This is a genomic window from Photobacterium sp. DNB23_23_1 (genome assembly GCF_052873815.1).
Genome location: NZ_JBNNXT010000041.1, coordinates 1 through 43,742, shown reverse-complemented (window position 1 = coordinate 43,742; position 43,742 = coordinate 1). Strand labels below are relative to the sequence as shown.

At 44.4% G+C, this 43,742-nt stretch carries 39 protein-coding genes and 1 riboswitch; of the genes, 25 read left to right on the top strand and 14 right to left on the bottom strand.

Going from position 1 to position 43,742, the window contains the following annotated elements; all coding sequences use genetic code 11:
• Positions 1 to 381 precede the first annotated feature (381 nt).
• The gene (locus ACVA53_RS20270) at positions 382 to 1,317 is read left to right on the top strand and encodes a bile acid:sodium symporter family protein (RefSeq protein WP_255043345.1); all 936 of its coding nucleotides are present in this window, start codon (positions 382 to 384) and stop codon (positions 1,315 to 1,317) included.
• Positions 1,318 to 1,706: 389 nt separating this feature from the next.
• Positions 1,707 to 2,174, top strand: coding sequence for a murein L,D-transpeptidase catalytic domain family protein (locus ACVA53_RS20265; RefSeq protein WP_446506080.1), 468 nt, complete (start codon positions 1,707 to 1,709; stop codon positions 2,172 to 2,174).
• A 72-nt stretch (positions 2,175 to 2,246) separates the two neighbouring features.
• Here ACVA53_RS20265 and rsgA read toward each other — a convergent pair whose 3' ends face one another.
• Complete coding sequence (gene rsgA / locus ACVA53_RS20260; RefSeq protein WP_446506079.1) at positions 2,247 to 3,290, bottom strand: ribosome small subunit-dependent GTPase A; 1,044 nt, start codon at positions 3,288 to 3,290, stop codon at positions 2,247 to 2,249.
• A 439-nt stretch (positions 3,291 to 3,729) separates the two neighbouring features.
• On the opposite strand from rsgA, the gene ACVA53_RS20255 reads away from it, so the two are divergent.
• Positions 3,730 to 4,023, top strand: coding sequence for an ArsR/SmtB family transcription factor (locus tag ACVA53_RS20255; protein ID WP_255043341.1), 294 nt, complete (start codon positions 3,730 to 3,732; stop codon positions 4,021 to 4,023).
• A gap of 61 nt (positions 4,024 to 4,084) precedes the next feature.
• On the opposite strand, the gene glgA is transcribed toward ACVA53_RS20255, so the two are convergent.
• Positions 4,085 to 5,602 carry a glycogen synthase GlgA gene (glgA, locus tag ACVA53_RS20250; protein ID WP_446506078.1) on the bottom strand — a complete coding sequence of 506 codons (1,518 nt, stop codon included), beginning with the start codon at positions 5,600 to 5,602 and terminating at the stop codon, positions 4,085 to 4,087.
• Complete coding sequence (glgC, locus tag ACVA53_RS20245; RefSeq protein ID WP_446506077.1) at positions 5,592 to 6,809, bottom strand: glucose-1-phosphate adenylyltransferase; 1,218 nt, start codon at positions 6,807 to 6,809, stop codon at positions 5,592 to 5,594. Before glgC ends, glgA begins: the two co-directional genes overlap by 11 nt.
• 365 nt (positions 6,810 to 7,174) lie before the next feature.
• On the opposite strand from glgC, the gene ACVA53_RS20240 reads away from it, so the two are divergent.
• On the top strand, positions 7,175 to 8,560 hold the full coding sequence (locus ACVA53_RS20240; RefSeq protein WP_255043338.1) for an alpha-amylase family glycosyl hydrolase: 1,386 nt from the start codon (positions 7,175 to 7,177) through the stop codon (positions 8,558 to 8,560).
• A 167-nt stretch (positions 8,561 to 8,727) separates the two neighbouring features.
• Here the strand turns inward: ACVA53_RS20240 and ACVA53_RS20235 are convergent, their stop codons facing one another.
• Complete coding sequence (locus tag ACVA53_RS20235) at positions 8,728 to 8,997, bottom strand: PepSY domain-containing protein (RefSeq protein ID WP_446506076.1); 270 nt, start codon at positions 8,995 to 8,997, stop codon at positions 8,728 to 8,730.
• A 444-nt stretch (positions 8,998 to 9,441) separates the two neighbouring features.
• Here ACVA53_RS20235 and ACVA53_RS20230 point away from each other — a divergent pair, with 444 nt between their 5' ends.
• Positions 9,442 to 10,833, top strand: coding sequence for a class II fumarate hydratase (locus ACVA53_RS20230; RefSeq protein WP_446506075.1), 1,392 nt, complete (start codon positions 9,442 to 9,444; stop codon positions 10,831 to 10,833).
• Between the two features lie 33 nt (positions 10,834 to 10,866).
• Here the strand turns inward: ACVA53_RS20230 and ACVA53_RS20225 are convergent, their stop codons facing one another.
• Positions 10,867 to 11,706, bottom strand: a complete 840-nt coding sequence (locus ACVA53_RS20225; RefSeq protein ID WP_255043335.1) for an EAL domain-containing protein — start codon at positions 11,704 to 11,706, stop codon at positions 10,867 to 10,869.
• Positions 11,707 to 12,104: 398 nt separating this feature from the next.
• On the opposite strand from ACVA53_RS20225, the gene ACVA53_RS20220 reads away from it, so the two are divergent.
• Complete coding sequence (locus tag ACVA53_RS20220; RefSeq protein ID WP_446506074.1) at positions 12,105 to 13,784, top strand: pseudouridine synthase; 1,680 nt, start codon at positions 12,105 to 12,107, stop codon at positions 13,782 to 13,784.
• Positions 13,785 to 13,860: 76 nt separating this feature from the next.
• On the opposite strand, the gene ACVA53_RS20215 is transcribed toward ACVA53_RS20220, so the two are convergent.
• The 4 genes from ACVA53_RS20215 to ACVA53_RS20200 form a co-directional block, all read right to left on the bottom strand.
• On the bottom strand, positions 13,861 to 14,406 hold the full coding sequence (locus ACVA53_RS20215; protein WP_255043332.1) for a hypothetical protein: 546 nt from the start codon (positions 14,404 to 14,406) through the stop codon (positions 13,861 to 13,863).
• 430 nt (positions 14,407 to 14,836) lie between these two features.
• A complete protein-coding gene (locus ACVA53_RS20210) occupies positions 14,837 to 15,292 on the bottom strand; it encodes a dCMP deaminase family protein (protein ID WP_446506073.1) in 456 nt (151 codons plus the stop codon).
• A 113-nt stretch (positions 15,293 to 15,405) separates the two neighbouring features.
• The gene (locus ACVA53_RS20205) at positions 15,406 to 16,593 is read right to left on the bottom strand and encodes an MFS transporter (RefSeq protein ID WP_255043330.1); all 1,188 of its coding nucleotides are present in this window, start codon (positions 16,591 to 16,593) and stop codon (positions 15,406 to 15,408) included.
• A gap of 156 nt (positions 16,594 to 16,749) precedes the next feature.
• Positions 16,750 to 17,124, bottom strand: a complete 375-nt coding sequence (locus ACVA53_RS20200) for a DCC1-like thiol-disulfide oxidoreductase family protein (RefSeq protein WP_255043329.1) — start codon at positions 17,122 to 17,124, stop codon at positions 16,750 to 16,752.
• A gap of 119 nt (positions 17,125 to 17,243) precedes the next feature.
• On the opposite strand from ACVA53_RS20200, the gene ACVA53_RS20195 reads away from it, so the two are divergent.
• The 7 genes from ACVA53_RS20195 (at position 17,244) to ACVA53_RS20165 (ending at position 26,086) form a co-directional block, all read left to right on the top strand.
• Entirely contained in the window at positions 17,244 to 17,921 is a 678-nt protein-coding gene (locus ACVA53_RS20195; RefSeq protein ID WP_255043328.1) for a type 1 glutamine amidotransferase domain-containing protein, read from the top strand.
• A gap of 42 nt (positions 17,922 to 17,963) precedes the next feature.
• A complete protein-coding gene (locus ACVA53_RS20190) occupies positions 17,964 to 18,404 on the top strand; it encodes a VOC family protein (protein ID WP_255043327.1) in 441 nt (146 codons plus the stop codon).
• A 348-nt stretch (positions 18,405 to 18,752) separates the two neighbouring features.
• The gene (locus tag ACVA53_RS20185) at positions 18,753 to 19,274 is read left to right on the top strand and encodes a hypothetical protein (RefSeq protein ID WP_255043326.1); all 522 of its coding nucleotides are present in this window, start codon (positions 18,753 to 18,755) and stop codon (positions 19,272 to 19,274) included.
• Positions 19,275 to 19,276: 2 nt separating this feature from the next.
• Positions 19,277 to 21,511: a UDP-forming cellulose synthase catalytic subunit gene (gene bcsA / locus ACVA53_RS20180; RefSeq protein WP_255043325.1), complete on the top strand. Its 2,235-nt coding sequence runs from the start codon at positions 19,277 to 19,279 to the stop codon at positions 21,509 to 21,511.
• On the top strand, positions 21,508 to 23,616 hold the full coding sequence (locus ACVA53_RS20175) for a cellulose biosynthesis cyclic di-GMP-binding regulatory protein BcsB (protein ID WP_446506072.1): 2,109 nt from the start codon (positions 21,508 to 21,510) through the stop codon (positions 23,614 to 23,616). The genes bcsA and ACVA53_RS20175 overlap by 4 nt, the downstream gene beginning before the upstream one ends.
• Complete coding sequence (locus tag ACVA53_RS20170) at positions 23,613 to 24,638, top strand: glycosyl hydrolase family 8 (RefSeq protein ID WP_255043323.1); 1,026 nt, start codon at positions 23,613 to 23,615, stop codon at positions 24,636 to 24,638. The genes ACVA53_RS20175 and ACVA53_RS20170 overlap by 4 nt, the downstream gene beginning before the upstream one ends.
• Positions 24,635 to 26,086: a tetratricopeptide repeat protein gene (locus ACVA53_RS20165; protein ID WP_446506071.1), complete on the top strand. Its 1,452-nt coding sequence runs from the start codon at positions 24,635 to 24,637 to the stop codon at positions 26,084 to 26,086. The genes ACVA53_RS20170 and ACVA53_RS20165 overlap by 4 nt, the downstream gene beginning before the upstream one ends.
• 99 nt (positions 26,087 to 26,185) lie before the next feature.
• Here the strand turns inward: ACVA53_RS20165 and ACVA53_RS20160 are convergent, their stop codons facing one another.
• Positions 26,186 to 27,094 carry an aldo/keto reductase gene (locus ACVA53_RS20160; protein WP_255043321.1) on the bottom strand — a complete coding sequence of 303 codons (909 nt, stop codon included), beginning with the start codon at positions 27,092 to 27,094 and terminating at the stop codon, positions 26,186 to 26,188.
• Positions 27,095 to 27,196: 102 nt separating this feature from the next.
• Here ACVA53_RS20160 and ACVA53_RS20155 point away from each other — a divergent pair, with 102 nt between their 5' ends.
• The 3 genes from ACVA53_RS20155 to ACVA53_RS20145 all read left to right on the top strand — a co-directional run bounded on the left by ACVA53_RS20155 (position 27,197) and on the right by ACVA53_RS20145 (position 30,115).
• Positions 27,197 to 27,604, top strand: a complete 408-nt coding sequence (locus ACVA53_RS20155) for an XRE family transcriptional regulator (RefSeq protein ID WP_446506070.1) — start codon at positions 27,197 to 27,199, stop codon at positions 27,602 to 27,604.
• Positions 27,605 to 27,699: 95 nt separating this feature from the next.
• Positions 27,700 to 28,959: a hydroxymethylglutaryl-CoA reductase gene (locus tag ACVA53_RS20150; RefSeq protein ID WP_446506069.1), complete on the top strand. Its 1,260-nt coding sequence runs from the start codon at positions 27,700 to 27,702 to the stop codon at positions 28,957 to 28,959.
• A 235-nt stretch (positions 28,960 to 29,194) separates the two neighbouring features.
• Positions 29,195 to 30,115 (top strand): DMT family transporter, encoded by a 921-nt coding sequence (locus ACVA53_RS20145; RefSeq protein ID WP_446506068.1) that lies wholly within the window; start codon positions 29,195 to 29,197, stop codon positions 30,113 to 30,115.
• Positions 30,116 to 30,207: 92 nt separating this feature from the next.
• Here ACVA53_RS20145 and ACVA53_RS20140 read toward each other — a convergent pair whose 3' ends face one another.
• Complete coding sequence (locus tag ACVA53_RS20140; RefSeq protein WP_446506067.1) at positions 30,208 to 32,577, bottom strand: Lon protease family protein; 2,370 nt, start codon at positions 32,575 to 32,577, stop codon at positions 30,208 to 30,210.
• Positions 32,578 to 32,827: 250 nt separating this feature from the next.
• On the opposite strand from ACVA53_RS20140, the gene ACVA53_RS20135 reads away from it, so the two are divergent.
• A complete protein-coding gene (locus ACVA53_RS20135; RefSeq protein ID WP_446506066.1) occupies positions 32,828 to 33,352 on the top strand; it encodes an RNA methyltransferase in 525 nt (174 codons plus the stop codon).
• An 88-nt stretch (positions 33,353 to 33,440) separates the two neighbouring features.
• Here the strand turns inward: ACVA53_RS20135 and ACVA53_RS20130 are convergent, their stop codons facing one another.
• The gene (locus tag ACVA53_RS20130; protein WP_446506065.1) at positions 33,441 to 34,163 is read right to left on the bottom strand and encodes a hypothetical protein; all 723 of its coding nucleotides are present in this window, start codon (positions 34,161 to 34,163) and stop codon (positions 33,441 to 33,443) included.
• Positions 34,164 to 34,454: 291 nt separating this feature from the next.
• Positions 34,455 to 35,213: a DeoR family transcriptional regulator gene (locus tag ACVA53_RS20125; protein ID WP_446506064.1), complete on the bottom strand. Its 759-nt coding sequence runs from the start codon at positions 35,211 to 35,213 to the stop codon at positions 34,455 to 34,457.
• Positions 35,214 to 35,514: 301 nt separating this feature from the next.
• Between ACVA53_RS20125 and ltnD the strand changes: the two genes are divergently transcribed.
• The 6 genes from ltnD to ACVA53_RS20095 all read left to right on the top strand — a co-directional run bounded on the left by ltnD (position 35,515) and on the right by ACVA53_RS20095 (position 41,618).
• Positions 35,515 to 36,414, top strand: a complete 900-nt coding sequence (gene ltnD / locus ACVA53_RS20120; protein ID WP_446506082.1) for an L-threonate dehydrogenase — start codon at positions 35,515 to 35,517, stop codon at positions 36,412 to 36,414.
• 2 nt (positions 36,415 to 36,416) lie between these two features.
• The gene (gene otnK, locus ACVA53_RS20115; RefSeq protein ID WP_446506063.1) at positions 36,417 to 37,676 is read left to right on the top strand and encodes a 3-oxo-tetronate kinase; all 1,260 of its coding nucleotides are present in this window, start codon (positions 36,417 to 36,419) and stop codon (positions 37,674 to 37,676) included.
• A complete protein-coding gene (gene otnC / locus ACVA53_RS20110; RefSeq protein ID WP_255043311.1) occupies positions 37,669 to 38,301 on the top strand; it encodes a 3-oxo-tetronate 4-phosphate decarboxylase in 633 nt (210 codons plus the stop codon). Before otnK ends, otnC begins: the two co-directional genes overlap by 8 nt.
• Entirely contained in the window at positions 38,301 to 39,077 is a 777-nt protein-coding gene (gene otnI / locus ACVA53_RS20105) for a 2-oxo-tetronate isomerase (RefSeq protein WP_446506062.1), read from the top strand. The genes otnC and otnI overlap by 1 nt, the downstream gene beginning before the upstream one ends.
• Before the next feature lie 70 nt (positions 39,078 to 39,147).
• Entirely contained in the window at positions 39,148 to 40,116 is a 969-nt protein-coding gene (gene denD / locus ACVA53_RS20100) for a D-erythronate dehydrogenase (RefSeq protein WP_446506061.1), read from the top strand.
• Complete coding sequence (locus tag ACVA53_RS20095; RefSeq protein ID WP_446506081.1) at positions 40,116 to 41,618, top strand: GntP family permease; 1,503 nt, start codon at positions 40,116 to 40,118, stop codon at positions 41,616 to 41,618. Before denD ends, ACVA53_RS20095 begins: the two co-directional genes overlap by 1 nt.
• 115 nt (positions 41,619 to 41,733) lie before the next feature.
• Here the strand turns inward: ACVA53_RS20095 and ACVA53_RS20090 are convergent, their stop codons facing one another.
• Positions 41,734 to 42,138, bottom strand: coding sequence for a hypothetical protein (locus ACVA53_RS20090; RefSeq protein WP_446506060.1), 405 nt, complete (start codon positions 42,136 to 42,138; stop codon positions 41,734 to 41,736).
• A gap of 268 nt (positions 42,139 to 42,406) precedes the next feature.
• A riboswitch (Fluoride riboswitch) is annotated at positions 42,407 to 42,471 on the top strand.
• A gap of 131 nt (positions 42,472 to 42,602) precedes the next feature.
• Here ACVA53_RS20090 and ACVA53_RS20085 point away from each other — a divergent pair.
• Together ACVA53_RS20085 and ACVA53_RS20080 are read left to right on the top strand one after the other, a co-directional pair.
• The gene (locus tag ACVA53_RS20085; protein ID WP_446506059.1) at positions 42,603 to 43,295 is read left to right on the top strand and encodes an iron-sulfur cluster assembly scaffold protein; all 693 of its coding nucleotides are present in this window, start codon (positions 42,603 to 42,605) and stop codon (positions 43,293 to 43,295) included.
• Between the two features lie 92 nt (positions 43,296 to 43,387).
• Positions 43,388 to 43,681, top strand: a complete 294-nt coding sequence (locus tag ACVA53_RS20080; RefSeq protein WP_446506058.1) for a GGGtGRT protein — start codon at positions 43,388 to 43,390, stop codon at positions 43,679 to 43,681.
• Positions 43,682 to 43,742: the final 61 nt, after the last annotated feature.

The following is a 43,742-nucleotide window of genomic DNA, read 5'->3' as shown; positions in this document are numbered from 1 at the left end:
GCGTACCACTTTCGGCAGTTGGCTTCCTCTTTTACACCTTCCCATGAGTGTCGCACTTATTATCTGAATTCAGGCTTACCTTAAAAATGCTTGCAACCGTCAATAGCTTTAAACTCTAGTAAGTACTTTCTATTCATCAGTTAAAACCAAAAAATAACATTAATTTGATACATCACTTATGCAGTGAACAGTAACGTAGCATCTACCGCTGTATTCACTTTCCTTACTGTTCTACCAATAAATTTTGTGAAAAAATATTTAACACATTATTAATAACTGTTTAGATAAGTCATTGCACGGGAAAGTCGTTGTTATCAAGGCAGAGATTGTTTTACATTAATTTCTCCCTAGCGTGTGGGAGAAAGCGAAAAGGAAGTCAACATGATAGGAAGAATCACCCAATTATTTCCGCTATGGGCCGTCACATTTTCGGTATTAGCATATTTATCTCCCAGTTTATTCGTTGGGCTAAAAACCCAAATCGTCCCTTTACTGACCATAATTATGCTGGCAATGGGGGTGAGCTTGTCGCCCAAGGACTTCCTCAATGTTGTCCAGCATAAAAAAGCGGTCGGAGTGGGTGTTGTCCTGCAATTTCTCATCATGCCTCTCACGGCTCTATTGATCAGCACCTTGCTGGGATTCAGTACCGAATTAACTGTGGGTATGGTGCTAGTGGGTAGTGTCGCAGGCGGAACATCGTCCAATGTAATGGCATTTCTAGCCAAAGGAAATGTTGCCCTATCAATATCAATGACAGCAATTTCAACCTTACTCGGGGTTATTCTCACGCCACTACTTGTCGAACTACTCGTTGGCGAAACCGTTGATGTCCCCGTTAATGCCATGCTGATGAGCCTAGTGAAAATAGTGTTGATTCCGGTCGGCATAGGCCTGCTTATCAATAGCTTTGCGCAAAAAACCGTTGCAAAAGTTCATACACTTCTACCACTGATCTCAATGATCGCCATTGTATTCATCATTGCAATTGTCGTCGCGCTCAATGCCGGCAATTTAAGCCAAGTCGGCCCGATGGTGGCACTGGCTGTTGTTCTACACAATGCTGTAGGGCTCACTGCTGGCTACTACAGTTGCCGTTTACTCGGATTCAATGAATCGACATGTCGAACCATCGCCTTTGAGGTCGGACTTCAAAACTCAGGACTGGCGACAGCACTGGCAATGAAATTCTTCTCACCAGCATCAGCCATCGCAGGCACCATATTCTCAGTCTGGCACAATATTTCCGGCTCTCTATTGGCTGGCTACTGGGCGAGCAGACATCAAAAGCGAGCTAAAACCTCTCCGGTCTGTTGATTTTCTATACCCAATTAAGCCCAAGATGCTTCGTTGAGTAATAACCGTTTGAAAACAAGGCACAATGTGAAATGCACTGTGCCTTGTTTGGTATTTATGGACAACAATGCCATTGCAAACGTTTCTTTCAAACACATTCAACATTTAACAATGCCAAAAAATTGTCGCTCATAGTATGCGATAGCTTAATTTAAGGCTGAACCTTAATTGCAGCTCCCCTATGGCAACCATGGATATTAATTACTACAGTGAGAAACGTGAAATATCTAAATATTATAGGCCTGCTCACCTTCATTGCTTCTATATTCGGCTGCTCCTCAGGGAGTGACTATAACGGGATAGCTATATCTGAACATGCTTATTTCAAGCCCAGTTTGGTTGAGCATGCTATGTCGCGCGCTAATAAACTTGGAATATCACCTTCTAGCCTGACGATTATCGATTACACGCTACCATCGGAGAAAGAACGACTATTCATTGTTGATCTAGAAAGAAGACAGATAACGCATCAAAGCTTAGTGGCCCATGCCAAAGAGTCTGGCTACCGTTACCCGAAAACGTTTTCTAATGTTTATGGCTCACATAAATCTTCAGTCGGTATGTTTAGAACCGGAGAAACTTATTTTGGCGTTAATGGATACTCACTTCGTATAGATGGACTAGAAGTTGGTATCAATGATAGAGCCAGAAGCCGATTCATTGTCGTTCATGGTGCTGACTATGTTAGTGGTGAGTTTATGAAAAATAATGGCATGCTAGGGCGTAGCGAAGGCTGCTTCGCGATTCCATTCGAGCATTTAGATAAAGCGGTAAACAGCATCAAAGAGAGCGGTTACATTTTCGTTTATTATCAATAACTTAATCACCAAAAACAAAAAGCCTTACTGAACGTTACAGTAAGGCTTTGCAATACCACACTAGCTCAAAAACTAGTAACCTTTCTTCCGCTGTCGACTATGGCTTTGTACAGAACGGTACATTTTGCCAAGCTGTTTGTCTTTGTCCCGCAATTCACTCAATGTTGCACTGTTTCGGGCCTGTTCAGCTAACAATTTATAGTAATTCTGTACGCGGCGTTGATCTACTTCACCAGTTTTAAGTGCACGTTGAATCGCACAACCAGGTTCTGATTGGTGCTGACAATCACTAAACCGGCACTGTTTGCTGATAGCTTCAATATCGGCGAAAGTTTCCACCACACCATTTTCACAATCGGTCAACTGTAACTCACGCATTCCGGGAGTATCAATTAACACTGCACCCGATGGCATAAAGTGTAATGACCGCGAAGTTGTCGTATGACGCCCTTTGCTGTCATCTTCACGTATCGAGCCCGTTTGTTGTACCGAGCCTCCCATCAAGGTATTGATAAGCGTCGACTTGCCAACACCTGATGATCCCATAAATGCAATCGTCTTACCCTTACGGCACCATGATTCGAGAGTTGCATAAGCGGTTGGATCAAGTGCATTAATCACTTCCACGATCAACATGGGATCGAGATCTTGTACCTGCTGACGTTTATCATCACGATCATCAGATAAATCAGCTTTGGTGAGCACAATCATAGGCTCAACGTTGGCTTCACGGGCAATGGCCAAGTAACGTTCTATTCGACTGAGATTAAAATCATGGTTTAGCGAACAGACAATGAATAACGAATCAACATTGGCAGCGATATACTGTTCTGCTGCTTTAGCACCGGCAGCTTTGCGACTAAACAATGACACCCGTTCTAACAGGCGGATAAATCGGTTATCGCTGTCGACCAGTAACCAGTCCCCTACCGTCATTGCTGGAAGAGAATGGTGAATTTCAAGTGTGGCTTGACCATGCTCGGTCTGCAAGACATAACCGTTACGGTGATGCGCCAAAATACGAGCAATACTGGCCTGCTCATAATCTTCTAGTGTTAATTGTTGTTGGAATACTGGCTGCCAACCAAGCTGGCTAAGTGTAATAATAGAATTCATTATTTTCCCCACGCACAAGCCATTCACATAATATGACTCTGATAATGCGTATCAAAGAGAATATAGGGTCAAACAAATATTAATAGACCCCGGATTTAGTTACACCGGGCAATGGAAAGGAGGTAGTAAAGCGGTTCGTTTCGTCTTGATGAGCATGCTACATCGTTACTATCAGCTGCTATTCGCTTATTGATTTACCGTCACTGTCTTTGCCGAGTGGGTATGTAATACAATCATCTTTATCTCCTATCTTCATTAAATGAACGTGTAGATGATAACAGAACGTCAGAAAATGGGTAGGCTTTGTCTACCTGTATCCATTACAAATTGCCTGACTACTCTGTGAGTGATTCACATTCAACATGATTTGCGCTTTAACTGGCGTAAGCGATATAGTTCCAGTAGTATCGAATTAATATTATTTCTGGAATGACCAACGATGGAAATCGACGTTGTCGCAAAGGCATTAAAAGAGTTAGGGCACCCTACTCGCCTGAGCATTTATAAAGCTGTTGTTCGTGCTGGTTACCAAGGGACACCAGTCGGTAGCCTGCAGGAAAAGCTCGCTATTCCGGGGTCTACGCTCTCTCACCATATATCAAGTCTTGTGTCTGCTGGCTTGCTTACCCAGCGCCGTGAAGGTCGGACTTTATATTGCGTTGCAGAATATGAGCACCTGGATGGTGTCATAGCATTTCTAAAGGACGAGTGCTGTATAGACGAAGAATGCTAACGAAAAAAGCCCTCGCATTGGCGAGGGCTTTATCAACATTACAGCATACCTAAGCTAATAATCAGGCACACTCAAACGGCTTTTTTTCAAGTACGGGCTCTTCTTCACCAGAATACATACGCAAGTATTGCTCTGCGGCGTCTTTCCACTCAAAACGACAAGCCATCGCATTTTGCTGTAGACGCTTGAACTCCTGAGGACGTTGGCAATAAAGCAATAAGCTACGCTGCATCTTGATAAGCAGCGCTTCAGGCGTTGGAGCATCAAAAATGAAGCCTGTCGCAACCTGAGGCGTGTTATCGTAATCGATAACCGTATCTTTCAAACCACCGACACCACGCACAATAGGTAAAGTACCGTAAGCAAGGCTGTAGATCTGGTTCAAGCCACAAGGCTCAAACTGAGAAGGCATCAAAAAGAAATCCGATCCAGCTTCTACACAGTGTGCTAATGGGTTGTCATAGGCTTCGATAAACGCAAACTTATCAGAAAAATCCGCACTAATTTCACGCAGTGCGTCAGCTAATTTAGGATCACCACTACCAACCAATACAATCTGTACGTCGTTGACCAAGAAGTCACGAAGCGCTGGCAAAAGGTACTGAATCCCCTTTTGCTCAGTTAGTCGACACACCATACCATATAGAGGCACATCGTCCAGAGGCAAGTTTACCTGCTGCTGCAAGTCGCGTTTACACGCTTTCTTGCCGCGGGCTAGGCTGACTTTATTGGCTTTAAAGCGCTGCTTGATGTACGGATCAGTTTCCGGGCTCCAATCACCATAGTCACAACCATTGACGATGCCGTAAAGCACATCTGAACGATGCTGGAAATCAGGTGCCATACCGTGAGAACCAATCTCAGTCAGCAGTTCTTTCGCATAGTTCGGGCTTACTGCATTTACTTTATCTGCAAATGCGACACCGGCTTTAAGCATGCTAATATTGGCAGCGCCATCTTCTAGCTGAAGGTAGCGCTTTTGAATCAGTTCCGGGATCAAGCTGTACTGATCGTAATTGAATGTCCCTTTGAATACCGCATTATGGATGGTGATCACGCTTTTAGTGTCTGCATAAAACGTATCATCGGCATAACGAGTTTTCAGCAAAAACGGAACAAGTCCTGTGTGCCAGTCATTACAGTGAACAACATCAGGTTTGAAACCCAATTTTTCACACATATCCAAGGCAACTGCACTAAAGAAAGCAAATCGTTCACCATTATCACGGTACCCTTCATTGTTTTCCGCATACAGCTCAGGACGGTCAAAATACACAGGGGCATCGACGGTATAAACAGGTACATCACCATTTTGCAACTGTTTTACTTTATACGGCACGGCCTGTGGTTGAGTCGGTACTTGTAATTCAGTATCAAGCAATTCAACCGCTTCTGCACCATTAGGTACTTTACGATAAAGAGGCATCACCACACGCACATCATGCCCTAGTTCCTTTAGGGCTGCTGGCAGTGACTTGGCAACATCCGCCAAGCCTCCCGTTTTGACCAATCCGTCTACCTCTGAAGCAACAAACAAGATTTGCAGTGGCTTAGAGTTAGATTTCTTTCTAGTAACCAATTTTTGCTCCTTTTGGTATCACAACAATTCCTTCGTCAGATACATGGTAGTGCTTCTTATCTTCTTCCAAGTTCTCGCCGATAACCGTCCCTGGTGCAATCATCACATTCTTATCAATAATTGCGCGACGGATTGAACAGTTTGCACCGATTTTTACGTCACCAAGAATAACTGATTCACTAATAAATGTATTTTGATCAACATTGGTACGGAAACCCAATACAGATTTATACACTTTAGCACCACGGATATAACTACCCGCTGAAATCATGCAGTTATTAGTATCCACCTTGCAATCGTCACTATCTAGCAGCGTTGCAGGCGGCAACGGTGGGTAATAAGTGTGAAGCTGCCACTGGCGGTTATATAAAGAGAATGGTGCGTCTTCAGAAAGAAGATCCATGTGAGCCTGCCAATAAGACTCAATCGTACCTACATCACGCCAGTAACCCGCTGTTTTCTCGCCAGGAATAATATTGGTCATGAAGTCATAAACGTAGACTTTACCCTGAGGGAAAAGCTTTGGAATAATGTCTTTACCAAAGTCATGGCTCGACTCTTCGTTAACAGCATCTTCTTCCAATTCTTTGCAAAGAACATCGGTTTCGAAAATATAGTTACCCATTGAAACAAGAGCATTTTCAGGGTCACCAGGAATAGACTTAGGGTTCGCAGGCTTTTCTTCAAAGCCAACCATACAACCGTTTTCATCAACTTCGATAACACCAAATGCACTCGCTTCGCTCAATGGCATCCGCAGAGCAGCAACGGTTAGATCCGCCTTTTTATCAAGGTGGAAATTAAGCATCTGCTTAACATCCATCTTATAAATGTGGTCACTACCAAAAATACAAACCTGGTCAGGTTCTTCTAACTGCATAAAACGCATATTCTGATAAATGGCATCAGCAGTACCATCATACCAACGCTTACCCATGCGCATTTGCGCTGGAATAGGGTCAATAAAACGCCCTGTGATCCCCGATACATTCCAGCCTTTCTTCATGTGTACATACAAAGATTGAGATTTGAACTGAGTCAAAACATAAATCTTCATAAGATCAGCATTCAAAAAGTTGTTTAATGCAAAATCAATAAGGCGGTAACTGCCACCAAATGGCACCGCAGGTTTAGTTCGCGAATCTGTTAATGGACGCAGACGTGAACCTTCGCCACCTGCTAAAATCATTCCTAAAACACCAGCCATGGTGTACCTCCTTGTTAGTAAGCAATCGCGGTCATATATACCATATTCCAATGAGTGTTTAGAATAGGCTTGTAGTGAAAATTGGTGAATACCTACAAAAATATTCTTTTCCTACATTTAAAATGATGTTTTTTTCATCATCTACTACCACCTCATCCCTAGTGGTAGAACTATCAATAAACCAAATAACAAAGAAACACCAACAATATTTTATATTGTTTACAGTTGGCGCGATTCTCACACATTAAAGCAACACTGGTCAGACTACTCCCCCTCTCCTACTCCCCTTTTTTTACTCGGAGAGCTGAATACTTTTTCATCAACTAGCGATAGACTGCCCTTAGTTCATTGAAGGGACACTAACCATGACAACCAGCAATACTACACAGACGAAAATCAAAGCGACCAATGTGATTCTTCACGCCTTCGACTGGCCGTACAATCGAGTCACGCAGTATGCTAAAAAAATAGCAAGTTCAGGCTACAAGGCCGTTCTTGTCTCTCCCCCTCTGAAATCATACAAACATGAAAGCGGCACAGAATGGTGGCAGCGCTACCAACCGCAAGATTATCGAGTGATAGACAATCAACTAGGTAACACTGAAGATTTCCGTAAGATGACAGCAGTATTGAACGAGTATGACGTGCATGTTTATGTTGATGTTGTCTTCAATCACATGGCCAATGAGTCACACCTTAGGCATGATCTGAACTTCCCATCTAATCAGGTATTAGATGAATATCAACAGTCAGCAGAAAATTATGAAAAACTCAAATTATTTGGAGATCTCACTAAACCCTTATTCTCTGAGCGGGATTTTATCAAAGCGTTTCCAATCCAAAACTGGACAGATCCATGGGAAGTTCAGCACGGCAGGATAAGTGGTAGTAGTGAAGATCCCGGTTTACCGACGCTAAAATGTAACCAGAATGTAGTAAAACAACAGAAATGTTATATTAATAGCTTAAAACGATTAGGTATAAAAGGCTTTCGCATTGATGCTGCTAAGCACTTAACACTTGAACATATTCAATTGGTCTGGGACAAAAAAGTGAGTGCAGATGTCCATATTTTTGGTGAAATCATCACTGATGGAGGTGCAACAAAAGAAGAGTATGAGCTTTTCTTAGCGCCTTATTTAAAAGGGACAAGTTTAGGGGCATACGATTTCCCACTTTTTCATGCCATGTACAATGTATTTGAGAAAGGCCAACCCATGGCCGAACTTGATAACCCGTATTCAGTAGGACAGGCATTGGCCTATGATAGAGCGATCACCTTTGCCATCACCCATGATATTCCGAACAATGATGTATTCTTAGATCAAGTAATGACTGAGCAAAATGAAATATTCACCTATTGTTATATTTTGGGAAGGGACGGTGGTGTTCCGTTGATCTATAGTGATCTAGATACAAGCAAAATAACTAACAGTAACGGCTTACCTAGATGGAAAGATAGATGGAGTGATTCAGTACTCACTCAAATGATCAGCTTTCATAACTTGATGCAGTCTCTGCCTATGGCTGTGATGTCCATGGGTGAAGATCACTTGGTGTTTAGCCGAGGCAGTAAAGGCATTGTGGCTATCAATAGAGGAGACAAACCATTAAATATTGAGCTACCAGTTGGCCAATTTTCAGTACTAATGGACTCCAGTAAAATTGAGCCTTCTTCATCGTGTGAGGTATCAGAAAAGTACACCGTGGCTGCATGCAGCTGCACAATGTTAGTACACCTAAGTTGCTGAGTTAAACGCTCATACCAACCTACATAAATATTTGATCAGTCTTGCAGGTTAAAATCCTTGATCAACTACTTATCCAGATTGGTATCACATATTAAAATGACAAAAGCCGCGTATGGCTTCTGATTGAAGAAACCATACGCGGCTTTCACAAAACTTATAACTGTGCGTTAGTCGCGTTCAACGGTTAGAATTTTCCCGCTAAAAAGATCCATTTCAATTTCGACTCTGTGACCATCGGCATTTCTAGCTTCTACTTCGATTTCATGATCATCTCGCTCGACCTTTATCTTACGAAAATCATGATAACCATGGGTTTGGAGTAACCTCATTGCCTTTGGTACTGTCAACGCCGGTGAAACAGAACGTTCAACCGGATCAGCATAGACAGGCAGAGAAAAACTACACACTGTAAGCACCGCTAACAGAGATTTTGACATCACTTTCATATCATCCACCTGTAACTATGAACACTAAACGCATAATACCAAATGTGCTCGCAATTACTTGCTTACACAACGAACAAGATGTGAATAACATCACGCTATTTTTACTATTTATCCTAAGTATGAATCCTTAATGGCTTACACCACGCTTCATTTCTTGGATTCTAACGGCACTTGCAGCTATGCAAGTCAATTCTCAGCAAATTCTCTCGGTTTCACGAATTATACCAATCTGGCTAAGTCGTTGATCAAGTATTTGCACTGGAAAAACCGTTTTTATCAAGACAGATATTGCAGTAACTAGTGGCTCTAATTACAAAATCTCTAACGCAGAGAACAGCGATTTTAACCTGCAAGACTGATCAAATATTTATGTAGGTTGGTATTACATCTAAGCTTGTCGATAACACCTTCATTTCTGTTTCCGTAGGGGGACACATGACATCGCGATACCGAACTGAAGTTGACAGCATGGGGGAAGTGAAAGTCCCATTAAAAGCCCTTTATAGCGCGCAAACCCAGCGCGCGATTGAAAACTTTCCCGTTAGTAGCATCCCTATGCCCAGCCTATTCATCCAAGCATTGGCATTCATTAAGCAAGCTGCAGCAAGAAGTAACCTTGAATTAGAGCTGCTGGATTTTGATAAGGCCCATGCCATTATCGATAGCTGTCAGGAGATCATCGATGGTCAATATTTAGAGCAATTTCCCGTCGACATCTTTCAAACAGGCTCAGGAACAAGCTCTAATATGAATGCCAACGAAGTCATTGCAACCTTAGCCACAGGGAAGTTAGGTCAACAAGTGAGTGCCAATGATGACGTAAACATGGGACAGAGCAGCAACGATGTTATCCCAACAGCGATACAAGTCAGCTCTGCCCTTGCCAGCCACCGACAATTGCTCCCAGCCTTTGACCACATCATAGACACACTTGATAAGAAAGTGGCCGCCATTGGGCATATAACAAAAACCGGCAGAACCCATTTAATGGACGCTATGCCCGTGACCTTGGGCCAAGAAATGGAAGGTTGGAAAACACAATTATCTAAGGCCCGCCAAGGGATCGTTATGGCTCTGGATAACGTGGTCGCATTAGGCCAAGGCGGAACCGCTGTCGGTACCGGTATTAATTCAGCACCAGATTTTCCAGCAATCTTCGTCAACAACATATCCGTATCGACAGAAGTCGATTTCACGGTCAGCGATAATTTCTTTTATAACCTCAGTAGCCAAGATGCAATTGTCAGTTTGTCCGGGCAGCTCAAAACAGCCGCTGTCGCTCTGATGAAAATCAGTAATGACTTAAGATGGATGAACTCTGGCCCGCTAACTGGTCTTGGTGAAATCGAATTAGAGTCATTGCAGCCAGGTTCATCGATCATGCCAGGAAAAGTAAACCCGGTTATTCCTGAGTCGTCAGCCATGGTTGCCGCGCAGGTGATGGGCAACGACACAACAATTTCTATAGCCGGGCAGTCGGGTAACTTCCAACTCAATGTCATGCTGCCCGTCATTGCCTATAACGTATTACAAAGTATCGAGCTTTTGGCAAAATCACTGATACTCCTGGCTGATAAAGCAATTAATACGTTTAGCGTTAAACAAGATACGCTTAATGACGCTCTTGCCAGAAATCCAATTCTTGTTACCGCACTAAACCCGATCATTGGTTACCTAAAAGCCGCTGAAATTGCAAAGAAAGCTTATAAAGAACGACGAAATATCATTGACGTAGCAATAGAAAAAACAGATATAAGCAGAAGTGAATTAGAAGAACTACTAGAACCCCACCACTTAACTCAAGGAGGGATTGCAGATAAAGGCTGATAGATTATTTATAAACAGGCCAGCCCAGGTAGTTTAATTGGGTTGGTCAAAGTTGCTTTTGTTAAATTCTTGGCAACCCTTTAATACTGCTTGGCTAGTCGCGCTCTTAAACTGCGGGAGCCCAACATAAAAGCCCTGAAGGTAATCAGCCCCTAATGATATTGCTGCATGATACCCTCTTAAGTCTTCAACCCCTTCGACGATGAGACTGGCCCCCAATTCTCGACACAACGCAAAAACATTTAGAAGCGGTTGAGTGTGCCCCTTTAGGTATTCTGCCAATAAGGAACTATCTGCTTTTATTACGTTGGGTGACACGGACCGAGCGCGCTGTTCGGAAGACCCTTCAATCCCAAAATCATCAATGACAATATTCAAACCGACCTGGCTCAAGTGGCGAGTAGCTCTCTCCAAAGCGATATCATCGTCTGTGTAATGCTCTATGATCTCGATAAAAACTTGTTCTGGCTTTAAACCCAGTTCATAAATTCGAGGTAACAAGATAGAGTCAACAAGCCCCTCATTCTCACAAAATAAGATGGTGACTGGCATCATATTAATAAACAAGTTGGTGGTTAGCTTAGAGAGCGAGAAATTTCTGAGGTGGATGACCCGGGCAAGTCGGTCAATATTAATTAAATGAACAGGGTGGCCTCGGTAATGTTTGATTAAGTCTCCATTATTGACTAAATCACCGTTTGAGTCGTATACCCTCATTAATGCTTCGTAAGCAAATACACTACCATCGGCTTTAACTATGGGTTGAAATGCACTTTTAAGAACAAGATTCTGATATAAAGCAATATGCTGCTCCTCTCCAGGAAAAAGGAGATGACGCTCAATCTCATCTTTTGTTCTTAAAATTTTATCCACTGAGAAAACTGCCCTAATTAAATCTACTACCGATTCAATCGGCATTAGAGATTAAACTGTCAACGTTCTAAAATAGATTAGACCATATCTAAACCGCATTCAGCGTATTTACAATATCTTGACAATTCATAGCAACAGTAAGCAACAATTTATTACTCAAAATTATCTATCACAATATCAAAATACTGCTACCAATAGTGAACGAATCAGCATAGTTAAATGTACGACCACGAAATGCAATGCGACGCATAGCTTTATGCGACTTTACAATCACTTTTAATGAAATTCATCTCCGAAGATGATCTCCTTTCGACTAACAGGTAGAATTGCCGCCCTTAACCCCTATCAACCTCATACCAGAACAGATAGGACATGATTACTTCACCATAGATCAGCTTATGCACGCCACGGAACATTGTTTTACGCCCTTTACTTCTTCTATCGAGCACTTTGAGTTGCCCGAGCGTTTTACATACCCGTTCTACTACGAGCCACATCCATTGTGCCTTGTCGCCGCAGAACAACTACAACAGCATCTTGAGACACAAACTGATTGGCAGCATAATTTTGGCCTAGATGGTGATACCGATAACGCTATCGGGAAAATGTTTGGTGTGTTACTGGTTAAGAATCAACAAGGAGAAGTCGGTTTTCTTTCGGCTTTTTCCGGAAAAGTAGCAAATCAAAACTTACTGCCTAATTTTGTTCCACCTGTGTTCGATATGCTCGCAGAAGGCAGCTTTTTTCTAAGCGGCCAAGATAAACTCAATGAGTTAAGTCAGCAGATTAAAAAATTAGAAGCAAATCCAGATCTCGCTACTGCTAAACAGGCGTTGCAGGAAGCTCAACTGGCCTCAAATGAAGCGCTTGCGGCGCATCGTAGCAACATGGTCGAAGCCAGGAAAGTACGCAAAGCTAAACGTGCTGACAGCGCCAATCTTGCCCCTGAAGTACGTAATCAGTTAAAAACACAACTGAGCCAAGAAAGTGTGATCGAGAAGCTCCAGTTGCGCGACCTCAAACTTTATTGGGAAGCTGAAGTGGCCCAAAAGCAAGAGCTGCTTGATCTGTTACAGAATGTGATCTCGCCTTTGGTTGAGCAACGCCGTAACTTCTCTTCTTCATTACAGCAAAAGTTGTTCGAACAATACTGCTTTCTAAACAGTAAAGGGGAAGAAAAGTGCCTTGGTGAACTCTTCATTAGCACTGCCCAAGGTGTCCCACCAGCAGGGGCCGGTGAGTGTGCAGCGCCAAAACTGTTGCAGTTTGCTTTTAAGCACAACATGACACCTCTCGCAATGGCCGAGTTTTGGTGGGGTAGCTCACCAAAATCTGAAATCCGCCGGCACAAACACTACTACCCGGCTTGTCAGGGTAAATGCCAGCCAATTCTGACCCATATGCTTGAAGGTATCGAACTTGACGACAATCCGCTGCTAACGAATCCTGCAGAGGGAAAAAGCCTTGAAATTATTTATCAAGATGAAGATATGGCGGTGGTCAACAAGCCAGCTGAGTTTCTATCTGTACCGGGTAAAACCATTGAAGATTCCGTGTATCTACGGATGAAACAACAGTTCCCTGATGCAACGGGGCCATTGATAGTTCATCGTCTAGATATGTCAACTTCGGGTTTGATGGTCATTGCTATTTCAAAGCGAGCCAACAAAAGCCTACAGAAACAATTTATCCAGCGAACCGTCAAAAAACGATATACAGCCATGATTGATGGCGTATTAGAGGCGGATCATGGATTGATTAACCTGCCATTGCGCGGGGATCTGGATGACAGGCCACGCCAGCTTGTATGCCATGAGCACGGTAAGCCGGCTGAAACCACGTGGAAAGTTATCAGCCGCAGCGACAAACACACGAAAGTACATTTGTATCCGAAAACCGGCCGAACCCATCAGCTACGCGTGCATTGCGCCCACTCGCTAGGCCTGAATATGCCGATTTTGGGTGACGACTTGTATGGCGTTAAAACCACCCGTCTTCACCTGCATGCCGAGTTGTTAGAGTTAAACCACCCTATCACCAATGAGCCAATGACCTTCCAAGTCGACGCTGAATTTTAAATTTCATAACGTGATATCCATAAAAAAAGCCCCGGAACTTAACCCGTTCCGGGGCTTTTTTCATCAATACATCAGATTAAGACTGAGTCGCAACAGCTTGTGCGCTGTCATCCTGATTTTTATATAGCTTGTAAGACATGATACCAATCACCAGCGCTTTGATAATCATCATCTGAGGGTTGCCATAGTAACCCACCATACCGACAAAACCAGACATCAACATCAGTACACGGTACTTGCGTAAACTCGTCATATAAATGGCTGTTAGAATAATACCCAAATCAAGGAACTGGAAACCTACAGCTAAGGTCGGCTCTGCAATAAATGAAGACACTGCAACATATAGAATGTAGCCAATACCCACAGCCATTACGCTACCCAACGCAATCAGCAGTGTCTTGGATACACTCATGAAATCTTTCGCATAGCGGTATGTATTGATACTTGCGACTGCGAGGTTAAGAATTACCTTTGGATACCAGCCCATCAATAAGGCCCAAACTGTATCGTTCGCAGCAGAACCAAACGCCGCAAAACGTGTCGCCTTCATACTGTTAAAAATAGTCAGTGATATGTAAAAAGCGACACTGGTCCAGCCCAGCACTTCGACGATCAAGTCCATTCAAGTCTCTCCACAAAGGTAAAATTTGGCGTAGATACTAATGTGGAACACCTGAGTAAACAAGCGATTTCGCCGTTTGAAACAGAATTAAACACTATAACAAAACAACAAACCAGCCATTAACATAGCATCAAAATATATATACAAAACATAATAGCGTTGATTGCTATGACATTTTCCTAAGCATCCTATTGACTATATCCATTGATCAGGTAATAAGCAGTTATCCACAATTTCTGGGGATAGTTTGTTGCTAATCCTGTTCATAGCCATTTATCCCCAAGTAATTTCATGCTCTTCGGCATAATGCCAGCTGCCTTCCCCATTGCAGTGAACACCCCGCCCTGCTTTTCTATATGATTGGAGGTGAAGAGCATAACGAAAAAGAGGCTGCACTCGCAGCCTCTCTGTTATTAGTTTGGTTTTCTGCTTAATTTGCTATTTTTTCTAGCTCATCCAACGGTAGCCAGTTTACCTGTACACCTGACTGCTCAAACATTTCTTTACTCACTTGGATCTTATCTCCCCAACGCGACAGAAAATCTTCAGTCTGTTCAGGACAATGAACTGTCGAGATACCTGTTTGAATAATTTTGGCAGCACAGTTTGGGCACGGAAAATGCGTTACCCAAATATCACAATCTGCCAAATCACGCTTGGCAAACAAAATCGCATTTTCCTCAGCATGAAGTGTTTTCAATAACTTCATTTCACGGTCATCAGTATCTGCACTGTCAGATACGCCGTGGGGATAACCATTGAAACCAACAGAAACAATGCGGTTGCCCTTAGTAATAACAGCACCGACTTGTGTTGAAGGGTCTTTACTCCATGAACCAACTAACTCCGCCATTTGAAAAAAGCGCACTGCCCATTTAGAAATCATATTCATTACCTTGTGGTATTTCGAAATCACTTGAATATATGATGCAAAACTTATGCGTATTGCTCAAGTCCGACCTTGCCATAGCGTGTCAATTTCCCCATTGACTTGGGTAATTAGCGCCAAGCTAGCATCCTAACTTCATTCCCTTCCTCTGGCTTCGCCGGGATATTCAGTGATAGCAACAGTGATACCCCAGCCATTGCCGCTCCAGCAAAAAACACCGAAGACGGTGATGTTAACCAAAGTAAGCCAAAGCTGACAGGGATCACGACGGCAGCAATATGGTTAATAGTGAATGCAACACCTGCAGTAGAAGCCATGTCGGCTGGGTCCGCTATTTTTTGGAAGTACGTTTTCATTGCTAGCGCCAAAGCAAAAAATAAATGGTCAACAACATACAACACTGCTGCGATTTCAGCTTGTTCTACGATGGCATAACCGGCAAACACCACGATTAAGCCCACATATTCACACACCAAAGCTTTACGCTCTCCCACTCGCCCGATAAACCGTCCGATTTTTTTTGCAAATAGCCAGTTAAACAGGTAATTAATCAAAAATAGCAAGGTGATATCAGCTGCGGAATAACCGAATTTTTCAACCATCAAGAACCCAGCGAAGACAATAAAGATCTGACGACGGGCGCCGCTCATAAACGTCAGTGCGTAATAGAGCCAATAACGTTTACGAAATACCAATTTCTTCGTCTGTACCGTTTCACTTTTAAATTGCGGAAATGCCGCAGCAACAAAAACCAAAATAGCAAAAGCTACTACACCGGTAATCAAATATACCCACTTAAATGACAGTTCAAACTGCTCTAGCATGAGCCACAACGCACCATAGGTACACAAGGATGCCAGAGCGCCAACTGAAATCAATTTCCCGAGAACTTCTGGTGCTTCCTCTTTGCTCAACCATTGCAAAGATAACGACTGTTTGAGTGTTTCAAAATAATGAAAGCCAGTAGACATCAGTAAGGTTGTCATCAACAACCCCGACACCGATGGGAAAAAGCCGGTAATGGCGACCCCTAATGTCAACATTACGAGCGAGAGAATCATAAAACGTTGCTCTCGGATGAACATAAGAACAAAGACTGCAGTAAATGCTAAAAAGCCAGGGATCTCTCGTACGCTCTGTAACAAGCCGATGTCCGCCCCAGTAAAAGCCGCTTCTTCAATTACGAAATTATTGAGTAGCGCCTGCCAACTTGAAAATGCAACCGGAACGATAATTGAAATTAAGATCAAAAAGTTTTGTGGTGTTTTCCACCCATGATATTTACGAGTAGCTGACATAGCTTCCCTACTTGAAATGATAAACGAATATTCGACTAGCTTAACAGTCCAGTTGAAAAAGGCTATGTAATTCAATCATGCTCGCTGCGCAAACGATATAGACAGAAACAAACTTTGGATGACAGCTCAATGTGGTTGACGCAAAAGCGCTAATCATCATTTATCAATATCCATTCGCCCCTGCCCTTCCAAGCGGCGATCAACGGTTTTTCGATACCAACGAGATAGTCGTACTTTCACACATGAAATCGCCATTACCCATACAAGGGGACGCAGGTACCATACCTGTCGGAATAGCAGAATATAGGCATCCAGCTCTTTTCGGATCTCACCGTTTATATCCATCACATGTAATTCTTTAACAGCGAGGTATGGGTCTATTCCCAGTGATTTTAGATAATCATCTTTTCCTGTAATGTCACACCAAACAACCGTGTCTGGGCGGCTCAGTCGCCGTGTAAACCAATTGCGATCATCGACACAGCTCGGGCAAGCACCGTCATAAAAAATGGTCAACTTACGTTCTAGCATGATTCTGGAGCCTCAATATGTCGTCCCTAGTTAAAGTGTAGCGATAACAGCACCTAGAGGTAGCTGGGTATACTATGCTTTCGCTGTACGTTTCAACTCTTGCTTGAGGGAGTAACATTATGGCAAAAGCATTAATTGTCCTAACCAGCCATGCAGCGCTAGGAAACACAGGTACAACGACTGGATTTTGGCTTTCAGAGTTAACTCACCCCTACTTTGCCTTGGTCGATAAAGGTATTGACGTAGATATCGTGTCAATTGCTGGTGGAGAAACACCGGTAGACCCCAAAAGCTGGGATGAAGAAGATGAGTTCAACGCGCGATTTCTTGCAGACCCAAAACTGGTTGATCATTTAAAAAACAGTCACTCGCTCAATAACGTCATGCCTTCTGACTATCAGGCCATCGTATTTGCTGGTGGTCACGGGACCATGTGGGATTTTCCTGACGATGAGCATGTTAATCGAGTCGCCATTGCTATCTATCAACATAATGGTATTTTAGCCGCAATTTGCCACGGTCCAGCGGCTTTAGTCAATATGACCTATGCCAACGGCGACCACCTAATTGCCAACAAGAAAGTCACTGGATTCACCAATGAAGAAGAAGAAGCTATAGGGCTTACTGCCGTCGTACCATTCTTGTTAGAGGACAAACTTAAACAGGCCAATGCGACATTTGTTGCAGCTGAAGCCTGGGCAAATAACGTTGTAATCGATGATCGCCTGATTACCGGACAGAACCCCCAATCGGCCAGCAGCGTCGGTGAAGCCGTTGCAGAATTACTGTTAGAATAGTAACTTGGCGCTAGGCAATAGCGTTCAATAACAGGAAGTAACATGGAATATCTACACACTATGGTAAGAGTCAGCGATCTTGATGCATCGCTAGATTTCTACTGCAACAAACTGGGCTTAGTCGAAACCAATCGTAAAGAAAGTGAAAAAGGTCGCTTCACTTTGGTTTTCCTTGCAGCGCCTGGTGATGCCGAAAATGCGAAAATAACTAGCGCACCGCTGGTTGAGCTAACCTACAACTGGGATCCTGAGGAATATGCTGGCGGCCGAAACTTCGGACACTTGGCCTTCCGTGTCGATAATATCTACGATCTTTGTGCTCACCTCCAAGCAGGTGGCGTGACAATTAACCGTCCACCGCGCGATGGCCATATGGCATTCGTGCGCTCACCGGATGGTATTTCTATAGAATTATTGCAAAAAGGCGAAGCATTACCCCCTATTGAACCTTGGGTATCCATGGAAAATGTTGGCAAGTGGTAAGCAGTTGCTGATCGTCATTTCGTTGTAGCGCTTTACCCCTTTTACTTAAAGGGTAAAGGGGAAGCGCTACCCTAATACCTTTATTCTCAATCTACTTTATTAATCAAAATCCCAATCTACTCATTGTTAATACCGCATTATCTAACCTCACATTGAGAAGCATAATGCAACAGCACTAATCCATCAGTTGCATTTCACAAAATGAAATGCCTCTTGATAAGAATTTCTTTACTAGGATTTTTTTATCTTTCAGAAACTTATTTCACATACATTCTTCTGGGTGACGATGTAAAGCAATCTGGTCATTAAATTGCAGCTCCAAGGTAACTGTTACTCTAGGAGACTCCAATGAAGGCACTCAATACACTCTGCCTCGCAGTAGGCGCTTTAGGATTAAGTGGCTGCCAGCTCACTAATCAGGAGCATATTAGCCACAGCTTTGACGATCCTGTGTCCATTCATGATTACCAACTCCCCATCTATCCCGATGGCATGACATTGATATCAAACTACCGACAACGGCGTAACCAAGACGTTTGGTATTGGTCTGAATTAGAAAATAAGACTTACCAACGCGGCGAAAATTTGATTATTCAAATCGTCACTAATCAACCCATTGAGGCGCCACCTGCACAATTCGCTTTTTCACTGCCGAACAAAGCGCCAGAACGAAAATACAATGATATTGGCCCATACCAACGCTGGGTCAATGTGATGCCAAACGGTGATAAATGCACCTACGCCCAGCAGCACACCCGCAAAATAGAAAAGTGGCTTTCTGTATTTATTCATTATTGCACACCTGAAAACCAAGACGGCCTCACGTGGTTAGATGATTTAAAACCAAGTTTTTACCTGCAGGAGTTCTAACGATGCGTTTTTTTAATGCAGTATCATGGATGAAGTGCCTCGCAGCCGGCATTCTTATTCTCGCCATATTCAGTCTGGCAACCGTACAAGTCTCAATGGAAACCCATTTATGGTTATCGGCCAGTGCCTTTTTCATTGTACTAATGGGCATGACGGCCAACAACAAACCTTATTTGCAGTTGTTGATGCTACTAACCGGTGCTTTTATTTCCATCCGCTATATTTGGTGGCGTTACGACCAAACATTGCCGTGGGAGAGTAGCTTGGATATGCCATTTGCCCTCGCCTTACTCGTGACCGAAATATATGGCATCACCATTTATCTGTTAGGGATTTTTGTCAATGCCAAGCATCGTGACCGCGCAATCATTCCAATCAATGAAGATAAACCTCTGCCCACTGTTGATGTTTTTATTCCTACGTACAATGAATCTCTTCGGGTTGTAGGCCCGACCATCGCAGCAGCGACACAATTACAGTACCCAGGTATTGTTAACATATGGGTACTTGATGATGGCGGTACAGCCCAAAAACTCAACAACCCGGATCCAGAGCAAGCTAACGCAGCTCGAAATCGTTCAAACTCTCTTAAGAAATTATGCCAGCAGCTAAGCGTGAACTATCTCACCCGCGCAGAAAACAACCATGCCAAGGCTGGCAATATTAATCATGCACTCTCTCACAGCAACGGGGATCTGATCCTCATCCTCGATGCGGATCATGTTCCTGCTAAAGACTTCTTGAAAAGTACCATAGGCCACTTTCAGCAACAGCCAAATTTGGGCTTTGTCCAAACTCCACACTTTTTTGTTACCCCAAACCCAATCGAGAGAAACTTAGGTATTGAGAACAAGGTGCCTTCAGAAAATGAGATGTTCTACAACGGTATTCTCAAAGGGCTGGACTTCTGGAACGCAAGTTTTTTCTGTGGCTCGGCTGCCGTTATTCGCCGCAAGGCACTTGATGATATTGGTGGAATATCCACTCGAACCATTACCGAGGATGCCGATACAGCGCTGGACATTCATGCCAAAGGCTGGGATAGCGCATACATAAACAAGGCAATGATCGCCGGATTGTCACCGGATACTTTTGGCAGTTATGTGACTCAACGGACTCGCTGGGCGCAGGGCATGTTACAAATATTGATGCTCAACAATCCGCTCCTGAAGCGTGGTCTAACGCTGCCACAGAAACTGTGCTACCTCAATTCGACGTTATTTTGGTTTTTCCCTATTTTCAGGATGATCTATTTGATCGCACCGCTTTGTTACTTACTTTTCGATTTGCAGATATTTGTCGGTAATGCCAATGACTTCATAGCCTATGCCGTACCACACCTAGTGATCAGTATTCTGATCACCCAGCATTTATTTGGTAATAATCGAAATACTTTGTTCTCTGAATTCTATGAAACCATTTTGGCCATTTTTCTCGCCATTCCTGTGTTATCCGCGATAATCAACCCCCGTAAGCCCAGTTTTGCGGTCACCCCTAAAGGGGAAACCACAAACCACACCCACTTCTCTCCCTTAATGCCAGTGGTCATTGTTATCACTGCCATCATTGGCTTTGCCGAGGGGCTCGGTCTGTATCGTTTTTATCATTACTCCGCTGAACAGGGGCAACTGGCCGTCGTTTTGGTATTCAACACGTTCAACCTGATGATGTGCCTCGTTTGCCTTGGAGCACTAGTGGAAAGAAGGCAACGCCGTGCTGAGCCTCGTACCTCATGCAGCCGTCAAGGGTTTGTTACCATTGGAGATAGCACTGCGCAAACCATTATCGATGACACATCAATGAACGGCGCACACCTGACCATCAAGTCTCTCAATAGCAACCTTCAGCCTGCAGATATTGTGGAACTTACCTGTTTTATTGAGCAGCCGGGCACGACTAAAAATGGGAAGAAAAAGCTCAAGCCACAACGAATAGCGTTACGTGTACATCGCGTTAATTACCTTTCTAACGGACAAACTGCAAATTGTGAGGTTTTGGAAAGCAGCACGACAGCATGGCAAGCGTTAACCGCTCTAACATTTGGTGACAGTGAAAAATGGTCACAACGAAGAGCATTTGAACAGCAACAACGTCGAGGCGTGATCCACGCTATCGCACACTTCTTCAAGCTCGGCTTTAAAAGCTTGACCTATACCCTCTCGGTGTCGCGCCACACTTCTATTGCCGACAACCCATCAGAGCAAAATGAAAGCAAAACACAGGATGTACGCCAATGAAACGCTATCTAATACTCATTTATGGCCTACTTTTCTCCGCCATAAGCCTTGCTCAAACGGTCAATGTACCTCTTAGCTTCATCTTGCCGGAGGGGCAAGATTCAACGCTGCGTGGTCAGTGGGACAAACTCAGTTTTCCACTCACCATATTAGAGGATCAACAAGTCAATAACATCAAAGTAGCGTTATCACTCACCCACTCGGGAAACATAGATTTAGCCCACCTGTGGGTTAATCTTGGTGACAAGCCTATCGCTAACATACAACTACAGCCCAATGGCATATCACAACAAATCGTTGTTAACCTATCCCAAGCGTTGCTAGAGCGTTATGGGAATATCATGACAATTTCGGTTCGTCATCAACTCCCTGCGTCATTAAGCCTTGCTGAACAACGGCTCGAAGCATCCGAAGCCGTCACTAAGGTTCTGGCTCAGCAGTCTTACATTGAACTCGACTTCACAAAGACGACGGCAGAATCAACACTGGCGGACTTTTCTGCATTAATCATGAGTGGACAGCTACATGACAAGCCAATTCAGCTTGTCAGCCAAATACCGGGGAATACTGAAGCCGCCCTTTCTATCGCAAGCCAACTTGTTCAGGGGTGGACTTTACGCAGCGGCAGTAAATCATATTTGTATCAATACTTCGATCAACAAACACAAGGCATACCCGACTCTAAAGACGAGTTGGATAAACCTAGCAGCAAAGTACAGTTAGTGTTTGGTTTGCCTGAACAATTTAAAACTATGAACATACTGCCCAGTGCTCACCTTGCAGGGATCCAAGGACCTTACCTCGGCCTAGTTCAACAACAAGGCTCAAACCAATGGCTGCTGATTGTTTCGGGTAGGGACGAAAACGAGTTACTTGAGGCCGCAGGCTATTTTGCCAACCCCAGCTACCCCCTTCCTGCTTACAAATTCGCTGTCGTTGGCCGATATCAACAACCGGGTAAAGCCCAGCTTCAGAGCAAGGGGGAATACACCATTTCCCAATTTACCCCCCAACAGAATTTCGGCCAAGCGCCCTTAGTACTGCCTTTGGTGATGCCGGCAAATTCATTGTTCAGTCCCGATGAGAAAGCCCATATCAATTTGCTGCTTGCCCACCCTTCGGTTGTACCGGGTGAAGCCGCGATGGTTATTCGAGTCAATGGCGATTACGCCAATAGCATGCCATTACGTGCCAGCCGCTGGCGGGAAACGCAGCATTACCGTTTATCTTTTCCGATGAATAAGCTTCGTCCAGGGCTAAACAAAGTCAGTGTCGAGCTATACGGTCCTGAACAAACAGACAGCTATAGCGCAGCTCCTATGCCATTCATTGCCCACATTGAGAAAAGCTCAGTCCTTCGCTTGGGTGCATGGGTTAATTACGTCACTAAGTTTGATCAGCAACTGCCCGCCGATCAACTGTTATTCATGACCGCAAATAATGGGCGTGAAACACAGCTTACAATTAATTACAGCGAGGAAAGCCAACTCACAGCTATATGGCAACTGCTTAGCCATATCACCTGGGAAGCTCAGCGTCCAATGACCGAATTGCTCGTTACGGAAAACAACACCCAGCGACGCCCTATCAACCTCACTTTCAACGTCGGCAATACCCTTGGGGTTAACCCTCAGAGCGCGAATGAAAATAGCGGTCTGCTAGCATCACTTCGTCATACTCTGATCAATAGCATGGCAAAGATGCAAAATGGTCAGACAGCCTTTTCAAGTCGAGAATCCACTTATGATCTCGAGCCCAACGGTTCCAATACCCTCTATCAATACGGTACAAAGCAAGCGTACTGGCAAGCCGATAGCCAGTTCGACCAATTCGCGAGGCTAACAACAGCGAACAACGGTTGGCGTAATATCATATTCAATGCTGACAGCGACGCTATTTTCAATCAAGAGATGATGATGTATCTCAACCGGCAGAAATCCGTCGCTCACGGTGACATCGAACTCGCAACCCGCAGTGTGGAAGCCGATAAAGAACTTGCTCGATCTGGCTTCATCGCCTACCCCTACTCCTTACCCATTGTATTGATATTGCTATTGCTACCATTGACTTTGCTTATCCACCGCCAACTGGAGAAGCCGCTATGAAATTGAGTCCTTTGGTTATGGCCATCATTCCACTGCTCACCAGCTCACAAGTTGCAGCCAAAGTACACGGCTGCAATATCCGAGCTGATCAGCAATTATGGAGTTCTTACAAGGATAGATTCATTAACCCTGGCGGTAGGGTCGTTGATAACGGCAATGGCAGTATCAGTCATAGCGAAAGCCAGGGCTATGGCATGCTAATGGCGGCATTTTTCAATGACCATCAAACTTTCAAACAACTTTGGCAATGGACTCAAAACCATTTACAACGTCAAGATGACCCATTGTTTGCATGGAAATGGCAACCATCATTACCGCATATCCCAGATAACAACAATGCCAGTGACGGCGATATTTTCATTGCTTGGGCACTGCTCAAGGGACACCAGCTTTGGCCTGAGCATCAGTACCAACAACAGGCCAAATCCATCATTAATGAGTTGGAAGCCTCTCACTTTGTAACACTTGGTGGCCAACAGGCCTTTCTACCAGCCCAATACGGGTTTGAAAAAACCAGCTCAACCACCGTTAACCCTTCTTATTGGGTTTATCCTGCTTTCAATGATTTTGCAAAAATGAATACGGTTTGGGCGTCACTGAACCAAGGTGGCTTATCAATCTTAGACAGTAACCGGTACGGCCAATATCAACTTCCTACTGACTGGCTGGAGTACCGAGATAATAGTTGGCAGCCCTCTGAACAGTTTCCAAGCCGTTTTAGCTATTCCAGCTATCGTATCCCTCTGTACCTCATCTGGGGTGGCTACGACGATGCCGTGAATGACAACTACCGCCGCTGGCTGTTCCAGCACAACAAAGCTTGGGTTGATGTCGAAGACGGACAAATGGCACCTTTTAGAGCACCAAACGGTGCCACTGCTGTCGCGACATTGGTTCAGCTCAGTCAGGAAACCTACAAGCATCGAAGTGCGCTCCCTCATCCAAACAGTAGTGATGATTACTACTCATCAAGCTTAATTATTTTCTCCCATATTGCATTTCACGAGAGGTATTGCCAATGAAAGCCCTACCCTTAGCTCTCCTTGTTGTGGCCCCAGCCATGGCTTCAGAGCAAACCTATATCAAACTATTGGAAAGCGATGTTTCTGTTGAAGTCAACCCACAGCAACAGTACAAACATTTTGATGAAAGCCCAATTTGGGACACGCTGAATAAAGAAGGCTGGCAAGCCGCCAAGCAAGCTGCTGGGAATCAACCAATTTCAGAATCTTTAAGTGAAGAGATCCATTATCGTTCATCATTGGCTCAACTCGAAACAGCCATTGCCAATAAGCAAATCACCCAATCCAATCAGTTACTGCGGGAAAATCCACAATGGGTGACTTGCTCGCGCATTCAATGGGCGTGGTTAGATCTTCAACAAGAAACCCAATCTGGTTATGGGCCGAATTCAAAACAAAAACTATCAAATCTTTTATCAGGTTGCCCAAAGCATGGTTTGTCGACAACCCAAAAGGCACTTGGCTGGACCAACGCCTATGCCAGTTCCGATATTCTAACTCGATACAAAAATAGCAGCAGTTACAATGCTGTTGATTACGAAAAGCTTGCCTACCAGGCCAACCTTGCCAGGTTGAGTCAACAACGCTTAAATGCAAATCAAACCCACTCAGCAAGCCAATTAATCTCACAAAAGAAAGATGCGACGGGGGCTGAGCTTTTAGGCTGGCAACACCTAAAAAACAAGCAATACAGTACTGCACTCGCATGGTTCGATAAATCAATAGGCTGGACAGAAACCCCAAGCCGCAAGCAAATTGAAGGCAAGATCCTAAGCCTCCAACAATTAGGTAAAATCGATGAAGCAAAACGCTATCAGCAACTGTGGTCTTCGCGTTATCCAAGCTTGAAAACACTGGATGCTAACAGCCAATCACCAAAGTTGGCTAAAGCATGCCAATCAGACCCACAACAGTGCCTTGAGTTACTGTATAAAAACAAATCACTCAGTGCCGAACAGCATGCTTTAGCTGGCTGGCAATGGTACGAAATGGATCGCCCTTTAACGGCTAAGCGTTCGTTCGAAAAAGCACTAGATAAAATGGATAGTGGCAATAAGCAGTACGAAACAACCCAGTATGGTTACACCTTGGCACTTAACAAAGCTGGGTTTGAGCAACATGCTGAATTCCTTGCCAATAACCTTGCCGACCCAAGCCAGAAAATACTTTACGCCAAGCAAAGAGAAACTAAAGCGATTCTCAATGCTTACGAAAAACAGGATTATCAGTATGTCATTGATCATAGTGAAAATTTCGAGCAAGCGTATGGCAAGGAAGTCGGACTAGCTGAAATTAAGGGATGGGCGTATTACAACCAGAAGCAAAATAATAAAGCAGTGGAGACATTCCGTGAACTGGTCGATGCTTACCCGCATGATGAAAACCTACAGGATGCATTGAAAACCGCGGAGTGTGCACAGAAAAAAAGTTACAAACGCTGTTACTAGGCCTTCTGTAAATAGCCTCTGTCTACGTATAGACAGAGGCTTAATTCATTCAAGCTGAAAGAACATTTAGTTCATCAGCCTAATCAAGGCATGCTGGCTCTATGGCACACCATGACCTTTAGATGCAACCCACACGCGATACCACTGCTCTCGAGTCAATGTAATCCCCAATGCATCAACCGCTGCCTGTACACGCTCGATTTTACCTGAGCCAATGATAGGTACTGGGTTCGACGGCAGACGACGAACCCACGCGTAAATCACTTGATCAATACTTTGCGCGCCCACTTCTTCACGGATCGCTTCTAATTCGTTACGTACCCGGACTTGCTGCTCTGACTGGCCAGAGAAAATAGCACCGCCGCCCAAACATGACCATGCCATTGGCTTGACACGCTTCATTTGCAGTTGATCCAATGTACCGTCATGCGCTGCTTCAAAGCTAAGTGGATTGATCTCAACTTGGTTGGTCACTAATGGTGCATCTAAGCGAGATTGCAGCAAATCAAACTGAGAAGGCGTGAAGTTCGATACACCGAAGTGGTTCACTTTACCCTGCTTTTTCAACTCAACAAAGGCTTCAGCTACCTCGTCGGCATCCATCAATACATCCGGACGGTGGATCAGTAAAACATCGATGTTCTCAACCTGAAGGCGAGACAAAGAGTTGTTCACTGAATGAACAATGTGCTGCTTGCTGGTGTCGTAATGGTTGATCTTACGATCAGGCACAAGGTCGGTACACAAGTTGATATCGCACTTCGTCACAATCTCAATTTGGTCACGTACACTTGGGTCAATCGAAAGCGCTTCACCGAACAACTGCTCACATGCGTAACCGCCGTAGATATCAGCATGATCAACCGTCGTGATCCCTAACTCAATATGCTGTTTCAGGAAACTCAATCGTTCCTGTGGACTCATATGCCAATCGGCAAGACGCCAATAGCCTTGAACTAACTCGGAAAACTGTGGCCCTTTCGGGGTGAGTTCAACTTTTGCCACCATCTGCACTTAACTCCGTTTACTCAAAAAACGCTTTCCATCCTAGGCTTGTTCTGAATAGGAGGCAATGCTATAACTCCAATCCTTCGAACTGGAGTACGAACAATGACTTTTTCCGCTCGCCTAAAAACCCTGATCGGCGAAGAAAGCATCAGTGGCTTCGCCCGCCGGGTAGAGATCAATGAAGCTTTAATCCGCAAATACCTAAAAGGCAGCGAGCCAAGTTTAGTGAAGGCGAATCAGATCGCTATGCGGGCCAATTGCTCTCTGGAATGGTTAGCGACAGGCTGCGGCTATCTGTACCGTCAGGCTGAAGTTGTCGACAAATCAGCACTCAATGCTGCTTTTGAGCATGTGAACGGTAAAAAAATCAGCAATACTGAAGCAGATAAACTGTTAACAATTGTGACTGGCTATCAATATCTCCGAACCCATAAGAAATCTGACGGTTACTTAGATATCAGCGGGATGACAACATTCCTCAATATCGCCAAACAAGAAAAACCTGAATGATTTCTGTCTGCACCTGAATTTCCAAACTGGCAGGAGTAGTGTTTTGATATTAGGAGGTTACAATCCGCCGCAGTCATTAGCTAAGAAGTACTGCTATGCCAAAACTAAATCTCCATCGACAAGACCACATGAAAACCGTGGTCAATGACTTCACTGCTGACGAGCTCCAGCAACGCCTTGGTTCAAATTTTACCAAGCCGGAAAAAAAGCAGCCGCGAACGCCTTACCTTACCCCCAAGGCGGTTGAGCGACGCTGGCAAATGCTCGATAACGAGGAAGCCAAAGCACAACTGCTCGATGGACACACACAAGAGCAAATGCTCTGCTATAACAAAAATATTGAAAACTTCATTGGTACGGTCAAAATGCCCGTCGGTATTGCTGGGCCACTTCGTGTCAACGGCTTGTTTGCCCAAAATGATTATCACGTGCCACTCGCCACAACCGAAGCCGCCCTTGTTGCCTCGTATAACCGTGGTTCTCAGCTTATCACCCAAGCTGGCGGGGCAAGTGCCATGCTGCTTAACGAAGGGGTCACTCGTACCCCTTGTTTTGCTTTTTATGACTTGGCGCAAGCCGGGCAATTTGTCGCTTGGGTTGTCACCCAATATGATGAATTCCGTCGTATTGCCGAATCGACCACACGACACGGTAAATTGACCGATATCAGTGTCAACATTGAAGGCAACCACGTTTACTTGGTGTTTGAATACCTTACAGGCGATGCGTCCGGCCAGAATATGGTGACGATTTCGACCAACGCGGTGTTCGAACATATCTTGCACCACTCTCCAATCAAACCGCTAGAAGCCTTCCTCGATGGCAACCTTTCTGGGGACAAGAAAGCAACAGCACAAACCTTGCGCGGTGTACGCGGAAAAAAAGTGACGGCCGAAGTCAATATCGATAAAGAACTGGTCGAGAAAATGCTGCATACCACGCCCGAAAAAATGGCCGAATTTGCCCGCATGAATACCATCGGTGGCACGCTCAGCGGCAGTATCGGTATTAACGCCCACTATGCCAATGCCCTCGCTGCCTTCTACATTGCCTGCGGCCAAGATGCCGCCTGCGTAGCGGAGTCTGCGGTGGGGATTACCCGTATTGAGGTCAATCAACACGGTGGTTTATATGCCTCCGTCACCTTGCCAAACCTTATGGTAGGAACCGTTGGCGGCGGCACATCTCTTCCTAGCCAAAAATCATGTTTGGACTTACTGGGCTTACATGGCGCTGGTCATTCTCAAGCTTTGTCTGAGGTTTGTGCAGCCCTTTGCCTAGCGGGTGAGTTGTCGATTGTTGGCGCCTTCTGTGCCGGCCACTTCTCGCGCGCCCATCATAAGTTGGCACGTTAACGTCTTTTCCATCATACCGAAACACCCTCTTTGCTTGGGAGGGTGTTTTATTACCTCTAGCCATTCATCATACCAACCTACATAAATATTTGATCAACTACTTATCCAGATTGGTATCACACATATCTAATGCGTTATATATGGTTTTCAGGCAAAATTATGACACCGCTTACCATTATCATTTGTGGTGACATTTTTCTGCTGCACTTAAAACACTGAGGTTTCAATTCCGTCAATGCTTAAAACCCTATACCCTTCTTTGCTTAAAAATTCCGTTTTTAACCAACTTCCTGTTGGTTTGCGCTATATGTTGTTATCTGCATTGGGTTTCTCCCTCATGGCGGCATGCGTCAAATTAGTCAGTGCGACTGGCATGCCGATTTTCCAAATCGTTGCGGCAAGGGCACTTATTTCACTAGTGATCAGCTACCTCGATATTAAGCGCAAGAAAATTCCAGTATGGGGTAATAACAAGCCATTACTTATCACGAGAGGAACGGTTGGTACCTTAGGCTTAATATGCGTGTACTACGCCATTGCTCACCTGCCTTTGGCTGAAGCGACTATCTTGCAATACCTGCACCCAGTATTTACCGCGGTATTAGCTCTGCTATTTCTTAAAGAGCGGATCCAAATGTCGACCATCATCTGTATCGCTTTGAGTATCCTTGGACTGATCATTACCGTGAAGCCTAATATGCTCGCCAGCAATGCTGTCGAACTCCCTACTTTTGCCGTAGGTATCGCGATGCTTGGTGCGTTTTTCAGTGCCGTCGCGTATACCATCGTAAAACGTCTTAGCAAAGGTGAAGATAGCTCAGTTATCGTGTTTTACTTTCCGTTCATTGCGCTCCCGTTATCATTGATCCTTCTTGGTGGTGAGGCGCAGATGCCTACATTATTTGAGGCTACATTATTGTTGTTGATAGGTATTTTTACTCAGATTGGCCAAGTGTGCTTAACCAAAGCAATGCAAACTGAAGCTGCAAGCAAGGCGACGGCCTACTCCTACATTCAAGTAGTATTCTCTATCCTGCTTGGTGCATTCCTATTTAATGAGTTGCCATCGGTTTGGACACTGCTCGGCGGGAGCCTGATCATTGTCGGTACGCTGATAAACATCTTCGGGAGCCAACGCGCGGCACCAAATAAGTAAAGCAGTTAAAGCTATACCAAAAACCACATCAAATACGACACCAATAAAAAAGACCGCCGAGGCGGTCTTTTTTGACAATAGCTAATAACTCGCTACCTTAAAGCATTGAGCTTTAGCTGCGCTTGACCCAATATGCTGTCGACAGGATAGGTACCATCCAAACCTGCTTGACCGGCAGCCTGCCCCATCAATATTTCAATCGCTTCTGTCACATGGCGAATTGCCCAGATTTTGAAATCACCTTTTTCAACAGCCTCGACAATATCTTTTCGCAACATCAAATTATGAACATTGGACTGAGGAATAATTACACCTTGATTTGGCGCTCTTCCTTTGATGCCACAAACATCAAAGAAACCCTCAATTTTCTCATTCACCCCCCCGATTGGCTGAGCTGCACCAAACTGATTCATTGAACCGGTAATGGCCACATCCTGACGGAGTGGGGTTTGTGAGAAAGCCGACACAATAGCACACAGTTCCGCCATTGATGCGCTATCGCCATCAACGCCACCGTAAGACTGTTCGAACGTCAGGTGCGTAGTGAGTGGGATCCGCTTATTACGTCCAAACACCGATGCCAGATACGCCGATAAAATCATCACCCCTTTTGAATGAATTCGGCCACCAAGATCAACACTGCGCTCAATATCAAACACGCCACCATCCCCATAAGATGTCGTCGCAGTGATCCGGTTCGGCGAACCAAACTGGTAATCCGAGGTTGAAATCACCGACAAAGCATTGACCTGTCCAACCGCTTCACCATCAGTGTCGATCAGTGTTGTGCCGTTGGTGAATGTCTGCATCACATGATCTTTAAGTCGGCTGACCCGCATCTCTTGATTGCTCAAAGCCAATTCAACATGATTTGCTCTGATCATAGTGGCATTAGATGACTTCGCGACGTAATTGGACTCGCGCAGCAAATTAGCAATGTCGGCCGAATGCAACGACAGTTTGTTCTGATCATCTGCTTGGCGAGAGCTGTATTCGATGATCCGGCCAATGGCTTTACGGTCACAATGCAACATCTTGTTATCGTTGACGATGCTGGAAATGAACTTGGCGTATTGCGCTTCCGATTCATCGGTACGGTTCATTTCATCTTCAAAGTCGGCTGTAACACGGAACAATTCGCTAAATTCAGGATCATAATGCTGGAGCAGCTGGTATGTTTGGTAGTCACCAAACAAAATGAGCTTAACATGAAGCGGGATCGGCTCAGGATCGAGTGAGATCGTTCCTGATAGCGTCACTTCTTTTTCCAAAGAACTCACGCTCAGCTTGCGAGACCGCAACGCACGCTTCAGTCCGTCCCACACATAAGGTCGCTCAAGGACTTTAACCGCATCCATCAACAGCACACCGCCATTGGCACGGTGTAAGCTACCAGGACGGATCAGCGAGAAGTCAGTAAATACCGTACCTTTATAAGTGGCATTTTCTACATAACCAAATATCGAGTGATAGTTCGGGCTTTCCTCTACCACGATAGGGAACTTGGAATCATCTTGGTTTACTAACACATTGACTTGATAGCGGCGTGGCATTTTTTTATCCAACGCAGCATAGGCAAGGGCAACCTGCTCTTCACTTTCCTCCAAGAAAATATCGAGATTTTCAAGAATATCAGCCTGCATTGCTTTCAGGTAAGCGGTAACTTCAGGCAAAGGCTTATATTCTTTCATAAGTGCCTTTATAAAGTGTGATACCACATCGAGTGCCACTTCTTCGTTAAGCTTTTGGATCTTTTCGGAAAACTCTTCTTCCAGTTCAGTTAGCTGACGAACAATATTGCGTAGCTTTCGCTCCAGTTCATTGATCGTATCTTCAAAGCCCACCTGCTCTTCTTCTGTCAGCTGAGCAAATGTTTCTTCGGTATGAGGCTCTTCGCCATTTAAAGCAACAAGTTGGTACTCACCGGTGGTTGTGACGGACAAACTGACACTGTGATCTTTCGCCTCTTGGGTCAGTGTCAATAATGCACTCTCTTGCTTCTCAGTCAGCTGGTTTTTGAGCTTTTCCGAACGGCTGTAATACATTTCATTATCGAAAGCCAAAGGCAACGCCTTGACCAAACGCGTCATCAACTTTTCGATATCTTTTTTAAAGCTATGACCGCTCCCCGCTGGCAATTTAAGTACCTTAGGAATACGGGCTTCCTCGAAATTAGCAACGTAACACCAATCATAAAGCGGGATGCCGTTGCCATTAGGATCGTGGCGGTTGAGATAGCGCAGCACCATTGTACGCTTACCAAGACCATTACGGCCAATGGCATAGATGTTATATCCCTTCTCCTTGATCGACATGGCAAATTCAACGGCCTTCTGGGCACGTTCTTGACCAACGATTTCATCAAGCGGGGTAAGATTTTTCGTCGACTTACAATCTTCAGGCAAGCCATTTAGTTCTGAGGCGCGATACAGTTTATCACTGCTTAGCGGTTGAATAGTCATATGGCTCCCTCCATAAACAATCGGTTAGATCCAGTGTAGACAGTAAATTATTATGATTTAGTGACTTAGCCAACGTTTACTACTGCTAAGCCATACTAAAAGGTATCGTTTGCTGTATTTATGTACAAAGACCTGACGATATCGAGTATTTTTGCTCGTCACTTGGAGACACCGAAATACGCCCACCTACCCCTCATTCAGCCTCTCTGTTAATATACCGCGCTTAATGTAAGGTAAGCGGAAATCATCAATGAAAAACACCCGAGTCAGTATTGGACTAAGTAACCCTAAAAGCCCAACAAATGTTGGTGCAGTAATGCGCGCTGCAGGCTGTTATCGTGTCGACTCAGTATCATATACCGGCCAGCGTTACGACAAGGCAGCGAAATTTCAAACAGACACCAAAAGCGTGTCAAGTAAAATTCCGCTGACAAACGTGCAATCACTGCTTGATGATCTCCCTTCCGATACCCAAATAGTCTGTGTCGAACTTGCAGAAGGTGCCATTGCTTTGCCTGCATTCAAACACCCTGATAATGCTTTATATGTGTTTGGCCCAGAAGATGGCACTATTGCGCAAGAAGTTGTTGATAAAGCACACGCGGTTGTATATGTACCAACTGTAGGCTGTATGAACCTTGCTGCAACGGTTAACGTGTTACTTTATGATCGTTTGGCAAAAGCTGAGGATGTAATTATGGGTGATGAGCTTATCCGTCAGAGTCGCGACAACAAGAATAACCTCGTTGTCAAAACACCTAACACCGCTCAATAAACCCATAACAAGATATGGCCAGCTTACGTTTATACCTCCAAAGCTGGCCTTTATATCCCCTTTATACCCAAGACTATTTAGGTATATGCTACTGACCGAGTTTTTCTATAATCTTCCTTACTGTTTCGACATTATTTTCATAAGCAGCAATTGCGTTGATGACGGTGAGGCAATCTGTAGTTAAATTTGACTGATTCTTTTCTATGACGGTGTTATAGATTGATTGAGGAAAGTCATCGGAAGTCCCTTGTGGCGCCATATATGTCACTACTGAGTCTTGGTAATTACGATGATATTTCAAACATGGCCAGCTTATGGCTTCAACCGCTGCGCTCGCTATGCCACATTGCCACTCTTCACGTACTTCTTCTGGAGATTGTTCGAAGTGCATCTCGTCAGGACCTCCGGTATCTAACCATCTCTGAACAGATGCCAAATAATGTTGATGATCGTAATCCTGTATCAACTCTACCACCGTCGTCGAAGAATATGAGAAACAAACACTCAACATATACAGTTCTGACAACGACATAGCGTTAAGCGCTAATAGAGCCTTACTATAGGCGGCATCGTGAAGCGTTTTTTCAACACTTTCTCTTTGCTTTTCTTCCTGCTTTCTCTTTTCTTTCAAGCATTGAATACGTTTTTTCCCACTATCAATAAGTTGCAATGCTTGTTGTAACAACTCAATTTCAGATGAAGAATACAATTCAACGAGATCCACTAAAACGACATCTTTAATGGTGTTAGAAGCCGTGGTCACTTTAGCCTGTTTACTTTTCAAGGCTCTGCTATTCGCAAAATCAAGCATAATGATCCCCTCAAAATCGATACATTGATGCTAACGCATCTATACAGTTAGGATGATTAAAAAGTGAATGAAAAAAATCGACAATAAATAGCTGGGGTGGAAAAGAAGAGAGAATACTATCAGTATAGACAATGGCTTAAATATGTTAGTGACATGCGTCTTGTTTATATAAAAAGCCATCAGTGCCAGCCTGATGACAACCTGCCTATCAGCGGCTAATTACCTAGAAAACCAAAGGTATAAGAAATTATTGCATCCCTTTTAACTACAGGGATGCAAATAAAACACCCGTTAAACAACATCAACAGTAATACCACGCTCATTGAAATCATCAATACAGCTTGTGGGAAAATCACTATCGGTAATCACTTTGTCGAAACATTCAATATCAATAGCGTGGAATGTTGCCACTTTGCCGTATTTAGAGGAGTCGCTAACGAGATAACTTTGTTGCGACGAAGCAATAATGGCCTTCTTCACCAATACCTTTTCTTCACTTGGCGTTGAGATCCCGCGTTGGTTCCAAGAAGACGTAGAAACAAATGCCAAATCAATGTTCATTTCTTGCAGTATATGAGTCGCTTGTTGCCCGACACACGATTGATTCCCCTTATCCACCTTGCCGCCAGTATGGTAGATACTGCACTCGGCATGGTTCATCAAATAATAGGCAATAGCAAAATCATTGGTGATCACTAATAGATCATCTCGATGATTTAACTGGTGGGCTATTTCTAACGTCGTGGTACCCGCATCGAGATAAATCGTCATGTTCGGCTTAATTAACTGTGACGCATAAAAGCCAATGTCAGCCTTTTCATTTCGGTGCTGGTTTATCTTTACATCATGTGAAAATTCACTGTGAATGCTCTCTGTCAACTGGACGCCACCTGACACTGATATTACTCGTCCGTCAGACTCTAGTTTAGCAATATCACGACGGATCGTCATGTGTGATACATCAAGTTGGCGTGTCAATTCACTGATGCTGATGACTGCCTGACTACCCAACATAGTCAGGATCATTCGTTGTCGTTCTGCCGGAATCATGGGTTCTTCTTTATCGTGTTGTCTTGCACATATATTAACATCAACAACACCACATGTGAATATGTGTTACTTTCTGTTTCATCCGCCACAAATAGCTCTGAACATATAAAGACATAAATTACAATCATTTAAAACCAAATAGTGATTAAAACCTCTCAATACACCTGTCTAACATTCATAACAATTATTAGTGACAACGTTAATAAATGTGAAGCAACACCTGGAAAATCCTTTGTAAGCATCATAAAATCACACTCAAGAACATTAATTAACAATATTTAACATGGAGAGGGTGATGGAAATACAACAAGTACAATCAGTTGCTGTCATTGGATTAGGGTCTATGGGCATGGGAGCTGCAAAATCATGTATTCGTGCAGGCCTTGATACATACGGTATCGATCTAAGCACCGACGCACTAAAAGAACTCGAACAAGCCGGTGCAAAAGGTGTTTCACACAACTGTGCTGACTTCGCCCAAGTACTCGATGCAGTCTTGCTATTAGTTGTGAATGCCCGCCAGGCCAAGGCGGTACTCTTTGATAACCAACTTGCAGAACAACTCAGGCCCGGCACTGCAGTAATGGTATCTGCCACTATTTCAGCAGAAGATGCAAAAACCATTGAAGCAGGTCTGCAACAGTGTCAGCTCATCATGCTTGATGCGCCAGTTTCAGGCGGTGCAGCAAAAGCCAACATCGGTGAAATGACTATCATGGCTTCGGGCTCAGAAGCCGCGTTTACCAAGCTCAAACCAGTACTCGATGCAACAGCAGGTAAGGTTTACAACATTGGCACTGAGATCGGCTTGGGTGCCACAGTGAAGATCATCCACCAGCTACTTGCCGGTGTTCACATCGCTGCAGGCGCTGAAGCCATGGCACTGGCCGCCCGGGCCAATATCCCATTGGATTTAATGTATGAGGTAGTAACCAATGCAGCGGGGAACTCCTGGATGTTCGAAAACCGTATGAAGCATGTTGTTGACGGTGACTACACACCAGCATCTATGGTCGATATCTTTGTTAAAGATCTTAATTTGGTCTCCGATACCGCCAAAGATCTGAAATTCCCACTACCTCTTGCCTCGACAGCACTGAATATGTTCACCAGTGCCAGCAATGCAGGTTTCGGCCAAGAAGATGACAGCGCCGTAATCAAGATTTTCGATGGCATCGAACTGCCGAAGAAGGAGCAATAATCATGCTACTAGGAGTTATCGCCGACGATTTTACCGGTGCAACGGACATTGCAGGATTTCTGGTTGAAAATGGCATGCGAACCATACAGCTAAATGGTGTACCAGAAACCAGCCTAGACATCGAAGCCGATGCGGTTGTGATCAGTTTAAAGTCACGATCTTGTCCGGAACACGAAGCTATCGACACCTCTGTTGCGGCTCTGAACTGGTTACAACAGCAAGGCTGCCAGCAGTTCTACTTTAAATATTGTTCGACTTTCGACAGTACAGCAAAAGGCAATATTGGCCCAGTTACTGATGCGTTGCTTGATGCACTAAATGAAGATTTCACCATCGTCTGTCCTGCCCTACCGGTTAACGGACGCACTGTCTTCAGCGGTCACCTGTTTGTAATGGGCGAGCTACTATCTGATTCAGGTATGCGCAATCACCCAGTTACCCCAATGACTGATTCAAGCCTTGTTCGCTTAATGGATGCTCAATCCCAAGGCGCGACTGGCTTAGTGAACTACCAAACTATCGAACAAGGTGCTCAGCCTGTTACCGAACGTTTTTCAACCCTAATCCAAGAAGGTAAGCGTTACGCCGTTGTCGATGCTTTCAACCAATCGCACCTTGAAACGTTGGGAGAAGCTGCAAAATCACTCAAGTTAATCACTGGTGGTTCAGGCCTTGCTTCCGGCATTGCTAAAAACTGGACGGAACATTTGAGCGATCAATCATCGGCCAAAGAAGCAGGAAAGCCACAACAAGCTAAAACTGTCGTTCTATCCGGTTCATGTTCAGTGATGACCAACAAGCAAGTTGCTAGCTATGCTGCTAAAGCACCGCACTTAGCGCTAGATGTCAAAGCCTGTCTTGAGCAGGAAAACTACTGCGAATCAGTCTTTCAGTGGGTACTAAAGAACCTAGATGCAGATTTCGCCCCTATGGTTTACGCCACCGCAGAACCTGAAGTACTCAAAGCGATCCAAACCCAATACGGAGCTCAGGCTTCAAGCCATGCTGTTGAGCAGTTCTTTAGCCAGTTAGCCCACCAACTTAAAGAAAATGGCGTGCAGAACTTTATTGTGGCCGGCGGGGAAACATCAGGAGTTGTCACACAAAGCCTTGGGGTAAAAGGCTTCCATATCGGCCCTCAGATTGCACCGGGTGTGCCTTGGGTGAAAGCCATCGACAGCACGCTATCACTGGCACTGAAATCAGGCAACTTTGGTGACGTTAATTTCTTTGAAACGGCACAAGGGTTCTACCATGACTGAACAACAACTCAGAGAGCAGATGGTAACGCTTGCTCGTTCGATGTTCGAACGAGGTTACGCCACTGGCGGTGCAGGTAACCTCTCTCTCAAACTGCCAAGTGGATACTTCCTGGCCACACCAACCGGCTCTTCATTTGGCCGACTAGATGCTGAACGTTTATCGGTAGTTGATATTGATGGCAACCACATTTCAGGTGACCGCCCATCAAAAGAAGTGGCGTTCCATTTGGCAATTTACCGTAACAACCATAAGTGCAATGCAATAGTACATTTGCATTCAACTTACTTGACGGCACTGTCGTGTTTGGAAGGGCTAGATACCAACAATGCGATTAAGCCATTTACCCCTTACTTCGTCATGCGTATCGGTGAATTACCGGTTATCCCATACCTTCGCCCAGGCGATCCGCGCATTGCCGAAGAGTTGGCAAAACGCGCCGCAGATTACCGCGCCTTCTTGCTAGCAAACCACGGCCCAGTCATCACAGGAACGGACCTCATTGATGCTGTAGACAATGCAGAGGAACTAGAGGAAACCGCAAAACTGGCATTAATGCTTGATGGCAAATCAATTCGATACCTTAGCAAAGAAGAAATCACAGACCTACAAGGGAGAGGCAAGTAATGGCTAAATTCGCAGCAAATCTCACCATGCTTTTTACCGAAGTACCTTTTTTAGAGCGCTTCGAACACGCTCATCGTGCTGGCTTCAAAGCCGTGGAATACCTATTCCCTTACGCCTATGACGCAGAAGTGTTGGCTAGTGAGTTGAAGAAATATAGCTTCGAACAAGCACTCTTCAATATGCCTCCGGGGGACTGGGATGCTGGTGAACGAGGCTTTGCCGCTATTCCGGGTCGTGAAGATGAGTTCCGTGCCAGTGTCGATACAGCCCTTAACTATGCCCTTACTTTAAGTTGCAAAAAAGTGCACGCAATGTCAGGAATAGTTGATAGCAACTTCAGCTACCAACAACACGTCGACACATTCATCAGTAACATCCGCTTTGCGGCTGATGTATTTGCCCAACACGGTATTGAGCTGATGATTGAGCCCCTGAATGATCGTGATATGCCAGGCTACTTCATTTCACACCAGCGTGATGCAGTAGAGCTTATCAAGCAAGTTGATCGCCCTAATGTAAAACTGCAGCTCGACCTCTACCACGCCCAGATAATGGACGGTGATCTAAGCGTACTTATTCGCGATTTAGCTGACTACACCGGCCATGTCCAAATAGCTTCAGTACCTAATCGCCATGAGCCAAACGAAGGAGAGTTAAATTACCCGCACCTATTCAATGTGCTGGATGAATCTGGCTACACCGGATGGATCGGGTGCGAGTATAACCCTAAAAATGGTACTAAAGCTGGCCTGCAATGGGTTCAGCCTTACCTCTAATTCAATAAAAATAAACGGTGGCCACCTATTGGCTACCCATTCTAAAGACGTGAAAAAACAGGGAATGAAAATGAATATAGTGATTACTGGCGGAGCTGGATTTATCGGTACCCTACTTGCCGAATCTCTGCTCAAAAACAATGATGTTAAAAAAGTCACCCTTGTCGACATCCATGAGTCTCGATTAGCTGGTAGCGATTCAAGGATCGAATCTATCAATATCGACATGACCCTCCCAGAAAATATAGATAAAGTCATCACCAATGACGTTACACACGTTTTTCATTTAGCTGCTATTGTTTCAAGCCATGCCGAAGCAGACTTTGATCTCGGCATGTCAGTCAACTTAAACATCACCCAATTACTGCTTGAGAAATGCCGCCTTACAAACCCTGATATCCGATTTGTATTCTCAAGTTCACTCGCCGTGTTTGGAGGGAAACTCCCAGACGAAATACTTCCAATGACCGCCATGCAACCCGTATCAAGTTATGGTACCCAGAAAGCCATTGGTGAGCTTCTCGTAAATGATTATTCCCGCAAAGGTTATGTTGACGCAGTGACAGTAAGGCTACCAACTATCTGTATTCGTCCAGGTAAACCGAATAAGGCAGCCAGCTCTTTTGTCAGTGGTATTATTCGTGAACCACTGAATGGACAAGAGTCAAACTGTCCTGTTGACCCGAACTTGAAATTGTGGATTTCCAGTCCAAATAAAGTAGTTGAAAACATTATAAAAGCGGGACTCATTAAAGCAGAAAAACTCACTAAGCTTAATTTCCGCACACTTAACCTACCTGGAATCCAAGTCACCCCTTCCGAAATGATTTCAACAATGAATGCGGTCACAGGCAAAGATTTTTCAGGTTACATTTCGTTCGATATCGATAAGCAGGTTGACCGAATTGTCAGCAGTTGGCCACAAAGGATCAACAATGATATCGAGCTCAGCTTAGGGTTTGTCGCAGACAACAACTTCAATGACATTCTCGCCCACTTTATTCACTCAGAGCAAAAACAAGCGGAGGCCACATTATGATTCTTCCAACATCTGTTATCGGCCTGATTATTGCCGTTGCTGTTCTAGTATACCTAGTGCTCCGTACAAAAGTACACGTGCTTATCGCCATGATTGCTGCTGCGTGTATTGCCGGTATTATCGGTGGACTGAGTGTCAATGATACCATGTCGACCATCAGTGCTGGATTTGGTGGCACCTTAGGTGGCATTGGTATTGTTATCGGGCTAGGTGTAATGATGGGCGCCATTTTAGAAACTACAGGCGCTGGTGAATCCATCGCTTACCACTTCATAAAATGGTTAGGTAAAAAGAAAGAAGAAACGGCATTGGCTGTAACTGGTTATATCGTGTCTATTCCTGTTTTTGTCGATAGCGCGCTGATTATCCTTTATCCTATAGCTAAATCTTTATCAAAAACGTCCCAGCGTTCCATTTTAACCTTAACCGTTGCACTTGCTGGCGGCTTGGTGGTCGCACACCATGCTATCCCCCCAACTCCTGGTCCACTTGGTGTCGCAAGTATTTTTGGTGTTGATTTAGCATCAATGCTCGGCTTAGGTCTTGCCGTAGCGGCACCTTGCATAATGGGTATTGTTTGGTACGCGCGCTGGCTTGAAAATCACTTTCCTGAGTTCATACCTGTTGACCAATTAAACAAAACAAGTAAAGAGCTAGAGCAAGATCACAAAGACTATCTAGCAAGCAAAGAAGAGAAAAAACTACCTTCGCTCATTCGCTCAATATCACCAATTGTTGTTCCAATTGCTCTAATTCTGTTCAAGTCACTAATGGCCTTATTTGAAAGTAATTTCGGTTTTGAAGGACTCTCACAAAGTGTCATTGGTCAATTTATTGATTTTGTCGGTAGTCCTGTTATCGCTCTGTCAATTGCTACTTTGCTCGCCATTTACACTTTGGGGGACCATCTAAGTAAAGAGCAAGTAACAGATAAACTAGAAGAAGGGATTTCAACCTGCGGGATTATCTTACTCGTAACTGGTGCAGGTGGTGCTTTAGGGGCCGTACTTCGTGAAACAGGAGCTGGTGCAGAAATCGCGAACCAAGTAGCCACCTTACCAATATCCCCTATCATGATCCCATTTATCATAGCTACGTTGGTACGTATTATCCAAGGCAGCGGAACGGTATCGATGATCACCGCGGCTTCTATCTCAGCACCAGTATTGGTAGCGATTCCAGAGGTAAACCTTCTCTTCGCCGCAACAGCAGCAACAATGGGGAGTTTGTTTGCTGGTTACTTCAACGATTCACTGTTCCATATTGTTAACCGCTTGATGGGCGTCACTGAAGTTAAAAAACAATTAGTGATCTGGACTATTCCAACAACAATTGCTTGGGCCATTGGTGGTACCTTAGTAATGGTTCTGAATCTGCTCTTTGGTTCCCAAGGTTCACTTATCGATCCTCTGATTCCTCTCATCGTCCTTGCTGGATGCTTCCTGTTCATTCGCTCATATGACAAGAAGCACGGAGAACACCTTGCATCGTCAAATTCTTAATTGATAATTAAGATCCTAAACTAACAGGGAGGTTAAACAGCCTCCCTTTCTATTATCCGCTTAGTGTATAACCCCAACCATGATAGAGCCCTGCTTTACAGGGCTCTTACTATATTTATCTTGGCTTAGCCACATACTCATAGTCATCACCACGTCGCTTGTAGTAATGGTTATCGATAATCGCATAAGTGGCACCAGCGATGACTGCAAACGTAGCAATTTCCGGAAGGCGGCTACGATGGTAATGGCGGTGCTTAGGGCGCTTATGTACGACCACAACTTTCTTATGCTTTTTGGGCTTTTTCTTCACAACCACAACATGTTTTTTATGGTGCTTATGTTTATGGTGATGATGTCCATGCTTGTGCCCATGCTTGTGCCCTTTCGCTTCCGCCACGCTTGGTGTGGCTAAGCCAAATGACATAATCGCTACAGCAACCATACCGGTAACGATTGATTTTTTCCAAGGCCTTACCGACACTGCCGATTGCTTTGATTCCGCTCTAAATTGTAGTTTCATGGTTATACTCCACTCTTTTATGGCGCTAGATTACCTCCCCGACTGAAAAGCAATGTTCGGTTTCTGTAAAATTACGTCAGGGCAAATGGAAAGAGCCATGAAATGATTAATGACTTTAATTAAGTAATTGATCTGTAGATAAACACTGAAATATCCACTTACATTTCACTTTTACCATAAACGATTACCAAAAATGAAAAATAGGATTATCAATTCAGATCGTTCAATTTTCCATCAAAGGCGTATAGTTACCTCATCAACGAGTTACTCGTTGGTGGGAGATGATGTTCCTCCTTTAACCGCCCCATAGGGGATGATGACGTCTAACAACAACGGCAATGAATGGCCGAGGACCTAAGTGACACTTCGCTTTGCGCAGTGCCTAGCCCTATGTTGTTAGTGTTTATCACTGCTCCCCCCCATTCTTTGCTCAAGCGTTCAATCGTTAGTAGTGAGCAAACAAGATGCAATATTCAACTGAAGTTCAGAACTTGTGTCCAATTCAAAAAGGGCCACAGCACGCATCATCACCTATTCCTGTTGAAGGTCGCTGGGTTAACCCCAAAGATGTCATCGCAATTTCTGGCGTCAGCCATGGCGTTGGTACCTGTGCACCTCAACAAGGCGCAGCCAAACTCACCCTCAATGTCAAAGACGGCATCATCGAAGAAGTACTAATAGAAACAATTGGCTGTTCAGGTATGACTCATTCAGCGGCAATGGCCTCTGAACTGATCACCGGAAAAACCATTCTTGAGGCGCTCAATACAGACTTGGTATGTGACGCAATCAACGTCGCGATGCGTGAGATTTTCTTGCAGTACGTGTATGGCCGAACCCAAACCGCTTTCTCATTAAACGGTTTGCCAATTGGCGCTGGGCTTGAAGATCTAGGAAAGGGTCTACGAAGCCAAATCGGTACCCATTATGGTACCCGAGCCAAAGGTCCACGCTATATGGAACTGGCCGAAGGCTACGTTACCCAGCTTGCACTGGATGAAAACGATGAAATCATCGGTTATCGCTTTGTTAACCTTGGAAAAATGATGGAGTCCATCGGTAAGGGAACTCCTGCCGAAGAGGCAATGCAATTAGCTACAGGCCAATATGGCCGTTGTGATGAGGCGATCAAAACTATTGACCCTCGCCATCAATAGTTACTGACACTGTATTAAATCAAGAGTGACAGTGTCACTAAACATATTAAGCCAACGCACTCACAAACCAATAAATCCCTGAGGACATCAATATGGCTGCTTTATTTGAAAACTATGATCGCCGCATCAACCAAATCCAGCCTCTACTTAACCAGTACGGATTCAATTCATTAGAGGACGCTTTTAGCTTCTGTAAAGAACATAAAGTAAACCCATACGACATCGTCAAGGACACCCAACCCATCGCGTTTGAAAATGCCGCTTGGGCCTATGTCCTAGGTGCAGCCATCGCATTTAAAGAAGAAAGCAAGAATGCCGCTCAAGCAGCAGAACTTATAGGGGAAGGTCTTCAAGCATTCTGTATTCCAGGCGCTATGTTCCCTTAAGTTGTTGCTACACTTAAAGTAGGCAGCAACTGGAGGGAATTTTTATGCTCCAAGCCCACTT

Excerpts from the sequence above, each read along its gene's own strand:
- ACVA53_RS20270 (WP_255043345.1), top strand. The coding sequence starts at position 382 with ATGATAGGAAGAATCACCCAATTATTTCCGCTATGGGCCGTCACATTT.
- ACVA53_RS20265 (WP_446506080.1), top strand. The coding sequence starts at position 1,707 with ATGTCGCGCGCTAATAAACTTGGAATATCACCTTCTAGCCTGACGATT.
- rsgA (WP_446506079.1), bottom strand. The coding sequence starts at position 3,290 with ATGAATTCTATTATTACACTTAGCCAGCTTGGTTGGCAGCCAGTATTC.
- ACVA53_RS20255 (WP_255043341.1), top strand. The coding sequence starts at position 3,730 with ATGGAAATCGACGTTGTCGCAAAGGCATTAAAAGAGTTAGGGCACCCT.
- glgC (WP_446506077.1), bottom strand. The coding sequence starts at position 6,809 with ATGGCTGGTGTTTTAGGAATGATTTTAGCAGGTGGCGAAGGTTCACGT.
- ACVA53_RS20240 (WP_255043338.1), top strand. The coding sequence starts at position 7,175 with ATGACAACCAGCAATACTACACAGACGAAAATCAAAGCGACCAATGTG.
- ACVA53_RS20235 (WP_446506076.1), bottom strand. The coding sequence starts at position 8,997 with ATGTCAAAATCTCTGTTAGCGGTGCTTACAGTGTGTAGTTTTTCTCTG.
- ACVA53_RS20230 (WP_446506075.1), top strand. The coding sequence starts at position 9,442 with ATGACATCGCGATACCGAACTGAAGTTGACAGCATGGGGGAAGTGAAA.
- ACVA53_RS20220 (WP_446506074.1), top strand. The coding sequence starts at position 12,105 with ATGCACGCCACGGAACATTGTTTTACGCCCTTTACTTCTTCTATCGAG.
- ACVA53_RS20215 (WP_255043332.1), bottom strand. The coding sequence starts at position 14,406 with ATGGACTTGATCGTCGAAGTGCTGGGCTGGACCAGTGTCGCTTTTTAC.
- ACVA53_RS20210 (WP_446506073.1), bottom strand. The coding sequence starts at position 15,292 with ATGATTTCTAAATGGGCAGTGCGCTTTTTTCAAATGGCGGAGTTAGTT.
- ACVA53_RS20205 (WP_255043330.1), bottom strand. The coding sequence starts at position 16,593 with ATGTCAGCTACTCGTAAATATCATGGGTGGAAAACACCACAAAACTTT.
- ACVA53_RS20200 (WP_255043329.1), bottom strand. The coding sequence starts at position 17,124 with ATGCTAGAACGTAAGTTGACCATTTTTTATGACGGTGCTTGCCCGAGC.
- ACVA53_RS20195 (WP_255043328.1), top strand. The coding sequence starts at position 17,244 with ATGGCAAAAGCATTAATTGTCCTAACCAGCCATGCAGCGCTAGGAAAC.
- ACVA53_RS20190 (WP_255043327.1), top strand. The coding sequence starts at position 17,964 with ATGGAATATCTACACACTATGGTAAGAGTCAGCGATCTTGATGCATCG.
- ACVA53_RS20185 (WP_255043326.1), top strand. The coding sequence starts at position 18,753 with ATGAAGGCACTCAATACACTCTGCCTCGCAGTAGGCGCTTTAGGATTA.
- bcsA (WP_255043325.1), top strand. The coding sequence starts at position 19,277 with ATGCGTTTTTTTAATGCAGTATCATGGATGAAGTGCCTCGCAGCCGGC.
- ACVA53_RS20175 (WP_446506072.1), top strand. The coding sequence starts at position 21,508 with ATGAAACGCTATCTAATACTCATTTATGGCCTACTTTTCTCCGCCATA.
- ACVA53_RS20170 (WP_255043323.1), top strand. The coding sequence starts at position 23,613 with ATGAAATTGAGTCCTTTGGTTATGGCCATCATTCCACTGCTCACCAGC.
- ACVA53_RS20165 (WP_446506071.1), top strand. The coding sequence starts at position 24,635 with ATGAAAGCCCTACCCTTAGCTCTCCTTGTTGTGGCCCCAGCCATGGCT.
- ACVA53_RS20160 (WP_255043321.1), bottom strand. The coding sequence starts at position 27,094 with ATGGTGGCAAAAGTTGAACTCACCCCGAAAGGGCCACAGTTTTCCGAG.
- ACVA53_RS20155 (WP_446506070.1), top strand. The coding sequence starts at position 27,197 with ATGACTTTTTCCGCTCGCCTAAAAACCCTGATCGGCGAAGAAAGCATC.
- ACVA53_RS20150 (WP_446506069.1), top strand. The coding sequence starts at position 27,700 with ATGCCAAAACTAAATCTCCATCGACAAGACCACATGAAAACCGTGGTC.
- ACVA53_RS20145 (WP_446506068.1), top strand. The coding sequence starts at position 29,195 with ATGCTTAAAACCCTATACCCTTCTTTGCTTAAAAATTCCGTTTTTAAC.
- ACVA53_RS20140 (WP_446506067.1), bottom strand. The coding sequence starts at position 32,577 with ATGACTATTCAACCGCTAAGCAGTGATAAACTGTATCGCGCCTCAGAA.
- ACVA53_RS20135 (WP_446506066.1), top strand. The coding sequence starts at position 32,828 with ATGAAAAACACCCGAGTCAGTATTGGACTAAGTAACCCTAAAAGCCCA.
- ACVA53_RS20130 (WP_446506065.1), bottom strand. The coding sequence starts at position 34,163 with ATGCTTGATTTTGCGAATAGCAGAGCCTTGAAAAGTAAACAGGCTAAA.
- ACVA53_RS20125 (WP_446506064.1), bottom strand. The coding sequence starts at position 35,213 with ATGATTCCGGCAGAACGACAACGAATGATCCTGACTATGTTGGGTAGT.
- otnK (WP_446506063.1), top strand. The coding sequence starts at position 36,417 with ATGCTACTAGGAGTTATCGCCGACGATTTTACCGGTGCAACGGACATT.
- otnC (WP_255043311.1), top strand. The coding sequence starts at position 37,669 with ATGACTGAACAACAACTCAGAGAGCAGATGGTAACGCTTGCTCGTTCG.
- otnI (WP_446506062.1), top strand. The coding sequence starts at position 38,301 with ATGGCTAAATTCGCAGCAAATCTCACCATGCTTTTTACCGAAGTACCT.
- denD (WP_446506061.1), top strand. The coding sequence starts at position 39,148 with ATGAATATAGTGATTACTGGCGGAGCTGGATTTATCGGTACCCTACTT.
- ACVA53_RS20090 (WP_446506060.1), bottom strand. The coding sequence starts at position 42,138 with ATGAAACTACAATTTAGAGCGGAATCAAAGCAATCGGCAGTGTCGGTA.
- ACVA53_RS20085 (WP_446506059.1), top strand. The coding sequence starts at position 42,603 with ATGCAATATTCAACTGAAGTTCAGAACTTGTGTCCAATTCAAAAAGGG.
- ACVA53_RS20080 (WP_446506058.1), top strand. The coding sequence starts at position 43,388 with ATGGCTGCTTTATTTGAAAACTATGATCGCCGCATCAACCAAATCCAG.